Raw genomic sequence first — 56,469 nt, forward strand, 5'->3', positions numbered from 1 at the left:
AAGCGAACGAGCAAGACCTGGTCGGCCAGCCGTGCTACGCGGGCGTGGACCTCGCACGCGTGCACGACTTCGCAGCGCTGGTCCGGCTATTCGAGCACGACGACGGAACGCTTTCGTACCTATTCAAATTGTGGGTGCCAGAGGAGCTAGTCGCGGAGAAACAACACAGCGACCAAATCCCGTTGGTTGATTGGGTGCAGCGTGGCTTCGTCACTGCGACGCCTGGTGCCTCGATCGACTTTTCCCGGATACGGAAGGACATAGTCGAAGCCCACGAAGAAACACCGATGAAAGAACTAGGGTACGACCCCGCGATGGCTGAGCTTCTATGTAACCAAATGCTACGCGGAGAGGACGGGCTAAATACCGTGCAAGTTCCGCCGCGAATGTCGTTTATGTCGCCGCCGTCGACCGAATTCGAACGACTCATTGAAGCCGGAAAACTCCGACATGACCACAACCCCGCTATCTCATGGATGATCGGGAACGTGATCGTATACCAGGACACAAACGAGCAAATCCGGCCGATGAAAGGACGCTCAAACGGACGCATTGACGGGATAACGGCCGCGATCATAGCGACCAATCGACGAATGCAAGTAACCGTCGAAGAGTCGCCGACATTCTACGACACACGCAAACCAGAGATGTTTTAAGCGATGAAACCTCTAACGAGACTACGCGCCGCCGTGAGAATCACAAACGCGGCTTATTTCGACCTCCGCGAGTGGCTGCTCGCGTTTCAATCGCAGAACGCGGCAGAGTGGGGCGCAATGGTGCTGGCCGCAATCATGGTCGTTTCTATCGCGTTTCTATCGGCATCCCTCGCGGCCGGAATGCTGATCGGCGCCGCGATGCTGGCGTATCTGCTGATGTTCATCGACGTACTAGTGAGCCTACGAAAATGAACAAGCGCCAGCGACTAAGAAACGCCGCGGCAATGGTGAACCGTTTTATACGGTCCGCGATGATCGAAACCGTGAAAACCGCCGCGAGACACAAAGCTATACGCACCGCGGCCGTGATCTACTCGGCTAGCGCCTTGGCATTGTTGGCAAGTTGCCCGCTATCGACCGCAACCGCAGCCGCGGCGATTTACGCGGGCGCAATCGCCGCGGCATATATCGCGGAAGGAAACTAGAATGGGAAGAATCCTAAACGCGATCGCCGACATCATCGCGCCGGAACGCCGGAACGCGATGACGCCGACGATGGAAAACCCAAACGCTTCAATTGTCGATTCGCTGAACAGCTCGATCGCGGGATTTGGCAACGCGTTAACCGTCGAAAAGCTGGCAGGATATCCACCAGTGGCGCAAGCCGTGGGGATGATCGCGGGCGACTGCGCGAGTTTACCGTTGGCGACTTACAAGCGAAACGGAAAGAACCGCGACAAAGACAAGTCGCACGAATCCTATAGCCTGCTGAATTTGGACGGGGCGCCGAACGAATACACCACCGCCTTCGACATGTGGTTCGATTTTTACCATGACGCCCTGCTGCGCGGTTGCGGTCTGTTATGGATCGAACGCCGCGGAATAAAGCCTATCGCGATGCATCGACTCGACCCTGACGCGTGGCGACCCGTGAAGGTGAACCGCCGGGTGTATTGGGTGAATTACGGAACCCCGCCGATTGTGTTACCAGAGGCAGACGTTTTGCACCATAGCGGCGTAAGACTCGACGGATTGACACCGTCGTCCCCCATTCGCCGATACGCGGACACGTTCAAAACCGGAACATCGCTACAAAAATTCGCCGCTTCGTTCTTTGAGAACGGGGCGCACGTTGGCGGAGTGTTAAGAGCACCACAAGGCGCGAGCCCGGCAGCAATCGACAACGTCGAAGAGGGAGTCCGCACCAAAGCGAACCCGGCGAACTGGTTCAAAACCTTGATTCTGCGAGACGGCTTCGAGTTTATTCGCACATCGGCGAGCCCAAAGGACGCGCAGCTGGGCGAACTCGATGAAACAGAGACCCGACACGTCGCGCAAATCTACAACATACCGCCGTCGCGACTGGGCTTGAAAGATTCCGTCGCCTACAACTCCCTAGAGCAGGAAGAGAAGCGATACATTCGCTCCACTTGCGGTCCGCACTTGCGCCGGGTGATGGCACAAGCGAACCGAAAGCTACTCAGGCCGAGCGAGATGGGGACGCACTTTATCGAGTACGTGATTGACGCGCTACAGTGGACCGACGGAGCCGCTCGAGCGAACATTGCAACGCAAGGAATCCAAGCCGGATGGCTAGAAACAAACGAGGTGCGCCGATGGTACAACTTGCCGACCAAAGAGAAGCCCGAAAACGAAGCCGAACCCGACAATAAGGTAGCCGAATGACCAAGACCGAAAAGCGATCCGCACTTCTACCGCGATCGCGAGCCGCGATCGAAAGCCGAGCCGATGGCGACGCCCCGGTCCTCATTAGCGGATATGGCGCCGTTTATTTCGACGCGAACGACCCCGAAACGGAGTACCGGGTAGACTTCGACCTGGTCGAACGCTTTCGCCCCGGATGCTTCGACAAGTTCCTCGCGAGCGATCGCGATTGTTTTTGCGCACCGTTTCACGACGAACGCCGGGTGCTCGGAAGACGTTCGCGCCTACTTCAATTGTCGAGCGACCGCCGCGGCTTGCGATACGCTGTGCCCTACGATCCCGAAGACCCGGACCACGTATCAATCGGCGCGAAAATTCGCCGCGGTGACGTGAGCGGCGCGAGTATCTCATTTGCAGCGATCGCGGAAGAGTGGCGCCGCGATGAAGAAAACGACCGGGTGATACGCGAAGTGATCGAAGCGGAACTATTCCACGTTGGCCCGGTAGTCGGCGAAGCCTACGCAGGAACGACCGCCGAAATCAGAACCGACGCGGGCGGAAATTGGGACATGTTGCAACAGAGAAAAGCGGCTTTCCTCGCGGCCGAATCGCAAGGAGCCGACGAGCTACTTTTCGAACTTGACTACCTCCTTTTGCAATAAGTATGTAAATGATCGAAGACATAAAAAAAATCGCGGAATATCAAAGTTTGACCGCTCAAGAGATCGCGGAGGCTTTGAATGCGACACCAAAAACGCGACACGCTATTGACTTGGGCGACCTGCTGTTCCTGTTGAACAATCGCGGAATGTTGGTGCGACTAATCCGGCCGCAGGATACCGGCGAAAAATGGTCGGGAACCGTGGTGAACATGATTGTATACGTGAGTGAGAACGCCCCCGCGATGGCGGCTCCGGTGAATCAATGGTTCAGCCATATAACGAACGACCGCAACAATCTTTTCGACACCACGCTGCCGGAATATGGATCGCAGCTAAAGTCGCTCGCTTTGCAATTCGGCGGACAACCAGAAATGCCAAGCGCTGACGACTTTGAGGCTATCGCGGCACTCGGCGGTGGCTGGAGGTATGGCGATGTAACCGCGGCAGATGTCGCAGACGCGATCGAAGTTGAGGCCGCAACGCGGCGAAAATCGGCGAGAGTAGCAGCACTAAACGATGCAATCGACGCAGTAAGGACGAACAACGATCTCGCGGACGGATCGATCACGCTTGCCGATGTCCAAGCCCAAATCAACGATGCTCTATCAGAAAGCTGGAGCGTTTAATGCCGACAATCACACTTGCTGGCAATGCGAACTACTCGGCAATGACGGTAGCCGATGGCGACACCATCGAGCTAGCCGGGTACACGCTTACGTTAGACGTCAACCCGGCGGAAACGGATATCACGGTACAAACCCCAGGCACGGCAGGTAGAATACTGTTAGGGTCGCCGCTTGTGTTTGACTTGCCGGGCTGGTCGCTTATTGCCGGCACGGGCCACATGCTATCCACGCTGGCAGTAGATAAAACGGTAGGTGGTAATTGGTACGGGGGCACCAATGGATCGAATTCGTGCGGAGTCTACGTGTGTCAGGGTACCATCCGGGGCGGGGTGACCGGGGGCCCGAGTCCGGGTTCTAGTGGTTGCTACGTCACACAGGGGACCATCGAGGGCGATGTGCGTCCAAACGACACAGTAGGGGGGAGTTACGGTATATACGCCAGCGACGGGGTCGTATTGGGTGATGTATATGGCGGAAGCATCCCAAACGCCCAAGGGATATCGCAAAACAGATCCGTGGTGACCGGGAAGCTCGTAGGGGGCTCCGCCGCAAGCTCCTATGCGATAGGAAACAACTCGGGGTCAATTTTAGGCCCAGTGTTAGACGGCGTCGCCCGTGCAATAGGGTACAGCCCGGGCAGGGTACTGGTATTAAATGGGCGGGATTGTGAGGGGATCATCCCATCCACTGTCAAAACAATTTACAGCATCCTGGGACCCATCAACCCTCTAGCCTACGTCACCCCCGGAACTGAAATCATCGTCCTGAGCGGTAACACTGACGCGGCTTTGCGTCTCGGCAACCGACTGGCAAAACGAGGTGTTAACCTATGAAAATCGAGCCTTCCGTCGCTCCGCGTCTCTGGTTCCACGTGCTCGATGTTTCGAGCATACCAGTAGCCGACTTGGCACCAAGCGATATCGAAAGTGCAGCCTACGTGACAGTAACTGCTGGCATACGCTCCGCAGAAGCGACAATTGCAATCGGCGCGAAGGTGGCCGATACGGCAGCGAAAGTGACCGGGCAACTTGTGACAATCCGCGCGACTGATGGCTGGTACGCCATAGACGCGCCCCCGGGCGCCGCACTCTCAACCGCTGACACGGCCGAAATCGCTATTGTTCTGGTTGATGGCTCGCGGCTTGTTTACCCAACACAGCACCCGATTGACTCCGGTCTGGAGATAGACACCGCTACAATCGCGACCGATGTCGCCGCGGAGCTTTCCGGAACGACCGTGGTCGTCAACTCGCCGACATTCAATGGTGAGAACGGCGAAGACCTCGACGTGGAACAGGGGGACGACTACGCCGATACACCAGCGAGAATCGACATAGAATCAGCCGCGGACCTAACCGGCTTACACTTCGTGCTCGCCGCTCGACTCACTGGCAGCGGAGCCGGAGGCATGACGCTGAGAATGCCGATCCAGAGCGACGAAGTCGGCCAGTTTGCCGAGTTCGCGCCAACCAGCGAGCAGACCGAAACATGGACGCCGGGAACGTATGACCTGCGCCACCGAATCGAACTAGGAGCGAACAAGTACCGAACCCTAAAACGCGGCCGGCTAACCGTGCGACCCTTCGACACACCGCCGACCGTTTACGAAGTTGGCACGAGCTGAGCGAGAGAAAAAACCGCCATAGCATTACCCGTCGCGGAAGATTCGCGAGTTATCCAACAACTCGAACCGCGAACAGGGCAAACCGACGTGGCAAAATTACAAGAACTGCGCGAGAAGCGCGAGAAGATTCGCGCAGCAATCGAAGAGACTCGCACCACGATCAACGGCCGGAAAGAAAACGCCGATTACAAGGGCCCCGCGATCACGCCAGAGGAACGCTCCGCTTTCGACAAGAAGAAAGCCGAATATCTCGCGGTTCAAGCGGAAATCAAAGCCGAAGAAGGCGCGAGCGAAGTCGAGCAGTTTCTGACCGAAACCGCGCAGCACGAAGAGCGGACCCGCCGCGGTCCGAACGGCAGGCATGATCCGACGGCCGACGACCCGCTTTTCGCCGGAAGTAGCCGGACATTCGGCGACGCCTTCGAAAACCGGGATTCCATGCGGCAACATGCGATCCAGGAAAACCGCCGAGCCCTCGCGATGCAATCCTGGGGCGTGCTCGCGGGCGGTGGAAGCTTGACGACTGAGCAGCGACAAGCCGTGCACGACACAGGCTTCGACCTCGCGGGAGACATCACAATCCCTTGCTTGCCGACGGAGCAGCTACAAGAGCTGCGCCAAATCGCGAGCCGTTGGGACAAAGAGCAACGCGCCGAAATCGTAAACCGTCGAATCGGCGGACTAGTCCAAGAAGCCCGCGCCGTCGCTGCCGTCGCAGGAACCAGCGACTACGCAAACCTCGCCCCACAAGTCGCGACCGTCGCGTTGGAGCGAGCAATGATCACAATCGGCGGACTCGTTAACGCGGCCGATGTGATGGTAACGGCGACGGGCGCCCGGATGGCATGGCCGACGATGGACGACACGTCCAATGAAGGAAAGCAGATTGACGAGGTTACACCGCAATCGCTCGACGGAGCAAAGCCGACGACCGGACAGTTGGTCCTGGCATCCTATGAGTTTTGGAGCGACTTTATCCGCGCCGGCAACGTGACGATGAGAGATTCACCTACCGCATTCGTCGCGGCAATCGCCGCGATGATTGGCGAGCGAATCGGGCGTGCAGTGAACCGCAAAGCGACGACGGGGAACGGAGCCGGAACGCTAAAAGGCATCGAACACCAATTGCCCGTGGGCTTCGAGATGGCCACCGCCACGACCTACGCATGGTCGGACCTTTACAAAGTGAAGTATTCCGTTGACCAAATCCACCGCGCCGTGGCTTCGTGGATGATGAACGACGAGGTGCTCGTTGAACTGATGGTGCTGACTGACGACAACGGCCGGCCGATTCTCATTGAGCCAAACGATGGAGCCCTGCCCCGGTTGCTAAATCGTCCGGTTGTGACAAACAACCACATGGTCGCGCACGGGACCGCCGAGCCAACCCGGCCGCGTGCGATTTTTGGCGACCTAATGAAGTACAAACTTCGCTTTGTGGGTGACGTGCGAACGCAGAAGTATAGCGAGCGATTCGGCGAGTATGACCAGACCGGCTTCGACGGGAAACGCGGCGCCGACGGCGGTCTCCTGAATGCAGGAACGCCACCGGTGAAGGGCTACACGCCAGCACCGTAAGAAGGCAACGCCGCCGCTCCGCAATAGTCGCGACGTGTTTTGTGAGTGCCCGCGGCGATTCAATCGGACCTAGTTCGAGCGGATCGCCGCGGGACTCGCGAAGACTGAACCCAAACCCTCTGAGACTCAACGAAATGGCAAGCTACACGTTATCACAATCCATCCGCCACGATAGCGAAGACTATCGAACGGGTGACGCAATCGAGCTTGACGCGAAGCAAGCAAAGACTTTCAGGGATCGCGGATGGATCGACAAACCGGGCGCCGCGAAGAAGTCGCGACGCAAACCGACGCGACGCAACAAAAAAGCGGACGAACCCGCAACGACAACCGACAACAAACCCGAACCCGCAGAAATTGAAGCCGAGGAAGTGCTCTAAGATGGCCAAGAAAGCAGCCAAGCAGGAAGCGAACGAGAGAAAAGAGCCGGCGAGAGTGATCGGAGCCGACCCAAACGAGCCGAAGCTAACCGCCGCGCTGTTGCGTCGCCTGCTGTGGGTGAACACGACACGCAAAGCGCTGGAGTCGAAAGCGCGGCAAATCAAAGCCGAGGAGGAGCAACTTCGCGACGTGGTCTTTTCGTGGCTGGAAGAGCGAGAGCTGCAGACCGTGAAGCGACACGGCATCAGGGTGAGCCAAAAGCTAGGCAACGCTCACCCGCAATGGAAAGAACACTTCATCCGCGAAGTCGGAGCAGACGCAGCCGCGCGGATTGCAGACGCCGCACCGCGAAGCGTGCAGCTACAAATCGCCGAAGAGTGAAACAATGTGGACAAGCAAAGCCGTCGCGACGCCGTCGCCAATCGTGCCGCTGTCGATAATCAAACGGCACGCGAGAATCTTCGACGATGACAGCGACGGCTACCTGCTGGAGTTCCTGCTGCCGGCCGCGGTGGCAACCGTTGAACGGGATACGCGTTGGCAGATAGCACCATTGCAAATTGAATCGGAGCGGTTGCACGCAGGAACCCGCGAGATCGACCTGCCGATCGGGCCTTTCGTTTCAGCGACAATAAAGAGCATCGACGCCGCCGGCAACGAGAACGAGGAAGCCGGCGAAGTCAAACACGATGGGAGAATGCCCGGCCGGCTTCTCTTGCCAGCGATCGCGACCCCGCACACCGCGGTCGTAGTAACCGCGAGGATCGGCAGCGCGCAGCCGGAGCCGTCAATCGCGTTGATGATCTGCGCCCTCATTGCGCATTGGCACGAGCACCCGGAAGCAGTGACCGCCGACGGCGAAGCGAAAGAAGTGCCCCTGGGGTACTCACACCTCGCGCGGGCGTTGGACCCAATGCGGGACGCCTTCACAATCGCGGGCGCCGAGAAATGCTAAGAGCATTAGAGACGCTCGCGTGGTTCTACTTATTCACCGGGCTAACATTGCTTGCAGCCGCAAACATCGCGGCCGGTCCGATTGAACCCGGCCTGGGGATTCAAATCGTGATCTTGTGGCCAATCTGGCTGGTGATGGGGATTGTTTTTATTCTCGCGGCCGCGGGGGCTCCATAGTGTTCGACTTGCTACTTTTCTTGGTTCTATCAAACGGAGCCTATGCAATCGCTACGTTCGCAGACACCCTGCCGAGATACGGCGTAACACGTCGGCGACTATCCCAAGCGGGCGCCCTCGCGATCGCCGTTTGCGCCTTCCGCTGTCTATGGCGGCTAATAACGGAAATGCATTGATGGCCGGAGACCTGCGAATCGGAAAGTTACGCGACCGAATCGACGTAGCGCGGCCGAACCGGACCGAGGATGCATCGACCGGCGAAATCCTGATCGCTTGGGAAACGGTCGCGCGTGGCCTGCCGGCCGAAATCAAAACGAGCCAAGCCGAGCGGGAAGCCGGAAGCAAACAAACGCAAACAACCCGACACGCGATCACAGTCCGCTATCGTTCCGACCTCGCGGGAGAAACCGACCGACGGCTAATCGTTGACGGGATCGCTTGCGAAATAACCGCCTCGATCGACCCCGACCGCCGCCGAAGGTGGCTGCAAATAACAGCGATAGCGACACAATGATCTGCGAAGCCTGCAAACGAAAACAAACCGCCGCGGTGAACGGCAACGGATGGAAAGCCTACCACGGGAAAAGCGAACACGTCTTGAGCGACCTAGCAGACGGGAGCGTGGGCGCTGTGATAACCGACCCGCCATATGGGACCGGCGCAAACGGCGTAACGGCGCGAACCGCTTCGACCTCGACGAAATACCGAACGACCGGAGCCGCAGAGCTTCCCGAATTCGCCGGCGATTCACTGCTGCCCGAAGCTTGGTCCGCGATGATGTCGAAAGTATGGCGCGAGTGCTACCGAGTATGCGGCGAAGGCGCGGTCGTGCTGGCGTTCTGCGATTGGCGAGCGTTCCACCCAATGCTCACCCAAATAACAAGCGTAGGGTTCAAATCTCGTGGCGTAGTAGTTTGGAACAAAGGACGTGGAGCCCGGCCGACAAAGAACGGCTTCCGCGCACAATCCGAGTTCATCATTTACGCGAGCAAAGGGAAGCTTCGAGAACGCCCGAACCCGTTTTACGGCGACGGCGTGATCAATTGCACGACAAAGGTAAACAACAAGCGACACACCACCGAGAAGCCGCTGCAGCTAATGGCCGAACTGATCAAGTGCGCAGCCCCGGGCGCCTTGATTGTCGACCCGTTCCAGGGAAGCGGAACAACCGGAGAAGCAGCGATCGCGGCCGGCTATGAGTTTATCGGCATCGAAGAGACCGAAGCCTACCACAAGATAGCGACGGAGCGACTGAGGAACGCCGAAAGGTGATAACCCAGAAACTCGAAACGAATCAGGACGCCGCAACGCTGGTCGAACGAATCGAAGCAAACCTAAGAGCCGGCGCACTCACAAAAGCCGCAAAAGCGGCCGGACAGATCGTGGTGGACGACGCGAAACCGCGAGTAACGGCGCCGGGATACAAAGGCGACAAAGCAGGGCTTCCAGCACTCCGCGATAGCATCGTTGTTGTGGTCCGAGACTATCCGACGATAACGCTTGCAATCGTCGGCGCTGCATGGCCGGACGGAGCACACGGACACCTGGTGGAAAACGGACACCTTCAAAAATTGAAGGACGGAACGACGATGCACGTACCGCCCCATCCCTGGTTGCGGCCGGCCGTCGACGCGACCCAAGCCGCGCAACAGAACGCGGTGGAAGCCGAACTAATAGCAGCAGCGCCCGAGAAATGAACGCAGCACAAAGAGCCGTCCGCGCCGTGATTCTAAGAAATCCGCAGCTCGCGGCGAAGTTACAGACAGCGACCGGACACGCGGTCCGACCCGGCGACGCTTCCCAAGTCGACCGCCCGCCGTACGTGTTGCTGTGGCGTATCACAGACAGACCCGTCCACACGCTAAACGGCCGCGAATCTATCCGCATCGCGAGGGTGCAGGTTGATAGCTACGCGGCGACGAAGAGCGAAGCGGCCGCAATCGCCCAAGCGATCGGCGACGCCGTCGCGCTCTTCCAGCGCGGAAACGCCGACGGCGTATGGCTCGCGGAGATAACAGAAGACGACACGAGGGACCGCGACGAGCGAAACCGCGAAGGCGCCGACCTGCCCTTGCGAGTAGTGCAAGCCGACTATCTCCTGACGTACCGCGACAACACGCCCCCAACTCTTTGAGCGAGTGAACATGACACCGGACACCGGACTCACGGCAACCGCCGTTTTCGCAATCCATGAAGACGACGGAGGCGGGACATTCATCGCAAAGTTTACCCAAATCGGCGAACTACAACGGACCGTTGACGCGCTCGAAACCTCGCACCTTGCAACCGAGGACGAGAAATCTTTCGTTCCCGGCGACTTGGTCGAACCGGGCGAAGTAGAGCACGAGTATTTCTGGAACGGCGCAGAGATCGCGCCCGATGCACGAGTACGCGCGACGCTAACCGTAACAATGCCAATGAGCCCCGACCAATCGGCGCCGGCTTCGTGGGTTGCATCCGGGTTCTTCACGATGCGGCTTATTCCAGCCGCGCAGTTAAATACCCTGATGAAAGGAAAAACGAAGTTCAAACTTGACGGCGTACCGACGGCCGAAGGCGGAACGAAGTTTACCTTCACACCGGCGACCCTCGCGAGCTAATCGAAGACGAGACGCAAACCCTAGAAACTGACAGAACACGCAAGGAACCCGAGACGATGACCGCCACCGACGAAGCCGAGACAATCACCAGCGAGACGACCGTTTTTGCGACGGCCGATTCGCTTGAATCGGAAATGGAACCGCGACGACCGGAGGAACCGCCGGTTGTGCTGGACGTAGCGCCGCTCGATGTGCGCGTAGAGCAACGCTACGGATATCGGCTGCTGAGAGGAAAGCCGGCGAAAGTCGCAACACAGCACCTAAATATCTTGATCGACGGCCGCATGCACGCGTGGACGCTACGAAAACCGGGAACCGATATTTTCGCGATCGCGGAATTTGTCGAGGAAGAAATCCCGCAAGTACAAGCGGCCGTGCAATCCTACACGAAAGAGAACGAGCCGCGGCCGTTCCGACCGAATACCGCGCCGACCCAGGCAGAAATCGAAAAGCTTAAGCAAGCTTGAGCCTGACCAAACACCCCAGAGAGAGAGCCGCGGGCCCGATCGGCATACAACCGACCGGGCCCGCAGCATAGTTAAACACCCCCAAACCTCAAAAGCGAAAGCGCCAAACGATGACGACCGAAGCAGCACAAACGCAAGCCGAACCAAAAGCCGCGAGCCACGTTGTAACCCGCGAGGAACTCGACCAAGTAACCGCGAACCGCCACGGCTTCTATACGCTGCCCAATGGCTCGCGAATCCTATTTTCTTCCCTGCGCCGCTCGATCCTTTACGCGATCGACGCGGACCTGTTCAACGACGCCGGCGAAGTCGACAACCAGAAATTCCGCGAGCGACCCGCCCGGATCATGGCGACGGTTCTTTGCGACGGCCAAGGGAACCGACTATATAAGGACGAGGAGTGGGAGAAAGTCGACTCATTGAAGCCGTCTATTTTCGAGCCGCTTTGGAAAGCGATCCGCAAACACCTTGACCTGGACAAAGAAGCGGAAAACAGCGGGAACCCGGACCCAAACGGCTAATGGGTTCGGCGCGGATTCGCTTCGCGTTCCGCCTCGCTATCTCACTAGGGATACCGGACCCGATCGCGTGGATTGATACCGTCGACCCGTACGTGCTCGACTGCTGGCTGGCGTATGACTCGCGCGAGCCCATCCCCTATCCCTGGCTGCAATCCGCGACGATCGCCGCCGAAGCATACAGAACGACGTCCTTTATCTCCGCGGGGAACGGGGCCGTTCTCGACTCGCGCGCCGTGCGGGACTTCATGCCGCGGACATCCGCGGCGAAACAACAACAGTCGGGCGAAATGACACCCGAGCAGATGACCGCCTGGGCCGCGAGTATGGTAAACCTGAGAAAGTGAAATGTCGAAGACCGTCGAATCCTATAATTACAAAATCGGGCTTGATGTTTCACAGCTAAAAGCGGGCGGGATTCTGACGAGACAGGAACTCGGCTACCTGCGCCGCGACTTTGGTCGCTTGCAGGAGCCCGGCGAACGAGCAGCAAAGACGCTGGAGCGACTCCACAACGCCTACGAGAAAGGCGGACTTGATGCGAAAACGTACGCGGAAGCCGTCGCGAGGATCAACGCAAAGCTTCCCGCGAACATCGAAGCGCAGAAGAACCAAGCGGCCGCGGAGAAACAAGCCGCGGAAATAAAGCGAAAGCTTGTCACCGAAGAACAACGCTACGCGGCCGAACTCGCGCACGTCGCCGAATTAGTCAAAACCACAAACTTGACCCGCAAAGAAGCGGCCGCGCACCTGCGCGAATTCAAATCACAGATGCCGTCCGCGATCGCGGCGCAACGCGAGCAGAACGAAGCGGAACGCGAAGCGGCCGCGATCCGCAAGACATTGACGACCGACGCGGAGCGATACGCGAGCGAATCCCACAGGCTAAAACGCCTGGTTGATGCAGGGACGTTGTCGAGACAGCACGCAACCGAGGCGCTAAGACGCTACCGCGCACAATTGCCAAGCGTAACGGCCGCGGAGCGATCGCGATCGGAACTACAGCGCCGCGGTTCAGAAATCACCGAGAAATACCGGACCGACGCGGAGCGATTGACGCGAACCCTTGCCGACGAACGGCGAGAGCTTGAACGGTTGCACCGAGCCGGCCAGATCAACAACGAAACTTACCGCCGCGGCCGTGCAGACCTCGCGGAACGGGCGAGACCGTCGCGGCCGGACATGGGAACGACGCTGGCGAGGATACCCGCCCTGAGCGGCATAGCGGGAGCCGGCGAGAACCTGATGGCACTGGGACCGCAGCTGGCAATGCTAGCGGCCGGAATCGGCGGAATTGTAATCGCCTACAAAGCCGCAAGCGCGGCCGCTCGCGCCTTCACAGCCGGGACGATCGAACAAGCAAACGAGCTAATCGAACTCGACCGCGCGGCAAAGATTCTAAAGACGGACCTAGAATCCCTGATCGGCTTTCAGTACGCCGCAAGTTCCGAAGCGGGACTAAATGCCGACCAATCGCTAAAGATCGTCACCAAGCTTTCCGGGAAAATCAGCGAAGCGGCCGCGGGCGGTGGCGATGCACTCGCTACGCTCGAATTCTTGGGACTATCGGCCGAACGACTAGCCGAAATGGACCCGGCCGCGGCGCTTCGCGAAGTCGTGGAAGTCGCGAGCAAAATCGAGAACCCGATAGACCGGTCCCGAGTGGCAATGAAGCTATTCGAGGAAGAGGGGATCGCACTGGCAACCGTTTTAGAAGGCGGCGCCGCTGGACTGGACAAAGCCGCGGCCGAAGCCGAGCGGCTTGGCCTGATGGTATCCGGAGTAGACGCGGCCGGCCTCAAACTAGCCTCGGACGAAATCGGGAACCTGCGTGCGACGTGGGATGGATGGACACGACAAACCGCGGTGGAGTTTGCGCCGGTTGTAACCGCGATCGCTCAAACCGTTTCAGAAATGGTCCCCAACGCCGGCGAATTCGGCGACGCGATCGAAGTCGCCGCAGATGCGGCCGTGGTGCTTTCGTCCCGAGTGGCACAAACCGCGGAAGATATGCGGGTGGCTTGGGAGTATGCGAATTTGTTCACCGCGGAAGGCGCGGCGAAGTATGCAACCCAAGGCTTGCCGCAAGCCCGCGACATGGCCACGGAAATGTGGAATAAATACCAAGCCGCAAAGGAGGAAGCCGCGAGGCGAGCAGAAGAAAACAAACGCGACGCCGAAACCGCGAAGCCGCAAACCGGACCGGATGAAGAGCAGACCAAAAGCTACACGAACGAGCTAAAGGAACTGCGAAGCCGGAATATGTTACTGAGGCGCGGAGAAGAAGGCGCCGCGGAGTACAACCTAAAGCGAGCCGACATCGACCCCAGCATAAAGGAGGAAATCCGCGGGCTTCGCGAGCGAAACGAACTGCTCCAACGCGAAAACGAAATCACCGAACGCGAACGCAGCCTAGAAAAGCAAATCGAACTAGCCGAGCAGCTCAAAAAGGTACAAGCCGACCGACCGGAACTCGACGCCGAAACCGCGAAAGAGCGAGCCGAATTACAGCTACTCGACGCGACCGCGGAGCAACTGCGCCACCACCTAAAACTGCGCCGCGATATCGCCGCGATCGAAGCAAACAACAAGGCGACCGAAGAAGAGGCGAAGCGGATCAAGAAACTAGGCGACGAGGCGAAAGGATTGAAGGAATCCTATCGACTACCGGCCGAAAAACTCGCGGCCGACTTCCGAAAGCTGGACGAGATGCGGCGCCGCGACCTATTGACGGCCGAACAGCACGCCAGAGCCACAAAGGAAGCGACCGAAGCCGCGATGGTGGACGAGGAACCACAAGCGACGCGAGCGCTCGACGTGAACGACGGAGGCGGCTTCTATGCGGCGATGGTCGAAGAACAACAAGCAAGACGCAAAGCCGACGCACAACAAGACGAAGCCCAACGGCTTCGAGCGGCCGCGATCATGCTAAACCACCTCGCACACAATCGACTCGAAACGGAAACCGCAGTTACCGAGAACATGAGAGCGCAAGCCGAGATAGCCGGCCGAATTGCCGAGGTAGGAAACCGGACGACGGCCACCAATACGCAAACAACCAACAAGACCGAAAGCGGAACGAACGACCAACTTTTAACACGTATCGCAACCGCCGCGGAGGCAACCGCCGCGACGCTGGACGATTGGCAAATCATAGGAGTTTAAACGATGGCAATCATACGGCCGGCGAGATACGGCGACCAAACCACAACCGAGATGCGCGACGGGAAGGTAACTAAGAAATTCACGCAAGTTCTCGACGTTGAACTTGAGGCGACCGACCCGGACCCGATAAGCGGCTTAGAAGTCACGCAGTTAAACAACGCGCCGCGCCCCGGCTTTTCGGTATACGTTCCGCGGCCGGGACTGGTCGTCCCCTTCGCAACCTGCCGAACCGTAACGCCGGCGCCCGTTCAGGGAAACCGGCGACGCTGGACGCTCACCTGCACATTCGAGAAGAACGGAAACGACGATGAGCCGAAACCAGACAGCAGCGACCCAAACTCATTGCTTCCAATAGTCGAGCCGTTCAGCGAGACCGGCGAAGCCGTGATGTTGGAGGACTTCGACGGGACGAAGATTCTCGACCCATTCGGCGACCTATTCGACGAACCGATGCGAGTACCGATCCCGATCGACGGCGTAAAGGTGACGCGATACGTTCCGACCTACGACGAATCGACGCTAAGCAATTGGCTGGAGACCACGAACAAAACCGAATGGCGCAATCAGCCCGAGGACGCCTGGTGCGTTACTGCGATCACTGGGCAACCGATCCAATTCGGAAACTTCACAATCGGCCAGATCAACTTGACGATAAAAGCCCATCCGCTCGAGCTAAAAGTGTCGCTAAAAGGAGCCGCGCCGAAGCTTCACAGAATCGGGTGGCTGGGCGTACGTGCCGCGAGATCAACTACGTTCCTCGACGACGACGGAAAACGCCAAACAAACCGAGCCGACGGCGGAGCGAACCCGCCGCTTGCAACGTGGGTTGATAAAGACGGGAAGAAATCCGAAGAACCATACTTTCAAGCGTTCCGGGTTCGCCGGCAACGCGAATTTTCAGCGATAGCATAATGCCCGAACTCTACGCTTTCACCGAACGCCAAACGGCCGAACGAGCGAAGGAACTCGCGAACGCTCCGCGGATGCAGCCCGAAGACATCCCCGACGAAGCGATTGTCGGCTGGGTATTGCGAACCCCGACGGCCGGAATCGAAGCAAACGAGGATCCGGACAGCACCGAAGACGGAAAAGAGATACCCGCGGAATTCTGCAAAGCGTGGGCGCTGGTCGAATCGGAAGGAAAAATCTACCGCCGCAAAGTGAAAAACGCGGCCGGAGAACAGCTGGAAATACTCGCGGGAAACATGGACGGCGAAGCGATCGCCGGCGACAAATTCATAAGAGCCAACCAGGTAATCGGCGGCGCTTTTCTGGTCGATTATGCGCCGTGCGAGTGAACCAGACCGGCCGCTAAAATCAGATCGTCAGAGCAAGACCCCCCCCCACTAAAACCTGCGGGTTTTTTCTTTGAGTTACTACGTGCGGTCTCCGACCCCGGACCGCTGAGAAAAAAGGGGGGGGCAGTGTGCGCGACGTCGCCGCGGGTGCCCTCCTGTCGATCGCCAGGGCTCCTCCTGTGCGTTCCCTGAGCGATTGACGGCCGGCCGTGCCGATCGGAGCGGGGAGCGTGCGTGTGCGTTAAAACGCGAAACCGCCGGCCGGCCGGAGCGAGCCGGCGCCCTCGAGCGTGGCCGATTCGAAGGAATACCGCCGGAGACGCTGGCAAAAGTATTATCCGGAGAGCACAAGAACCACCCAGAGAACCGGAGAAACGAACGATGGAAGAAGAACCGAAGGAAGAATCGAGCAAGCAAAAGAGCGCCGCGAGAGCGAGACGCCGAGCCGTCGCTATTGAAAGCTTCCAAAACGCGCAAGAGACGATAGGACCGATAACCAAGGGGATGGGGCTATTCGCGATAACCCGTGGCCAATTTTCAATGATCGACGTGATTCAACATTGTGTAAAGTCAGTCGGACCGTGCGCCGTATCGGTCTGGACTTGGGCAATTTCCGACTATGACGTGGAGGCTTTCGAGTGGTTCCTATTGACGAACCAGCTAACCGGCGCCCAGTTGATGATTGACCGATCGGCCGAACAGCGAAACCCCGGATTGATTCAGCGATGGCGCGAGACGTACGGCGAAGGATCGGTGAAGGTATGCGCGAGCCATGCGAAAATCGCGACGATAGAGAACGCCGACTGGAAACTACTGTGCCGTGGCTCGATGAACCTAAACTACAATCCGCGATTCGAGCAAATGGACATCACCGAAGGCGGTGAAGACTTCGACCTGGTGAAGCGAGTAGAAGAAGAGCTCCCGACGCTTCCCCCGATGTGCTCTTCAAGCGACTCGCGAATTGCGTCGAAGCTAGATTTTGCTTTCGAGATGACCGAACTTAAACCCTTGGAGAGCATGAAGACATGGCAGAAGTAGAAATAACTACGAAGAATGACGCAATGGCGATCCTGAAGGCAGCAAATGAGGACGCACCGAGAGAACGGCTGATCTTCTATGCCGACTGCTTTTGCGAGTACGCGGAAGCGACAGAAAATATCGAACGAAATGGTGTCATTGTCGCGAATCCGCGAACAGGCGCTCCGATGCAGAACCCGTATCTGACTGTTCGAGAGCGCGCGATGGCGAAGCTAAAGCCCATGATGAGACGCATAAATGGCGACGCGCTATGGGCTAAAATTGACGTGCTGACAGACTAAGAACCATCCGGAGGCTGAGTAGATTGCTTGGATGTGAAATCGGCGTTCATCGCCGATCTCTGACTTGTACCGTCAACTGCATTTCACAGTTAATGGCGACGGGACGGGGGTGTGCGATCCGCAAATCCGGGGTAGACTGGAACAGGAGAAAACGCGAAAGATCGATTTTCGTGTGGGCAACCATTCACCATCTTGAACGTCGTTCATAGCAGATTTTCCCCAATATTTGGATTGAAAATTGCAAGTTAGACCTACGAGAGCGAATCTCAATGCCTGAATACAATAATGCCGCTGGATACTTACTGGACACGCTCGAGCGGCTCCTGACCAAAAATAGAAGAGACTTGAAACTTGCAGAGTTCGCTGAGCAGTTAGGCGTTTCGGCAGATTGGAGGTCGGTTCTAGTGGCTGTGCTGGATCTTGAATCCAATTTCAATGATATGCTAGCAGATGTGGAGCAACTGAAGGAGAACTCCGCGAAATACGATAATTTTAAGAGGAACTTTCCGGCAATTGAGAAAAGCGTGAAATCATTTAGCTTGGATATTCCTACAGGACATGCGAGTTGGAATGTAAGCGATTCCAGTGTTGTCGCACTGAGATTTATTGCCGCCGATCTACCTCAGGAGCAAGCCGCTGAAAAAGATGACCTAGAACAAATTCGTACTCTTGTTTCAGAGCTGCAGACGCAAATCGAGCAAACTACGACTTTCTCAAAAAAAACTCGTGAGTGGTTGCTTGATCTTGTACGAACAATACGCGATTCAATCGACCGCTATGCGTGCCGCGGTAGCCGAGGAATGCGTGAACAGTGTGCATTACTAATCGGCGAACTAATGCTGAATTACGGCCACGTCACGGAAACTGCGGAGAAGAACCCGAACCTATGGAGGAAGCTGACAAGTACGATTGATTTTATGGTAAAAGTTGCGTCGCTTGGTGAAAAGCTGAAGCCGGCGCTCGCGTTAGCCCAAAAAAGCCTTCCCTTGCTGGAGAGTATTGGGATGGCAAACCCGTTGGACCGTACGCCAAACATAGAATAGTGTATGTCGTAAGGCCTTCAGTGGCGGACCCAAAATCAAATTAGAAAGAGCCGACGGAAAATGTCAAGAATTCATTCACGGAAATCGTCGGCTGTCCGTGAAGCAAAATTGCCGAAGATCGTTTAGCTGAAATACGCGGTCGGACATGCGACGGAAAAAGTAAAGTCAATTTTAAGTGAACAAGCAATTCGAGCGAACGCCGTCGACATGCGTCCGCAATGCCATCTTTTCACGGTATCAACAAAACCTCTCGCTCTTCATCCCCATTGCGAATCAAAACCTGTCCTCCGTCTTTACTCTTGATAAGCAAGAGGTCGTAAACGGCAAGGGCACGCCGAATCACTTCAGTCACTGATTCAGCGTGCGTGTCGTCGCGGATCGCCTCAATCCGATCTCTTATATCTTTCGTCACCGCAAGATTAAGGCGGGTCATCTCGCGTTTGGTGGGTTGTCTTGACATTAGTATTGTTGACCACGATTGAATGGATGAACGCCAGGATCATCACAGCGAACGATTGCGTGAACGCCATCCATCCATGCAGCTCAGACCACGGTGAAATCGCGAATGCGGACACTAGTCCAAACATGATGGTCGTTACGTGGTACGGTGGAAGCCGACTCAAACCAAGTCCAATTCGGCCAGGGTCGTAGATTCCTTTTTCGAATCGCTCGAAATCTGGGCGTTCAACTTTCGGAGGTAGCGTCATCTGCGGGTGCCTTTCCAGGGCGCCAGCAGATAAAACGCAACGCTGGCGAGAGTCCACAAGTCATGGACAGCTCCTGTGTTGCGTTCTATCTCTTAACTTTGCTTCGTCTCTCAACGCCGCGCAAAAGTGGAAATAGAACAGATGGTACGGACTGGAAATCCACTCGACGCAAGAGACGTGGCAGCGAGATGAGTGGGTAAAGTAGCTCGCAAAGTTCTGGCTTTGCGAGGGTAATTTTGAGCAATGACCATGTGTATTGTAGGTGTATTGCTCCGCCTGTCAAGCGCCTCTACCCAGTTGACCTGGGTTGCTATGCCATCGTGTTTCAAAATCGAGAAAAGAGGACTGTCGATCCGGAGGTTGCGGGTTCGAGTCCCGTCCGCGTCGCTTTCTTTAACCCTGATGTAACCTTTGCGTTACTTCGGGGTTTTTTTATGCACCTGGGTGACTGGGAATGCTCAGCACTGCGTTGCTGGGTAACAATTGCCCCCAGTCGCTATCCCAAGTGGATTGTCCAGCGAATTGCGCATGCCAGAGACCCGCGACGGTGTCCTCCTACCGCGAAGCGGTTTCAGATCGTAGGTGGAGGTCGATGCGTTGCAGCGCAACTCCGGAACAAAGATCGTCCCGCCGAGCCAGGTTCGCAGGACCGTGCGAGGTTCGCCTCGGGTGTGGTCGGCGACGAAGTGGCTTAGCGAGTGGATGGAGGCATCGGCGAGCATACACGTTGCATTTTTCTAAGGTCTTCCCACCACGCAGTAAGAACCCAAAAATCCTTTTGCCTGATCGACCAACTGACATGCCCCGACGAAGTGTGAAGTCAAAAACGAATCGTGCGGTCCGCCAATTGAATCGCTCGCGGTGAAATCCACGAGAGCCACTGTTTTCGGTACTGGACGCCTTTCCGGAACTCGGTCAGCTTTTCGAAACTTTGGGATGGGTGGCACGTTGTGGGCGGCTAGACACTATGCTGGAGGCCGCAGAACGCTGCCGCTTTTAACTTTTTCCGAAGCGTTGAAAGATTGAATGACATGCTTAGAACTCTTGCATCCGTGCTGTTACTGCTGACAGGCGTCATCACGCTCACAGCCGCTGACAGCGACGACTTTGTCGAACTGTTCAACGGAGAGAATTTGCAGGGCTGGACGCAGCGCAACGGCACGGCGACCTACCGCGTAGAAGGCGATGAGATCGTTGGTAAAACCGCAGAGGGCAGCCCCAACTCATTCTTGTGTACCGACAAACAGTACGGTGATTTTGAAATGACGTTTGATGTGAAGCTCGACCCGGGCCTGAATTCAGGCGTGCAAATACGCTCTCAAACCGCTGGCGACGATCCCATGGGGCGTGTCAACGGGCCTCAGGTGGAAATCTCTTATGACAAGATGGCTGGATACGTTTATGGCGAAGCCGCTGGGGGATGGATGACCGCTGATGCCGATCGCGAGCCAACCGATCTGTTCAAGCAGGGGCAATGGAATTCGTACCGCGTGGTAGCGAATGGTGACAGGATTCAGACTTGGATCAACGGCACGCAAGTTTCCGACCTATCGCATCCGGAGCGTTTCGCCTCCCACCCCAAGGGCTTCATCGGCCTACAAGTCCACGGCATCAAGCAGGGAACGGGCCCCTTTGAAGTTCGGTGGCGTAACTTGAAGCTGCGTGAGCTTCCATAGCGTTTCGCAACCACCATCCTCTGACTTGGAATCACGTCCTTGAAAACCTGTCTCATTGCATTGCTCGCACTCGTTGCGCTACCTCTGGTCAATGCAGAATCACCAACTTTCGCGCCCGTCTCAGCCGAGCTCATTCGCCCGCGCGACGGGTTGGGCAACGTGTTGCAAAAACTAGGTGAGGGCAGGCATGTTCGCATCGCCTATCTCGGCGGATCCATCACGGCGGCGAATGGATGGCGAGTAAAATCGCGCGAGTGGTTCAGCCATGAGTTTCCAAACGCCGATGTCGCGGAGATTCATGCTGCGATTGGCGGCACAGGTAGCGATCTCGGGGTTTTCCGTGTCCAACGCGATGCATTGCAGTACAAACCTGATTTGCTATTCGTGGAGTTTGCCGTCAACGATGGCGGCGTCCAGCCTGCTCAGATCTGGAGAGCGATGGAGGGGATCGTGCGACAGACGTGGGCCGCCGATAGCCGTACCGATATCTGTTTCGTGTATACGTTCCGGGTTGGTTATCAAGATGACCTGCAAAAGGGAGTCAATCCACGTGCCGCTTCCGCTATGGAGATGCTGGCGGATCACTACGGTATACCGTCGATCAATTTCGCAAAGGAAATTGTGGCGATGGAAACTGATGGAGATCTGATCTTTCAATCGGCAGAACCGACGGATGCCAACGTCATTCGGTTTTCTTCGGACGGAGTCCACCCGCTCGATGAAGGTCATCAAATCTACGCGGAGCTGGTTGCTGAAGGTGTGCGGGAAATCGCCCAGTCGTCCAGCCCCATCGATCATCGCTCGAAGTTGGTGAACGCCTTCGTCGAAGATCATTGGGACGCCGCTACGATGATACCGATTACCTCCGGCATGCTGTCGCCGGAATGGCAAGCGCTGTCGTCGGAGAACACGCTAGCGAAGAAGTTCGGCAATCGCTTGGGCACGATCTGGGAAGCCACCGAGCCCGGTAGCAAGCTAACGTTTGAATTCCGAGGATCCACGGCAAAACTTTACGACCTGGTGGGGCCCGATGGTGGCCAGGTAATCATCACTGTTGACGGAAAGCGGAGAGAGTCACCTGTACCAAGGTTCGATCATTACTGCACCTATCATCGGATCGCGACTTTGACCGTCGCAAGCGGTCTCAGCCCCGACGACATTCACACCGTGACGGTCGAGGTGGATTCGGAACAGCCCGATCGCCAGATCATCGCCTCTCGGTTGCAGGATCCGGAAACGGAGCTGCGGGCGGCGAAGTATCAGGGCACCAAATTTCGAGTTGGCCAAATTATGGTGCTGACTCGAGATCAACCCGACAGCGACGATTGAAAGTGCTCGCGATGGTTGCGTGAGCGATCGCCGGAGCAACCTCCAGGTGCGCCGCGCCTGCGAACCCAAGTCATATCTAAGTGATTGGTACCTCCGCGGTTTGTCAGTGTTCGATGGAACGCCCGAGGGGGAATCACGGGGTAGACGCGGACGCATGATGCTCGAAACGACAGATACGTGATTGTCGTCGAGCTACCTGGTTTGGCGAGTGAACAGCAACGAGAGTCTAATCGTTACTCAATTCGCCTGGCACGGCAGTAGGTTGTGGAAGCTCGGGGAGGTCCAGCAGCGGTCGTATTTCGACGGTGCCCTTCTTCGCCGGCGGCAACCGTGCGGCGATCGCGATCGCTTCGTCGAGGTCGTCGACGTCGATGATGTAGTAGCCACCGAGTTGCTCGGTGGTCTCAGCGAAGGGGCCGTCGGTGATTTGACGTCGACCCTCACGAACCTGGACGCTGGTGGCGGTATCGATTGAATGCAGCGGTGATGCTGCGATCCATTTGCCTTGAGCTTCGAGTTCCTGACAGATTCCCATCGACTCGATCATGCAGGCTTCCCGTTCGCTCTCGGTCCAGGATTTTTCGGCCCCGTATATTAGTAGCATGTATTTCATGATCTAGGTCCCTTCGGGGCATGGTACGCCATTGCTCGAGTGCAATCCGAAAACGTTGCCTTCCGTGTCGACCCCAAGTGCGATGAAGCCATACTGCCCGATGGGCGTCTTTGGCATGTGAACTTTTCCACCGGCAGCTTCGATCCTCGACGCTTCAACGCCGCAGTCTTTCGTGTTGAAATACACGATCGTGCTTCCGCCGCCGCACTTGATGCCGTCCATTCGGCACAACGCACCAGAGGCTCCCGGTGATTCCATTGACATGGGAAACGCCATCATTTCCAGGCTTTCCACGGGCGAGTCTAGCTTCTCAAGCTTGGTGTCTAGCACGGTTTCATAGAATTTAGTGGCACGCTCCAAGTCGTCCACATAAATTTCGAACCAGCAAACGGGATTGGGTTGCATCGTGTACTCTCCAGTTAGGAAATGTTCTCGGTGTTTTCACTGTGTAGTCGGTTCATCGATGGCGGAATCGACTGTTGACAGAAAATAATATGCAAGATTTGCCTCGGTCGCGGTTTCGGAAGACTCAGATGCTCCCGCAGGGTCCCCACGCGAGCCCCTGGCTTGGTAAGCTTCAGGCCTGTCCCCAGAGCGGGAAGTCCCCAGAGCGGGAATTTGGCCTCGGGCTTGACCGTGCCGCTATGGAACAGGTACCAAGTTGCCTGAACTCTCAATTTCCCCAAACTTCCTTTTGCACAAAGGTCTGTGACTCATGTTTCGATCCGTATTGATGGCCCTGGTGGTCTCGTTGGTATCGCTTAGCTCCGCCGATTGCCAGACGGCATCTGCCTCAGAAGTTGTTTCCTACCGCTGTGAGAAATGGACGAGTCGGCACGAGCACGACAAAAAGCAGGCTGAGCAGATTGCCGAGACGCTCAAGAAGCTTAAATGTGAGGTCGAGCTGCATAGTCATGGCAACCACACCGACGTCAAATATCGCTGCCCCAAGTGGCTCAGCCACAAAACCAAGACCCACGAAGACGCCCACAAGTTGGAGGCATGGTTGAAAGCTCTCAAGTTCGAGACTAAACACGAGCACTAACCAGCGGCAAGGATGGAGTGAGTTTTTGTGCTCGCTTGATCCGTATCCGTATCGACGATGCGTTTTCAGTGCAAGCGAATCGACAGCGTTCACCGTTTGCTCGGCTGACACAAATCCGATTGACTCGCGGTTAACCGTGTCATGCGAGAGTCATTTCTGTGTTGCCTCTCGTCACTTGAATTTCTCCCATCCCCAATATATTTGCCATGTCCAAATCAGCCATCACAGTGAGTCTAGTCCAGGAGGCTCGCGGCGGGCCATTCGTTTTTTGGGATGGATTGTCGGATGCTTTCTCTCGGGCGGCCGCCCTGGGCTTCGATGCCATCGAAATTTTTGCGCCAGGCCCGGACGCGGTCGATCGGGGCGAACTGCAGCAGCTCGTCGACAGCACGGGCCTGGGTGTGGCGGCCGTGGGGACAGGCGCCGGGATGGTCAAACATGGCCTGAGCCTGACGGATCCTGATCCGGGCCGACGGATAGCAGCACGAGAGTTCATTGAGTCCATGATTGACTTTGGCGGTCAGTTCTCAGCTCCAGCGATTATCGGCTCGATGCAGGGTCGCTATGGTGGGGAAATCAGTCATGAGCAAGCACTTGATTATCTTGCCGAATCGGTCGAGATCCTCGCGAGCCGCGCCGCCTCGTACAATGTGCCGCTAATCTATGAGCCGCTCAATCGCTACGAGACGAATTTGATCAACACGGTCAGCGATGGTGTGGCGTTCCTGGGGAGGCTCGCGACAGACAACGTGAAACTGCTCGCGGATCTGTTTCATATGAATATCGAAGAGGCCAACATTGCCGAAGCGATCGTGGCGGGTGCCCAGCATATTGGGCACGTGCATCTAGTGGATTCCAATCGCCGCGCCGCTGGATTGGGCCACATGGATTATTCGCCAATCGCCTCGGCGCTGCGGGCGATCGACTACGATGGGTATCTGTGCGCCGAAGCGTTTCCGTTGCCCGATTCGCAAACATCGGCCGAGAAGACAATTGAAACAGTGCAACAATTCTTCTCATAGCGGCTGTTCTCAATTTGAAAATGGGGGACTGGCTGCCGGCCTGTCCTGATGAACTATCGATACCCCGTAGGACGTCGGTGATCGCCGTGCTGCTTTCGGCTCGGTGAGCCGAGCGACAATCCATGCCACCTGAAACCGCCTCCCCGTCCGCACTCGAGTACGTATGCCGCTACGGCAGCATGCGACTGTTAGGTGTAATGAGCGCCAAAGAAGCGTTTCGTTACGGTGAGGAAGTCGTCATTCATAGCGACCGAGGCACTGAGATTGGCACAGTGCTCTGCGAAGCCACGACGGCAGCGATTAGCGGGTTACACGAACCGACAAGCGGCCGCATTCTTCGCAGGCTCGATTCGACGGATCGCGGGGATTGGTCACAGATGTCAGAGATGACACGCCGCGACCTCGCAGCCTGCCAACCGCACGTGGACAGATTAAAACTGCCCATGCAGTTAATCGATGTCGAGCGGTTGCTCGGTGGCGAGCGGGTCGTCATCTACTTCATATCCGAATCGCGGGTCGATTTCCGTGCGCTGGTCAAGCTGCTCGGTAAGGAATTTCAGACACGCATCGAAATGCGTCAGATCGGGATCCGCGAAGAGGCCAAGCTACTGGCGGATTTCGGCGATTGTGGCCAGGAGGTCTGTTGCAGCCGCTTTCTTAGCAAGATGCCTCCGGTATCGATGAAAATGGCAAAGCTACAGCGTGCTTCACTCGACCCGACCAAAATTTCGGGGCGCTGCGGGCGTCTGAAGTGTTGTTTGCGATATGAGTTTGACACCTATGAATCGTTGGCAGAGGAACTACCGCCGATCGGGAGCAAGATCCTGACCCGTGACGGGTCGTGCCGAGTGGTCGCTCAGGACATTTTGGCGGGGCAGCTCATCGTTCACACCGAGGACCAGCGCCGGATCATGGTCCCCAAGGGCGACGTGATCCAGGTTCTCGTGGTGGGCACGGGGCCACCGGTACGCGGGAAAAAGAAACCACGTCCCGCATAGATTCAACAGCGTCTGGAGTGTTACCCCCCAGCGATCACGAGTACAATTCAAATCAATCGGAGCGATATTTCTTCCCGGCAATCCGATTCAATTTTAATCTGCTCTCATTTTTTCTCTTGCCGAATTCACGCCATGTCCTCGCCACTCAAAGCCATGCGGGATCTCCTCCGTGACGATCCCCGCTACAAGCTCGAAGCCTATCAATTCATCCGTGAGTCGCTGCAATACGCCCACGAGAATCTCGACCGGATCGGCCCGTTGGGGTATTGCCACGGTGACGAGCCCGACGTTGACGCCCCGCGACACCTGACCGGGCAACAACTCTGCGAGGCATGTCGACTCTATGCGATCGATCAATATGGGTATCTCGCCCACATGGTCCTCGGACGCTGGGGGCTCCACTCGACAAGCGATTTTGGCGAGCTGGTTTACAACTTGATTCGCATTGAGCAGATGCGCAAAAGCGAGACCGACCGCCGCGAAGATTTCAACGACGTTTATTCCTTCGACCAAGCATTTCAGCCTCAATTCGAATTGGTTACCGATGATGCTGAGTAAGCGTCCCGCGGCGCTGGGCCAGCGTGTCGCCTGCCTGTTCATTGTCTGCGGCACTTGCCTGTACAGCACGCTGATACTGCATGGCGATGAGCCGAAATTGTCGGGCGAAAGCTCAACAATGATTCAGGTCGAATCCGGGCGCCCCGATGAGCAGGCACGCCGGACGTACATGGGACGCATCGTCGCTCAGCCGATGTCGCATCTCGGTGCGAGTTGGTTGGTTCGCCCTGAGCGAAACGACGAGGAGAACGCACTGGAGGCGTTGAATGAACTCAACCTCGAACCCGGCATGACTGTCGTGGACCTTGGTTGCGGCAATGGGTATTGGACCCTTCCGATGGCGCGGAAGTGCGCCGCCCCTGCCGAGGCGGATGCGAACGGTACTGAGCCTGGACGTGGTGCGGTCGGTCAGGACGCACTGGCAGGTCAAGTGTTGGCGGTGGACATCCAAGCTGAGATGCTGCAAAAGCTCCGGCAGAACATGCTACGGGCCGGAGTTGCCAATATTCAACCTGTGCGCGGCAAGGTAGACGATCCCCAATTGCCCGTTGGCAAAGTTGACTTGGTGCTGTTGGTGGATGTGTACCATGAGTTCTCCCACCCCCAGTCGATGTTGTGGGCGATCCGGCGTAGTTTGAAACCGAACGGGGTGATCGCATTATTAGAATACCGAGCAGAAGATCCGGCGGTACCGATCAAACCGCTGCATAAAATGTCGAAGCAACAGATCATGAAGGAATATGCCGCGTCCAACTTAAAGCTCGTGCGGGAGTACAACGATCTCCCATGGCAGCACTTGATGTTTTTTGCCCGCGATGACAGCCCATTGCCTGAGATCGCGCCTGAGTAGTTGCGAGAAAGGCGAACAGTTTTTGATGGCCGTTGGTTTGGAATCGCGTAAGTGTGTCGCCCGGAACGGCAACGTCGAATGCCGAGAGTTCACGGGCAGGTTTCGATTAATACCGTGCCCCGGTTCGAGGGTCTAAATGTCACCCAATCGAGCCAAAATGGTCAGCAACCTGCGCGTCATCAAACTCGGCGGCAGTTTGCTAACCCTGCCTACCCTCAGCTCTCAATTTCAGCAGTGGTGCCGGGCGAATCCGCACCCCCGAAGCCTGATCATCGTGGGCGGCGGAGGTCTCGTCGATGCCGTCCGCATGATCGACCGCGCAAACCCGCTTAGAGAGGATTTTGCTCACTGGGTATGCATCGATCTGATGCAGCATTCGGCTCGTCTGGCGCACGAAATACTAGCAGGCGTTGGGTTGATTGAAACGGCCAACGAGTTACAGCGGTTCCTAGCGGAGCGTCACTCGCCGACGGCACTGCCGAACGTTTCGATTGTCCAGATCGGCCTGTGTTTCGAAAGATGTCATCCGAACATGGGCCTGCCCGAGAGTTGGGATGTGACCTCGGACGCATTAGCCGCCGCATTCGCAATAATGCATGGTGCTCAAGAATTGGTCATGATGAAATCTTGCGACGCATCAGGGGAGGGAGGGCAGTTGGAGTCACTCGTTAGGGCCGGAGTCGTCGATCCCCATTTTGCGGAACTTGCAAAATCCATCAATCACACCCACTTCGTCAATTTGAGAGCTTTGGGAAGTGTCCAAACTCCACGAAAAAACCTCGCATAACACGTAGGTTTTGCGAGGTTTTTCGTTGTAGCGGAGGACACGAGACTCGAACTCGCAGCCCCTTGCGGGGTACCTCAGTTCCAGTGAGGCCGCTCACCAATTCGCTTATCCTCCCTCTATCGATCCTGTGCCGGGCGGCGCGTCCCACGACAGCCTGTCGGCATCGCATGCAACGGCTCGCTCGTCACTGAATCGAGCTCGCTCAAAAATTGACTTTGAACGAACAGGTGATAGTTTGCAGTACCGGTCCGATTTTGGCAACACCTGCCCGAATTTTCGGACTTAAATGTGCACAGGAAGTAAGAAAAAATGACTTTCTGGCGATTTGATGTGGCCGTTTCGCTACAATCATTGGGTTCGCAAACTCGAAATTCATAGGATGGCATCCATGCGAGATGATATATCGCCAACGCCTCATCAATCCGGTTCGCGCCCAGCAAGTATGCGTGGCGAAGACGAACGCGCGCGAGAACTCATCGCGTTTCGAGTGACCGTTGACCAGCCTGAGGGTCATTCGCTTATCTCGGTTGACGATGCTGAGCCTCGCGCGGTGGAACATGATGGTAGTGATCGTGGCGAACGCGAACATGGTTCGATGCAAGCGACCGAGATCGAAGGGCGGGACGAGATCGAAGGGCAGGACGAGATCGAAGGCAGGGAACCGATCAACATCCAGGCCATCGATGGCCTGGTGCAAATTGACGAGTTTGCCGCTTGTCCGCCTCCCATGCCAATTGAACCACCTCCCATTTGCAAAGCAGGTGGCGCGGAGGAACAACCGCAGGCGATTGAAGAGTCTGCTCCGGCACGAACCGACAACAGTCCAATCGTGCAGAGTCTGACCTTGATCGCCTCGATGGTCGTGATGCTATTGATCGCACGATTCAGCGTACCGCGAATTGTGGAAGAGGTTCGTTACTCCTGGCATCGAGGCGAACTGCGGGCTGAATACGAAACTGGAGGCGAAGGCCTGAAGAACGTCTCGCTGGATTCGCTCAGTCGCGCCTACGAAATGGTGACGTCGGTGGTCGCGCCTTCGGTGGTGCATATCGACGTCAAACGCAAACCAACCGCCACTGACGAACAGATGCAAAAGTTGCTTGGTGGTGAATTTTTCGGCATGTCGGATCAGGGTAGCGGCGTCGTCGTCGACGAAGATGGCCACGTTCTGACGAATCGGCACGTCATCGCGGGGGGAGAATCCATCTCACTCACATTGAGTGATGGCCGGCGATTGCCCGCGCGCGTCGTGGGCACCGATGCATTGACGGACCTCGCTGTGCTCAAGGTTGAAGCGGATCGATTGATGCCGATCCGTTGGGGTGACAGTGACAAACTGCGCGTCGGATCGCCAGTGTGGGCTGTCGGCAGCCCGTTCGGCCTCGATCGAACGATCACGTTTGGCATCCTCAGCGGAAAGCATCGGTGGGTTCGGGCCGGTGAGCAGCACGGCGCGAGTGGTCGCTATCAAGATTTCATGCAAAGTGATGTCGCGGTCAATCCAGGTAATAGCGGTGGCCCACTCGTCGATGCCAAAGGCACGCTCGTGGGGATTAACACGGCGATCGTAGGAGACACGTATCAAGGCGTCAGCTTTTCCATTCCGAGTAATCTGTCAAAGCAGATTTATGAGTCAATCCGGGACACCGGGCGGGTCCAACGCGGGTACCTGGGCGTGAGCCTACAAGAGGTTCCGGACGAGTTGTTGACCACTGAAAACACCCGCGTACGCGGGGCCATCATCAATGGAATCGCTGGGCCTGGATCGCCCGGTGGCGTAGCCGGCCTCATGACCGGTGACATGGTGCGCCGCGTCGACGGTGTTGAGATTCAGGATGTCGGTCACTTAATGCGGATCGTCGGTGCGGCCGGCTCCGGCACACCCATTCAGTTGGACGTCCAGCGCGGCGACGAGGAATTGCAACTCACGGTCAATTTGGGTAACCGTCCCTTTGAGCTGGATCACTGATGGTCGGCAAGACCAACAATTGACCGGCCGAGAGGGAAATGGCTCATTCCGTTCATCAGCAAATCGAACAACTTTTCGAGCAATCGTCTCGGCAGGTGTTCGCTTCCTTGGCACGTCTGCTACGCGACCTGGACCTGGCCGAAGATGCGATGCAGGAAGCTTTTGCCTCCGCTGCGGACCAGTGGCCGCGAGATGGAATGCCCGAAAACCCCATCGCCTGGCTCGTATCGACAGGTCGGTTTAAGGCGATCGATGTCATCCGTCGGCGCGAAAAATTAAATGAAATCAGTCCGTCGTTGGCGGCAAGATTACAGGCGGTGACGGCGTCGAACCTGCAGCGTTCGGGTGCAGAAATCGAAGATGATCGCTTGCGATTAATCTTCACCTGCTGTCATCCCGCGATCGATGTGAAAGTCCAAGTTCCGCTGACCTTGCGAGAGGTCTGCGGGCTGACAACCGAAGAAATTTCGCGAGCATTTCTAACGACTCCCGCAACGATGGCCCAGCGCATTGTTCGTGGCAAGGCCAAGATCCGTGATGCTGCGATCCCGTTTGCGATCCCCGGGATCGCCGACTTGCCCGACCGACTTGGCGCTGTCCTGTCTGTGATCTACCTGATTTTTAATGAGGGATATTCCGCGTCGAGTGGCCACTCGATCACACGTGCGGATCTATCGAGTGAGGCCATTCGATTGTGTCGACTCGTGCTCGCGCTCATCGACGACACCGAAGTAATGGGGCTGCTGGCGCTGATGTTAATCCACGAGTCTCGGCGGGAAGCTCGTCAAACGGCGGGCGGTGACATCGTGCTACTTGAAGATCAGGATCGAACGCAATGGGATCGCGTCATGATCGCGGAGGGAGAAGAGCTGATCTCGCGTTCATTGACGCGTCGCCGGATTGGTGTCTATACCATTCAAGCTGCCATTTCTGCTGTGCATGCCCGAGCCGCCAGTGCCGACCAAACGGATTGGCAGCGAATCGTTTCTCTCTACGATCTACTCCTGCAGCTTGAGCCCTCCCCTGTCGTGGAGCTCAATCGCGCCGTCGCGATCGCGATGCGTGACGGTCCAGCAGCAGGTCTCGAGCTCGTTGACGCAATTTTGGAGCGTGGCGAATTGAGCCGTTACGCACTGGCCCACTCCGCACGTGGTGAGCTGCTGCGTCGGACCGGGAACGCAGATATCGCTAAACAAGCATTTGAAACTGCGTTGACACTGACGACGCAAGAATCCGAACGCCGGTTTTTGATCGCCAAGTTGGAAGGAATTCACTAGCGAGCAGGGCCAACTACCTGCCACAGAGTCGCATCCTGTATCACTCCAACCTTGAGTGACATTAAATCCGGGCGCTCACGACAGCACGTAGCGGGGGTCACTCAATCTCGCTTGAGCACGATACGCTTTTGCGGCCGCTTCGGGATAAATTGCGTTGATCATGGCACCGGTGGAAAGTTCGAATCCAGCCATCCGGGAGACCCGTGGGAAGATATCCATTGCCCAGTGCTGTGATTCCGGAGCGCCGTTGAAGGCGACCGGGCAGGTATGGATAAGCATGTTGTAAGCGGTGCCAGGCCGCAGTGCTTCGAGCCAGCGTACAATCCGCAGAGTCAAACGCGCCAGTTCGGCGAGCGGGCGAGCTCTTAGATCGCTGAAACAGGGCAGGTGCTCCTTCGAGGTGACCCGCACCTGCATAGGAAAGCGACTGGCAAAGGGACAGTAGGCTACAAACGAGTCTGTTTGGCTGACCACTCGGCTCTTCAATTCAATTTCGCCCCGCAACAGGTCGCATTGCAGGCAGGATCCGACACGGGCATGGTGTGCTTGCAGGCGACGGGTTACCTGTTGCACGAGGCCGGGCACTCGATTCGTGGCAATTAATTGTGAGTGACTGTGCTGCAGAGATGCGCCTGCGTCGCGGCCGACATTTTTAAAAATGCTCACGTGCTGCACGCCCGGCACGTTTCTCCAGAAGCGGACGCGTTCGGCGTAGGCCGCGAAGACGAGCGAAACCTCGGCGGTGTTGAGCTCGCCAAGTGACTCGGTGTGTCGTGGTGACTCGATGATGACCTCGTGCCCACCGCGAGCGGCGTCGCATGGGAAGAGCTTGCTAGCCGAGGAGGCCCGGCGGCGGGACCCCGTGGACGGATGCACGGTTTGTGCGTGTTGGTAGGACGTCAGTGCTGTATTGGAGCGGTGCATGCGAGCCGAGACAGGCATGGCTTCGTTCTCAGTGCACTGTTCGTCGCCCTCCGAGTCTGGCGTTCGAACCCCAGCATCCTCGAGACGTGTCACTGCGGGATAGAGATTGGGAACGACTCGCACTGACCAACTTTCAGCTTGATCACCAGTGACGGAAGTCGCGACGGCGTGCGATGCGCTCACATCGTCAAGTTTCGCCACCCACACTGGATCAGGCGTTCGATCTTCCTTTCCCGAACAGAACGGACAGTCAATATCAGCGTTGGGCTTGTGCGAGTGGTTGGCGTATTGATCGGGACGCTGGGAACGCGTCGTGGCGAACCAGGTCCATTCGCCGGTGATCAAGTCCAACCGAGATTGACCAGCCTGGGGATCGAGCATTTCTGCTTCAACCGGCGAGGAGCCGGGGGTGGACCGCATCTGAGCGTCGGGGGATTGTAAATCAATTGCCTCTGCGGAAGCTCGTGAATCAGCTCCTGCACGGGCAACGATTGTGGGGATTCTTCCAGAGTCGTTCAGTGATTTGTCCGTCGGGCACTGCGTGGGAGGCTCCGCCGTCGAACAAGGCCCCGAAAAAACTGCTTTTAGGTTGCACAGTCGGCTGTCGGTGCCACCCAGATTCGATGGTTGGGGATAGCGCACGCTCGCATCCTCAGCAGCCTGATCGGATCCACAGGGGGCATGATCTGGCTCCCGCGCGGGCACTGTTTCTGCAACTGATTGAGCCAATGTATCGCCTTCATGCCGACGCGATTCTCGATCGCTCAATCGGAGCTTTCGACTGTCACGTCGCACACGTAAGCGTCCGCCATTGAGATCGACTCGCGATATGGGCATGGTGGCTTCCGTTTGGTCAGGGGCAGATTAGCAGGTGCATGCTCTTTGGGTTCCGCAGGCGCGGGGGATCGTCAACCGCTTATTCTACGGAATTTTTTAATCCTGATAGGGGGTAAATTGCTAGCATTCCTCTTCACAGTCCTGGTGGGGGTCAGACCCGCATTTTTCCGTTCTGTTTAAGGGATATTGTTTTCTCGTAGAGCTCAATGTACTGGAGAGCACTTGCCCCCCATGACCAATCCCGTGTCATGCCGCGCTCCACAATTTTTTTCCAAATTTCTTTTTCATGGAACCGCAAGCGGAGCGCATCGCCGATGGCGCGGTCCAAAGAAGCCGCATCGTGGCCGCGGAGGTGAAACCCTGTCGCGGTTTCGTTTTCCACCGTTTCACGCGTCGTATTGATGATTGTATCGGCCAATCCGCCGGTCTCTGTCACTACGCAAATGGTCCCATATCGCAAACTGTACAGTTGGTTCAACCCGCATGGCTCGTACCGACTGGGCATCACAAAGAGATCACTGGACGCTTCGATGCGGTGGGCCAGCGGATCGCTGAAGCCGACATAGGCGGCGAGTTGGTCGGGGTGCTCCGAAGCCAGCCACGTCAGTTCGCTTTCGATGACCGGGTCACCACTGCCCAAGACGGCCCATTGCGTGGGCCGTCTTTCTCGCAAATGCTCTCGCATCACTGGCAAAATCAAGTCCCAGCCCTTCTGATCGGCGAGGCGGCCGACCAAGCCGATCATGGGGACGTCTGGATTGCTCGGCAATCCCAATTCGGCCTGCAGAGCGAGTTTGTTTTCGAGTTTGCCGTGCTCCCAATTGGTAACATCGTAGTTTCGAACCAGATTGACATCCTTCGCAGGATTCCAAATATCGGTGTCGATCCCGTTGATAATTCCGCTGACGCGGTCCCCCAAGCTGCGAAGAATCGGATCAAGGCCGCAGCCGTGCAGCGGCGTTTTGATTTCTTCAGCATAGGTGGGACTGACTGTGCAAACCTGATCAGCAGTGACAATTCCCGTTTTCAGAAAGTTCATGCCCCCGTAGTATTCGAACGAGTCACTGCGGAAGCGGTCCCACGGCAGTCCTGTCGCTTCGAAACTCTCTGCTGGAAACGAACCTTGGTACGCCAGGTTGTGGATCGAGAGCACGGTGGGCGTATCACGGGGGAAGCCGTGGCCATCGTTTTGGACGAGTGCGGGTACGAGCGCCGTTTGCCAATCGTTGCACTGAATCAGGTCGACGGGGCGATCCATCCGCTTCATCACCTCGATCGCAGCGCGGCAGAAGAAAATGAATCGTTCAGCGTTGTCGCGATAGTCGCCGTGTTTGTCGCCGTAAAGGAAAGGGCGAGAGAAGTACTGAGGTTGATCGACGAAATAGACCGGCACCATGCCGCCTGGCAGGTAGCTCCGCAGCACTCGGCCCCCGACGATGCGATCGCCAGGCATCTCGATTGCGAAGCTCATTTCGGTTTGCTCAATTGTCATCTGAGACCGACGAATCGAATCGAAGGCGGGCATGATCACTGCGCATTGATGACCGGCATCTGCGACGACACTCGGGAGCTTTCCACAAACGTCAGCCAAACCGCCCGTTTTTGCAAACGGCACCGCTTCGGTAGTAAGATAGACAATGTTCAATTCAATACCCAGAGTTGGCAAATCAAGATTAGATGTCGTTCGGATGCCACGTAGCGGCACTGCACACAATAAACTAAAGCAAACATACAATGGGAAGTTTGCCCGCGACGATTTCCCGGTCGCCCTTTTTTTCGTTCGAGATCTGATCACTTTTCATGCCGCTCCCCCTTGTTGATTTTTGGAAACGCTTGCTTCAAAGCGGTCTAGCGGATGCCTCTACCCCAAGACTGTGGGCGGCAGATTTCGCCGCCGCGCACAACTCAGCGCCCCCTTCAGACCCGTTAGCACTCGCCAAATGGTTAGTCCAAACGGGGCGATTGAAGCCGTTTCAGGCCGCCTGTTTGACTCGACCGAATCCCCAGGGGGATGTAGAGAGTGAACAGAAAAGAGAGTTTCGTTTTCCGGTATTGCGGATTGCGCCGCTTACACAGGTGGCCGAGCAATCGTTGCCCACGTTGACGCAGTGGTTACCCGTTGAGCACGACAGGCACCCCGGCGATTCGGGAATCGTTCTGCAACTCTCGCCGAGCCGACTGACTCCAGAGGACGGTGATCGGTTGCGATGGCTGGCTGCAGCGCAGCACCCAGGACTGCCAAATCATGAGTTAATCGTGTTGGCCGGCGCACCGCTGGGAAGTTACTTTACGACTTTGCCACTGGACACGTCACTCGACGCGATTGGCGTGTTTGCAACGGTTCCTCCGGGGGAGTCGTTGGCCGAGCACTGTACCCGGGGGCCCGATTCCCGCTGGACCGCACCTCGAATTGTGCCTCTGATTAAGACCCTTTGCGGGGCCATGGGACAATTAGAGAGCGGCCGTCTGGCATTCCCGCCAATGCCCTCTCCTGATCGAATTTGGATTCCGCACGATGCGAAGTCACCGGGGATCCTGTGGATCGATCCGGCTGATTTTCTGTCCGGGGACGCGTTGGACTGTTCCCAGACGATTACCAGCCACGACTCTCGACTGCTCTACACTGCACCGGAGGCAATCGCAGCGGAAGGGAGCCCTTCGAGTTCGTGGGCCAGCCAATCGATCTATGCGTTGGGCTGCCTGGCATACCGACTTCGGTTCGGCCAACACGCCTTTGCCGCTGCCAAAGACGAACAGATTCGCTCGCGACAACTGCGTTTTGAACCACCCGAGTTGAGCGAGGCGGTCTCTCAAGGGGCTGCAGGGGACCCGTTACTACGCGTATTGGCCTACGCGCTCGCAAAGGATCCTCAGTCAAGGTTCGCGAGTTTTGACGCGTTCACCCAAGCGCTCGCAGCCACTCAGACGCTCGCAGCGTCCGTGCCCGCAGGAGAGTCGTCCGTCCCCGCGGGAGAGTCGTCCGTCCCCGCAGAAGAACAGCGGTCGCCACCAGACCGTATCCACAACGAATCGTCCTCGGCGGCCAAGCAGGCTGCCGAGCCATCGCAGCAACCCGCCGATCAGCTGTCGGCGGAGGCAGGCGGCCGCGACGACCAGGGCATTGCGTCCAAATCGCCCGCCCCTGTGATCGCGGCAACTACCGCAACGCCAGCCGTTCAAAAAGATCAGGCAACGAACCCAATCTCGCACTCCTCCGGCAAAACGACGGCGGTGCCCAGTCGCCTCAGCGCGGCGGCATCCCCAACGGTCTCCCCCTCAGCGACGGCCGCCCGTCCCACGGCCGAGCCCACCTCATCGGCAGAGTCGGCCTCGGACGCAGGTGTTGCTGACCAATCATCGGGAAAGGCTCCATCGGGAAAGACACCGCGCCCCCTGGTTCCGGAGCGTCATCCGCGCCGTCCAAGTCGTCGGCGAACGGCATGGTTGATCCTCGGCAGCATGTGGATCCCGATTATCTTGTTGGTGGTAGCTCTGGCACTTCAAGATCCCGACGCCCCCCGACCAGTCGCCAAGCGAGTGCGCCCACCGATTCCGGCGGTCATCCCGTCTGTCACCGGACGCCGCCCCGCGCCGCAGCAGCCGAGACCTGCGATACCTCCGGCCCGATCTCAAACCAAAGCCAGCGACAACGAGTCCATCGAGATTGTCTCCGATGATCGGATGTTGTGGGCACCCCCATCGGCTCTTTTGGCAACCGATCCGGCCAGCAGTATCGACGCAGCGGACGAGGACCGCCTGCGGGCCACCATGTTGCTACCACCGGGACCGGCTGCCCTCACCACATTTCATCTACCTAATCTGAACGCCACTGGTCTCCGCGACGCGTTCGCCCCGGAGCTGTCCACGTTGTGGACTCAACTACAAAATCGGCTCGCCGTGCCCCTTGACGATGTGCGTCTGCTTGCGTTGGCGTGGTTCCCAGGGCGAGACGGAGTCCCTGAGATCGCCATGGCGGTCCATTTGAAATCCCCGCGCACACTCGATGAACTCACTCAAGGCTGGGAGGCATCGCTAGCGGTGGTTCCAGGCGGAGCCAAAATCTATGCGGGCGACGATCCTGACGGTGATGCGTACTATCCCCATTTCGTGGCTAGCGGTCAGTCATCCGACGGATCTGCCGATGGTGACTCGGCTGCACGACGCGTCGACGCATTCGCAATTGGCTCAATTGCAAGAATGACGCAGGTGGCTGAGGTAGAGGGTGCGCCGGTGCTGCTGCCGCGACAACTCGAGGAACTTTGGCAGGCGTCCCGCCCCACCGACGCGATCGCAATGTTGAGTTCGCCCTATTTCTTGATCGCAGATTCACGAGCATGGGTCAATCAAACGGCCCCGACGCTATTGGATTGGATTCGTGCGACATTGACGCCTGAGTGCGGTGGTCTGCTAGTGCGCGTGGCGGCTGCACCGCAGGAGTATTCATCCAGCGAGTCAACGACGACCCCACGAGGTAGCTATATCGAACTTCGGCTAGCGGCTGCACCGGGTAAAAACCCAGCGACACTGAAATCCAAAGTCTTAGCTCGCATCGACGAGGCTGCCGTGGCAGCGGAGGACTTCCTCGTTAGCGGTGAAGTCGACCCATCCTGGCGACTGCTGGCGGCACGGTTGCCGAGCATGTGGATGTTCACGGGTGAACAGGTGCGTTCAGCGGCCATCAAGCGTGAAGTCATTTTCAATGCCTATTTGCCGCCGATGGCGCTCCCGCAACTCGCCCTAGGAACCCTGCTCGCTGCCAACACCACGACAACAATTGCTACCGCCAGTGATGTCAGCCCGATGCAAAAACTTACTATCGAGGAGATGCTCGAACGCCCAATGTCGGTCAGTTTCGGCCAGGAATCACTGCAGTTCGCGATCGACACCATTATCAATGAGTTCGCGGCTGATCTGCCCGAGGGCAATCAGGCACCGGCGGTGGAGATCATCGGCGGTGACCTGCAAAAGATGGGGATCACCCAGAATCAACAGGTTCGGAATTTTAACAAGTCGGATCTGCCGCTCCGCACTGTGCTTACCGACTTGATGCTCGGTGCGAACCCCGATCGCACCGCAACCGGCCCCGCCGACCCGAAACAAGCGCTGATTTGGGTTGTGGTCGGGGAAGGCGACGACGCAGAGATTAAAGTGACAACTCGCGAGGCAGCCCAGGGAACCTACGAGTTGCCCAAGGAGTTTCAGTTGGCGCCGTAACCAGGTCCGGATGGGCGATTCGATCGACAGAACGCGGTTACCGGGGTACAATGTAAATGATCTTTCGGATAGCTCACATGCAGGCATCAACACTGCCATTATGGCGGAGAAACTGGTTTGGCAAGCGATTTGCTATACTCTCTCGATCTGCTAGGTTTGTTGGTGTTTGGTATTGATTTAAGCTGCGGTTAACCCCCACACTTTCAATCTTCGACAGTAACCCCGTCCCCCATTTTCGCTTTCCTCCTCGATAGGAGTTCATCTCACGATGGCCATTAAACTCACAGAACGCGCCGCCGAAGAAGTTCTTCGCTTCCGCAAAGAGCACAATTTCGACGACACGATGCTACTGCGGATCGGCGTTGCCGGTGGCGGTTGCAGCGGCTTCAACTACACGTTGAACTTCGATGACAACTTCGATGAAAAAGCCGACAGCAAGTACGATCACCACGGCGTCAGCGTCGTTGTGGACAAGAAAAGCGCCTTGTACCTCGACGGAACTGAAGTCGATTGGTTCGATAGTTTGGAAAAGCAGGGCTTCACGTTCAACAACCCCAACGCTGTTAAGAGCTGTGGTTGCGGAAGCTCCTTCCAAGCCTAGTCGGACGGATTGGATGGGGTGATCGCCCCTTCATTCGCGAATAAGGGAGGCGGCTGCATTGAAACATCGGCGAGCCTGACATTGCCTGTCTCGTCGTGCTTCTGCAGAGTTTGCGCTTGTTTCCTCCCGCAATCGCAGAGTGACTCGTACAAACTTGTTCCCCGGTTTCGGCCTGGGAACGAGTTGAGTAATGGTTTCAGCTGAGAATCGATGCCCCATGGCGAATAGGTTGCTGGCAGCGAATTGTGCATCGCCTTCATGTCGGGGACGTAGATGTCGGCCGGCACTGCTGCCAATTTGGTGGCGCCGCTGTGGCCGTCACCACGCCTAGTATCGATCGTGATCTGGTCGAGGTTGTGGTCCGGTCGAGGGCGTGATTTGCAGGTGATAATGGGGCTTTGCACTACCTCCCACGCGCTGCATCTTTCATCTCATCGAGGCCGCTCATCCAAATCTCAGTGCGGCTGCCATCTCGGCGGTCGGATGCGGACCGCGACACACCTCGAATTCGATGTGTCCACCCAAATTCCTCTGCCATGGCGATCGCGAGCTGCAATTGGTATCTCGCTTGAGGCAAGATCGGCACGCCTCGAGAGGCAAGTGATAGTTTGCCGAGGTCTAGTTTTCGCCATGAGTCGCCATCGTCATCCTCGGACACTGCCGATTGCATGGCCGCGGGCAGTGAGTTGACCACGCCCTCATAAACCTCCACATCGACGCGGCTGTTATGAGGAGAATACAAGGCCCACGATAACCAGTGGTCCAAATGCCATGCGTCGCGATCAAATCGGCCTCGTCGCTCGGTCAATGGCAACGTTACCGCGAGGAGTACCAAAATCCCGCCGACGACTAGACCCGGCGAGCGATACGCTGCAGCCTCCATCTCGATGGTGTCTGTATTCGAGTGCGGTCGACGGACGAACAACCAATAGGCCTGCCCCGCCAACACGGCGTTCCACACCAATACGCCAAGACTGTGATGCATACCCCACGGCGATAGCAACACCATCAGTCCCGCATGCATTGCAATTGCCATGCATCCGCCCAACCTGCGTGTCGGCGGGAGCATCAACAAAATTGCAATCAGCAGCTCAGTAGCCGGAAACCCGGCGACCACGATCAGCCGACGGCGATCACTCCATTGGTCAATGGTGAGATGCGTGAATTTCGCTCCGGTCGCTAAAAACTCTTGCCCCACGGTATGCAGAAACTGATAGTCAAACTTGCCGAGCGAACTGAATAAATAGATGCTGATCGTGAGGATGCGGAAGGCGCCAATCCGCATGTTCGTAGGCAGCAGCACGAACATCCATCCATACAGGAACGTCTGGTACGCCCAAGGTTGAAGATGATGCTGATCCGTCAGGAAGCCGGCCGCTAAAGCGAGTGAAATGCACGACCATGCAACGCGTGCGCTGAACGCGCCGCGTCGCACGATCACGATCGTTGACATCACCACTAGGATCGGTGCGAGTAAAACCGACACCCAATCGGACAACCAAGCTGGCAAGGCAACAAAAGGAATTGCTGGGTAGTAGGATGCCTGCGTCCATGACGGGGGCAGCCACAGGCGGTAGCTGACAATCATCAGCAGCATGAAGGCGCACGCCCAGTAGCGTGAGAATCGATCGCAATCGCGGACGGGTTGGCCAGGGTTAGGCAAGTCGAATGTCAAAGCTATTTGGTCCGACCTTCGTTGCGACCGCCAGCAGACTGTCCGAGGCCGCGACGAAACGCTTCGAAGGCGTCTCGGACATCGGCAGGTGCTGGGCGACGATTGCCTGAGTCACGCAGATTTCCGAGAGTATCTGCGGTGTCTCCCTGCGTCGTTTTTGTGATCTCACGCGGCCGCATACCCAGACTGCGAAGTGCTTCCTCGATCTCATCGGGGGCGACAGCCTCCGAGCGTGGTCCGCCATCGATCGGTTTGACGTTCTGCCAGCGGTCTCGGAAACGTCGTAGATCCGCTTCACTCCACTTGAGCCGCTGCAGCAAATTTGGATCTGGGTCGGTCCGTGTTTCATCGATATAGTCGAGCACCATGTCGGTAGCGGCTTTTGTGTATTCCAAATCCACGGGATCTGGAAGTTCATTCTCGAGCGAGTCTCCCGTGCCTTCACCGCCCCCTGACTGGCCACCACCGGCACCCTTCGATGAGTCCCTGCCATCAGCATCCGGCAACGTCGACGACGTACCCGTGGGATCTGCTGGCTTCGAGTTTCCAGATGAGCTGGATGGTTCGAATGCATCGTCCGTAGTCGATGGTTCAGTAGATTTAGCGTCACTGGTTGAACCGTCTGAGGAGCCATTCGGTTCTTGACCACCGCTGGGGCTGCTCGGTTGGTCTTCGCTCGCATTGCCGGGCTTGCCTGATTCATTGCCGGGCTTGCCTGATTCATTGCCGGGCTTGCCCGATTCGCTGTCGCCTCGCTGGTTCTGGTCATCCTGTGGAGTGTTCTCCGCATTGTTGCTCCCATCGGCGGCGTCGGTACCCTGAGCGTCATCAGCACTATCAGCACTGCTGGCGTCGTCCCTCCCGGCGCCATCATCAGTTCCACTGGATCCTGCACCCGCAGGTTCACCTCCGTCACTGCCGCCCTCACCAGATGGACCTCCGTCATCGCCTCGCTGAGCCTGATTATTCACTTCGGAGGAAGTCTCGCCCCTGCTCTCCTCGCCACTTTCAGTTGGTCTGGGTTGCTGCGTCGTGTCTTCAACAGCTGTTCTGTCATTGGGTTGATTGACGTCCGGCATCGTGTCGCCGCGCGCGTCATCATCGCGCTGCCCATCACCACGCTGTCCGTCACCACGCTGCCCGTCACCACGCTGCTCTTCGGCAGACGGTCCACCAGTGCTGGGGTCACTACTACCCTGCCCGTCGTCGCCGGGGTCAGCCTGGTTGGGATCGGTCCCCGGCGTCTCATCGTCGCCTCGCTCCGTTTCGCGCTGGTCGGACGGGCCACCTGAAGGTTGCTCCGACGCATTGTCACGCGAAGTGTTGTTGCCAGCTTGATCACCGCCGGTCTGGGCAGGGTTCGGCTGTCTTCCACCTTCGCCGCGATCGGACTTCTCAGTACCAGATTGATTCTGACCGGAGTTCATCGCGTCGCCAGTCTCTCCAGCACCCTGAGCGTCGTCCGCCGGCGGTTGCTGTTGCTCGTTGAGATAGTCTTGGATCCGCTCGAACGCCTCAGCATCGTCCTGGGGCGGCTGACTCGATTGTCCAGCCGCCGAACTTCCGCGTTTTCCGGTGCTTCCATCTTGCGTCTGCCCATCCTCGGCAGCTGCTTCATTATCCGAATTCGCTGCGGCGGTGGAGTCATCGCTCCCTGCGCGGTTCCCCTGCGCAGAACGCTCTTGTTGTCCCTCTCCTTGTTGTCCCTCTCCTTGCTGCCCCTCTCCTTGCTGCCCCACTCCTTGCTGCCCCTCGCCTTGCTGCCCCTCGCCTTGCTGTCCCTCGCCTTGCTGTCCCTCTCCTTGTTGTCCCTCTCCTTGTTGTCCCTCTCCCTGCTGCCCCTCTCCTTGTTGTCCCTCTCCTTGCTGTCCCTCTCCTTGCTGTCCTTCGCCTTGCTGTCCTTCGCCTTGCTGTCCCTCGCCCTGTTGTCCCTCGCCCTGTTGTCCCTCTCCTTGTTGGCCTGCTCCCTGTTGGCCTTGCTCCTGTGGTTGGCCGTCTGCCGGTTCCTGCTCATTCTCATTGGTCTGCTCCGCTGCGGCAGTAATTCGCAGCCGGATCGGGTGCGTCTTCGTGACACCTGCAGCGATGGATTCGTCGTTGGGATCAAATCGATTGTCCGTTGCAATGGCAACGACTTCGACTTCGTCGCCGACGTTCAGTCCGCCACCACGTCGGGATCGGCCGCCTGCCGCAATGATGATTCGCGACGGCTGAAAACGATACTCAACGACCTGATTCCCCAGTTTGCCTGCTGGCTGTTTCCACAGACTCGATCGAGCAATCAAGTCGATTCCACGACGGACTTCCAATTCAATTTCGGCTAGTCCATAGTCAACATCGGCGGCGTGAATTTCAAAGTTTTGGAACCCATTCAGGGCCACGTCGACAGGAGATTGTTGTGGAACAACAATGCTAATCTCGGGCGGCAGGTCTTCGACGATCTCGATGGGGTAGACGATCGGGTCCGAATTAGTTTGACCTGCGTCGTCCCACACACGCAGCCGATAGTCTTGTAGAGGGATTGCTGAACCGCCGCGCAGCCTCAGTGGGAAACTAAATTCGACGCCGGTTCCATCGGTAGCGAGCTGCATTTCGCGGACCCCCGCAGTCGCTTGGATTTCTCGACCAACCTTGCGTGGATTGAACTCGATGACCGCCCGACGGATCGGGCGATTCACGTTGGCGGCTAACCTGACGCGTGTACCGTCGACGCCGCGAATCGCTCCGACGTGGCTGGTGCGACGCGATTTTCCGGTATAAGCAGGTGGTTCGTAAACGATTTCCCGAATCTGCACGACGGGAGTATCACGGATGGAAATCTGAAACGGGCCAGCCTCAGCGTCCCCTGCGACAATCCGATATCGCCGGGTGCCGCGTGCATGATGCGAGATCGGAACGCTCGCTAGGAATCGATCGGAGACATCGACCGTGTCACTCGGCAGTAAACGAACTTGCGTCCGACTAGATTCTTCGCTTGCTACCGGGCTTGCGTCCGACAGATCGGCCGGAGATGCATTGGATTCCCACACAAAGTACACAGGCTCGTCGTCGTGAAGATTGACGACTGTGGCGGCAATTTCGATGTTTCGCCCGGCCAGACTCTCGGCATTTCCGGGCACCACATCGCTGATCACCACTCGCTTGGGAGCCTCCAGGGATGCCAGCGGAAGAGCCAAACGGGCTACCGATTGGACCGAATTTTTAGGGGATGCCGAAGCGTAGATCGCGACGGCAGCGAATAGGGCAATGGTCACTGCCCACCAGGTGGCCAGCCCGGTCGCCTCGCGTGGTGGCGCGTCGATGTGGCGCAGTTTCGCGGCAGCGCTACTGCCGACTGACTGCACGACCCGCTGTGCCAATTGCCCTCCTGGATGCGTGGATCGTTGGCGTCGCAGACTGACATAGCTCGATAAGGCATGGCCGAGTTCAGGATGATCGCGTTCCAAAGCACGGGCAGCGTAGTCCTCGCTGATGCGCAGGTGCATGACCGGCCACAGTTGCCAATAAATGTATGCGACCAACGCGATACTCAACGCCATCGCCACCAGTGTGCGACCGACCGGGCCAGGCGAAAAAATCCACTGGTCCATGGCAACCCACAGCAGTCCGATGGCCATCATCGCGATGACGACCGTCAGCACACGGCGCGTCAATTCTGCTCGCCAGAGTGCGGTTTGGGCTGTCTCGATACGCGAGCGCACAAACATCTCCGTCGCGTCTTGCGACGTTGCGGGTGAGCGACCGGGTGAAACGAGGGCCGCCGCTTCGGAGCCGCGGTCAGGGCCCGGGCGTTTGATCGCGGTGGTGGCGGTAGATGTCGATTCGGACAAATCGCTTCTCAGACGTGGGGATTTGGTTAGTGCAGCAGCGACAACCGCAGGTCAATGCGGCGATCCGGCTGCGGGCGAGGTTTGCAAATTGACTTACCTTCATTCTACCGCCATCGCCGACTGCTGCGCTTTCTCCAGGGTCACGATTTCCCAGATTTTAACGCGGCGCCGTGGTTTTTGACGTTTGGCTGCGCATTCGCGGCAAAGCGAATCAAACGAAAATGGTTGCGAATCGTTGTCATCCACCCGCCTCCGCCTCGATCAATCGAGTAGAATCTCCGTAGCCGACCACGGATAGACCAGCTCGCATTCGCTTGGTAGGGTGAGGCTACTTGCCCTTACGAAATCACCGGTGCAAGATAGGAGCCTGCGGAAATCTTACGAATGGGTGATCATTGCCCATTAAAGATTGTCAATCGGTGCGGTCGATGGGGTTTTCTCTCCGCGGGACCCAAATTCTTTTCACTTCTCCTTCTGCTGTAAAAGAGCACCTATGAGATACGCTTTTCGGCTTGCCGAACTTCTCGGCCACACCCCTGACCGCCGCAAGCGGCCAGGAACGATCAAAGCGATTGTCGAGCATACCGGGCTCGACCGACATCAAGTTGCGTCGCTGCTTAAGAACGAAGCAAAATACATCCCTCTGGACGCGCTCTCGCGTTTATGTGACTACCTCATCGATCAGGGACACGCCACTGCTGACGAGCTGCCAGGTGCCCTGTTTGCAATCAACGCGGAGAACTTCTGGGAATTGTTGGCGCGGCGCAGCGATATCGAGATTGTCGTCGGTGTTCGGCAAGGCGAGGGCGAAGCATCACCGGAGAACGCGATGGTCGTCGCCAGCGATTCGGTGCTGGTCGGTGAGTTGCTCAATGGGATCTCGACACTCGGCGGCGTCGCGAAACACCTCGGCGACAAATCCTCGCCGGATGCATCGACCCGGGCGGCCGACGTCCCGAGCCCCGATCGAATCCAGCAGTCATTGGTGTGGAGCCCTGGACAGGTTTCCTTGGAAGATGCTCGCGAGCGAGCCAGCGAAGTCTATGACGGATTCCAAAATGGCGCGGGCGATCGCGGTATTATCTGCATCGGCAGTGTGAAGAGCAATCCAACCGTGGAACTGTTGTTCTCTGAAGCGTTCGGCTGCACGCCATTTGTCACTGAAGACGACGTCGATGACGTGTCCGCACGCTCCTGTCCGTTCTTTTTGCGATACCGCGACAACGACCCGAAGCCGGATGGGGCCTCCGCTGGGATGCGATTGAGCAAGAACGAAGACGCTCCCAACCCCGGCTTCTACTACGAGAAAGACGACGGCACGTGGGAATATGCTGGCGGAAACGGTAAGGATGTCGCGTTGGTATTCTATCTATTCCGCGAGGCCCTCGGTCGACTTGACATGGTCCTCAGCGGTTTTTCTGGCCGTGCGACCCGATTGTTGGCAAAAACTTTGGCCATCCGCGGCGAAGAGTTTTGGCCACCGGTATACGAAGAGAGCGGGATCCAGGTCGGTGCGTACTTGGTACAGTATGAAGACGCCGAGGGCAAACCTGACCGAGCTGATCTGCTGCACAATACGGGCGGAGCGGCAAAGATCATGCCGCTGCCCCGCGAGGCCATCGCTCGCCGATTCGCCCGACGTTAAGAAGGGGTTCAGCGCGCAGAGGAGGCCGCGTCCAACGTGAAGCTCGTGCCCCCGCTCTGTCTGAACCCAAGTCCTGTCTGATAAGTACCCTGAATCCAACTTTCTCCTAAACTTCTGCTGTAATGTTTGATTGCGTTGCCCTCGTCGGCGCCACCGGCGCCGTCGGTCGAATTGTCCTTGATCAGCTGCACGCACGGAACTTTCCGATGCGGCGGTTGCGGTTGCTGGCCTCAGCGCGCAGTGCGGGTACGAAGGTGCGGTTCGGGGACGAGGAAATCACAGTGGAGTTGCTCGAACCGTCTGCATTTGAAGGCGTGGATCTGGTCATCGCCAGCACGCCGGACGAAGTATCGGCGGAGTTCGCGCCGTGGGCTGTCAAAGCGGGAGCGATCGTTGTCGACGAGAGTGGTTATTGGCGGATGGACCCCCAGGTTCCGCTCGTGATCCCTGAAGTCAACCCGCAGGCCGTCGATAACCATCACGGCATCATTGCGAGTCCGAACTGCAGTACCACGCAGATGGTTGTTGCCCTGGCGCCGCTGCATGCGGCTGTCGGAATCCGCCGCGTCGTGGTGAGCACGTACCAAGCGACCAGTGGCGCGGGACTGGCGGGGAACGTGGAATTGAACGCGAGCGTTGAAGCATCACTCAGAGGCGAAACGCACACACCATCGACGTTCCAGCACCCCATTGGATTCAATTTGATCCCTCAGATCGGTTCCCAAAAATATCTTGGGTACACCAGCGAGGAGATGAAAATGGTATACGAAACTCGCAAGATCCTCGGTGACGAATCAATTGCCGTTTGTCCCACCGCAGTGCGTGTGCCTGTCGCGACGGGTCATAGTGAATCAATCTTGGTTGAGACACGACAACCACTCACCGTCGAGCAAGCTCGAGAGCTATGGGAAGCCGCTGAAGGCGTCACAGTGGTTGACGATCTCGACAATCAAATCTATCCGATGCCGCGTGACTGTGACGGGCGAGATGATGTTTTCGTGGGACGCATTCGCCAAGACATCAGCTCTGAGTCAGGCATCGCGTTCTGGTGTGTGAGTGATAATTTGCGGAAGGGTGCCGCCACCAACGCGGTTCAAATCGGTGAGCTCCTCGCCCGGAAAGTGGTAGCAACCTCCTAACGAAGGCGTGTAGAATGCAGAGCCTGGGCCGGGGGCGGTGAGACGCCGGGCTACATCTTCACCCGGTCTAGCGAGTCTCGGCTCAAGTAGTCGATCGCCCGACTCGACTTTCCTAATGGTCAAACTCCGTCAGAAATGCGATGAAGCAAGTTGTTACCGTCGTCGCACCGCACCTTGCTGAGAAGGTTCTCAACGCGCTGCAACGCGCCCCCTTGGAGGGCCTCTCCGTTCACGAAGTGAAAGGATATGGACGGCAAAAGAGTTATCTCGACCAGTATCAGGATACGGAGTACTCCCAGGTTTTTTTACCCAAGGTTGAAATCACTCTCTGGGTCGACGATGCTCGCCTAGACGGTGTTATCGAGAAGATTTTGGAAGTCACTCGAACCGGCCGAATCGGCGACGGAAAAATCATGGTGCTGCCCGTCGACAGTTTGCTTTAAGAATCCAATTTCATGGCGGCTGATTCATCGCAACTGACCGGCGAACAGGAGATTGCCTGCCAATCGTGCGGAGCCGTGTTGCATGTCAGCGCGAACGTGCGATCGACGACGTGCCCGTACTGCGCCTCACCGTCGATTATCCACCGGCCGCCGGGCGTCAATCGTCCTGAACCCACTTTTTTAGTCGCGTTTACCGTCAATCACGATCACGCATCGGCGGCCGTTCGAAAATGGATTTCGCGAAGCAGCATCTTTGCACGCTCCGATTTCAAACGCGCCGTGCCCAAGCTGACTCATGGCGTCTATTTGCCGGCCTATTTGTATGGCGCGGTGACACAGACGGAGTATTCCGCTCGGATCGGTGAGAACTATACCGAAACAGAAACTTACACAACGACCGATTCAAACGGACGTACCGTCACGCGGACGCGAACGGTAACCAAGACAGAATACCGGTCCCTTCAAGGGCGCCACCAGTGCTACGTTGTCGACGTCCTCGTCACCGCCTCCAGCGGAGTCAGTAACGCTGCGCTCGAAGCGATCGAACCGTATGATCTGCGTTCTCTGCGCGCCTACGCAGACTCGTTTATCTCGGGTTGGCTGGCAGAGGAGCCCTCACGCAGCAAACAGGAATGTCTGCAGTTCGCACACAACGAGACTCTCGCCCTGGTCAACCGAAAACTATCTGAGTTCATGCCGGGCGATAGCTCGTCCATTACCCAGTCGAATACAAACGTATCCAATGAGGTGATCGACCTCGTGTTGCTGCCGGTATGGTCATATGCACTGCGTTACGCCGATGATCGTCCGCCGATTCAGATCCTCGTTAATGGGCAAACGGGCCGGGTGGGCGGTACCGTTCCGGTTTCAACCACGAAGATTGCCCTGACTGTGCTGGCGGTCGTGATTGTTTGTCTGCTTCTATTTGCCTTGATCTCGATGACGCAATGACGCACGCACAGCCACCATCGGAGCCCGTCCACGAGCGATGCTGCTCACGCTGCGACTCACCACTGGAGTCCGGCGACCTCCGCTGCGCGATCTGCGGTGCAGCTGCTCCTCGTGCCGACGACACCGTGCGAGCTGAGGTTGCGACGACGATGCTGCGTTGCCGAGGCTGCGGCGCGGCGATCACATACGATCCGGACCTCCAAGCTCCTGCGTGCTCGTTCTGCGGGGATGTGCTCGAAGTGCAAACGATCACCGATCCAGTCGAGCAGACCGAGCTCTATCTGCCGATGACCGTCACCATGGACCAAGCTCGAGCGACCCTGCGAAGCTGGCTGGGTACGCGTGGGTGGTTCACTCCATCGGATCTGATGGCGGCGTCCCATTTAACGGAAATCAAACCGCTATGGTGGGTTGCGTGGATCTTTGACGCGGAGGCCTTCGTCAGTTGGACCGCTGATTCCAATGCGGGAGCGGGGCGTTCCGCATGGGCTCCTCACGCGGGCCAGAACAATATTCGCTTTGAGAGCATTCTTGTTTCCGGTTCACGCGGTTTGTCCGATGCGGAGGCTGCCGCCATCACGCCTGGAATGCAGATCGCAACCGGCGCAGACACTCCCCACGGTGGCGGCGACCATCCGCTGTTGGAACGCTTCGACATTCCCCGCAGCCAAGCCCGGCAACAGGTCGCTGGGGTGATCCACTCCTCAGCGGCTCAGCAAATTAAGCAGCACTACATCCCGGGCACGCGTTTTCGCAACGTTCACGTCAGCATCGTACTCAGACGCTTGATCACGCGGCGGTACTCGCTGCCAGCCTATGTGCTCGCCTATCGATATCGCAACCAACTGTACCGCGTTGTCATTTGCGGCCAAGACACCCAGTATGTTATTGGGACTTCACCTTTTTCCTACGCAAAACTGTTTCTTGTGATCGTTGGGGTTGCGTTAGCAGTTCTAATTTTGATGGGACTGATGTCCCTAGGTTCTTGATTTTGGGAATGTCACATGAAGTTGTTTCTCGCTCTGCTGTTTGCGGCGATGGCTGCCCCGTTGTGCCACGGCGCACCTCCTGACCGCGTTGTGATTCATTTGCTCGATCCACGCGGCGAATTCGCTGGTGAGGAGACGATGCCGACTCAGTGGCAGAACAGAGAGGCTGACGTGATCGGCAGACGCGTCCTCAACATTGCAGAAGCGAAACGCTTGCGGGCGCTGCTGCGTCAGGAGCTGGCGGACGATGACAACGTGCCGTTTTGTGGACACAGCCCCGCATATGCAGTGAGCATTACCCCGCCGGGTAAGAAGACGACCACGGTCACACTGTGCGGTACCTGTGGGACGTGGGCGAAAGCTGGAGAGCTACGATCACTGCATGGCCGAGCGGCCCTTGAGTATCTCGATCAGTTGCTCCCTCTGCCTGACGTCTTCCGTCCAGCCGACGGCCACTTGCCTGAAATTTTGGCGCCGTTTGGCGAACGCGATTCACGCTCATTTGCGGATCTCGATTGAACGCTTGCCGATAGTGTGAAGCGGAACAGGTGAGCGGCTCCTCGCCGCCCGCTGCTCCGCAGGCTCACGCCTACACCATCGATTGGATTAGCGTAGGCTCTTGCCCAAGGCGGACTGAAGTTTACCGAGGTAACTGTCAGCATCGCCGACTTCGGCGAGTACTTTCTGGCTCATTTCTTCGATGGAACGATCCGCCGATGCGAGTAGCGACTGAGCTTCGGTTTGTTGCTTCGACATCCACTCGCGAAGTTGCAGCATCTGTTCTCGATGAGCGTCTTCCACCTTGGCCGCGAGTTTCGCTTTGCTATCGTCGAGTTGCAGCGCGATCGCATCTTGGATCGCGTCACCAAACACGTTGCCGAGGTTAGTATGCAGGTCGAGGTCGAGCTTCTTCCAGTCACCGTGGAAGGCAGCATCGACGTCGATACTGTCCACCGCTGCCAAGGACTGATTCATCGATACCACCGCAGCCGAGTTGGCGGCAGCACCGTCAACGTCAAGATGCATGTTCACGCCAATCTGTTTACTCACCAGGCGTCCTTGAACCTTCTCCCCCTGACTGTCCAATTGGACCCATACCTCTCGTTGACCACCGTTAATCGCCACCGCAACATTCTTGCCATCTCCCAATCGCATGGGATCGGCCCGCATCTGTGGCCAGTGCAGCGTCAAGCGATCGTTGAGCGTGCCCTGACGCCGGTCTCGAATGTAGTCTACCTGCACGGTCTCTGGACCTTCAAGCAACAGTCGAGCACGTGTGGGCTCAGCCAGATACTCAGGCTGAGGGGTCATATTCTCGATCAACCCAGTCAGCGAGTAAGTCTTGCCACTGGCACGCATCAGGCCGTCGACTTGGCATTGCTCGATCAACATTTCCGGGCGGCGACGCTTGCCTAGGAAGTCAAAATTCTCGCCGCGAACTCGCTCTGAATCGGGGGCGACGACGGTGTAATTGGCGAGCGTCCGACCGTTGTCGAGGTAGCCACGCAGTTGCGTTAGGTAGCTATGGATTTGCGCCGAAATCAGATCCACGCCAAAGTTTTTGGACTCACTGAGGTCACCGGGCACGTAGGCATCAACCTTCGCCAGGTCCGCTTGCCGGGCTCGATCGAGCTTGACCAGATCGCCGCGAAGCTGTTCAGGCATTTCATTCATGGCCTCGCGGACTTCAAGCAATTCTTCCCGAGCCGTACGCGCCTCGGCAAGGGTGCGCTCAAGTTCCGGCCAGTCGCGTAGCGGATTATCGATGCCTTTGGCAGCCGAGCGAATCGTCTTCACGCGGTTCTCGAGGTTGCGAGCCTGTGTGACGAGCGTCTCGTATTGAGTTTTCCAGCGGCGACGAATGTCTTCGCCAGTCTTCACTGTTTCCAGATTTTCACCGATCTGCTCAGCCTGATCGGTGAGGCCCCGTGTCGCCGTGGAAAGCAGCTGCCCGATCATCGATGGACCTGCGGATTCATCGATGGCCTCAGGCTCAACGTCGAAGTGTCCGGTGGTTTCTCGCTGGGAACCAATTTGCAAGCCGCTGATCTTGCCTTCGCGAATCACCCAGCGGCGGCGCAATAACGCGTCGCCATCAATCGCTAACTCGATGGAGTCAGCCATGAACGCATCGCGGAATTCTTTCCCGTCTCGGGGATCGGCCACGTGCACATTCGCGAACCGCACCGAAGGCGGGTACAAACTCACCTCAGTCGAGCCGATCTCGGCACGCGCACCTGTCGATGCTTGCAAGCCCGCGACGGTGATGTAGCTCGCGACGGGCCCGAGGCCTACCGAGAGAATCATTAAGATCGCAGCGGCAATAATCAACCGCGTCAGTAGAAAGCGCCAACGAATCATGCTGCATCCTTGTCTTTGGAATCACGCAACTGTCGAAGCAAGTAACTCAGTGCTTCATCAATCTTGTGCTGTTCGTCGACAGGCGATTCAGTGGAATCGTCTGCCCTCGTGGATTGTGCGGCTCGGGCCGCAGCGACCGTTTCAGTTGTATTTACCCGGCGCGACACGGAGGTGCCAATCGCGACGCGAGTGGGGCGCAACGCGTTCGACGCGGCTACGGGCTGCGGGATGGCGCGAGGCGGCGTCGAATCTTGAGCGGACTGTGATGTCGCTGGCACCCGCTCGGATGATCCTGTCTGCGGCCTCCGAGCGTCTGTGCCAGACGGACCTACTGCAATGTCGCTCTCTGCCGTGATGGAATCAGCTTGGGCAGGGTTGACAGGTGAGGTGCTACTCTCCGACGCGTCGCGTGTGTCGACGTGGCTGCTATCGTGTGCCGCATGGCTGGTATCGAGCCGTTTTACTGTCGGTGTCGCCACGTTTGGCGCAGTAGGCTCGCTCTCAGCGTCGCCGGCAGCCGTCGGCTCCGGTTTGGTCTCGTCCTGGGGGGCGGTTTGCGAATCCGCATCGGCCTCGGGGTCAACCAATACAGGTGCCAGGGCGCGAAACAGTGGGTAGGTAACCATCAATAGCGGCCCCACCGAGGCCAGCCCGATGATAAAACTGCCCATCACGATGGTATTGTTCAGATCCGTCCACGGTACGAGCGGGTACTGCCACGCCACCGCAAGTCGATCAGCGACCCCGGGTTGTTCGAAGCACCAGCGGCCGAGCGAGTCGAATGCAGGATCCAGCCGTGGCGCTAAAAAAGTGACAGCAACGCCCACCAGGGCGACCATGGCGTGATTCACCTGTAGCATCAGCACGAACAGCACCAACACGACGGCCAGCAGGTTCCCGTGTGGGATCATGCCTATGAGGGCCCCCAGCGCGACGCCCCAGGCGAGTTGGCCGGGATGCCTTCTTCCCGCAATCGCCTTGCGAACGCTGCTGATGAGCTTGATCGTCCAGAGAATCATGGCTTCCGCCTCTTGCGGTGAATCGCGGTACAAATCGATGTCTCGAGAGGTCTGCCGAATGTCCTACTCGAAATCGTCTGCGTTCAATGCGGTGGGGTTCAGCGCAACCGGTTCATTAACGCGCTGTCTGGTTTAATCGGCACAATCGGCCCTGAGCTTGAATACAATCCGCAAATTCGTCGCTGCCAGCCCAATACGATCCTTTTAGTCAGACGGAGCTAAGGCCGGCGCACATCGCCAGTGTCGCAATGCCATAAAACGTGTATTCCACGTCGGGTGTATGGTCGAGCGTGAAACCGACAAAGCCGCTCTGGGCGGGGGACTGCATCGAGTGGGCGTAATGCGCAACCCGGGGAATAGAGAGGCGTTCGGCGGCGTTTAAATCAACGAGGGTGGTCAGTCCCGTGAAGCTGCTCAGGAGATCGGCGAAAGGAATTCGTGTGTTGGCGGTCAGTCCGCCTTCATCACCCTGCATCTCGAGTAGGAACTCAATGGTGTCGCCCTCGCTAGCGATGTCGAGCCTTCCGAGGGCTTTGAGCGTCCCGATAGCGGCGGCAGTGGGATTCACGCCTGGACGCTTGGCTGCACGAATCTCCAGGTAACCGCCATCGGCGTGCCGCTGTGAGTCGATAAACCCAATTAACGAGTCGACGTTAGGGACAGGCACTTCCATCAGTTCATGGCAGAGCACACAGAGAAACGATTGGTAGGTGCTGCCGGCCCGGCCCTCGGGCGTCTTGGCAAATCCGCCATCACTGCATCTCAATTCGCTGAGCAAACGCGCTACGTTGGTTCGCCAAGTCGTATCCTCGTCAGAAATAACCACCTCACCGGCGGCCATTTCCAAGATTGCGGCCCCAAAAATCAGTGAGATCAAGTCAATCACGCTGTCCCGACGAGTCAGCCGCTGACGCAAAAAATCTCCGGCGCGTTCCGCAACTGCTTTATCCAATCGGTCGAGAACCCATAACGATCGCAGCGCGAACGCTGTGTAATACGGATCACTGTCACCTTCGCGGCCTGCAAAACCTCCGTCATGGCGCTGTTGGCGGTGAAGCCAGCGAGCGTGTGAATCGCGCAACTCCAGTGGCAGCTCGGTAGCACCGATCGCCAAGCGTAGAGTGAGTTCGTGCAGATATCCACTCATTGATTAATGACTTCTTTCCATCGATTGGGGACGCCATTTCAGCCAGCTTCAGGCGTGGCCGCGGGCGGCACCATGACGTCAGGGGTGGGGGAAGCTGGCATATCACCCAGCGTTTTACCAACAGCGGCGGGTTCAAAATAGGCCGTCGACAACAGATCTCTACGATAGGCGAACCATACCAGCGGACGCTCCGCCGTCACATCGACTACGCATTGTCGCAATTGTGCTCGTGCTCAAATTTCGCCACCCCTTCGCCTGCATGCCACTAGGGTGTCGGGAAGCGAGCAGGATCACTTCGGTTTTGTTTTTATGCGACGATGTCGCTCTCTTTGCGCGGTCGTCTCGGGAGACATCGGCTGCCGGGCGGGTTATCGGGAATCGAATTCTGGACGGCAATATTCGGCGAGCCCACTGAAGTCGTGCGGACCTCGATTTCCATGTTTTACGGCGTGCAGCAGCGATCACGACAACTCAATATTTAAAAAAATCGTTCTGAATTCCTGCTCCTGCTCGGTTCCCACTGTGACGTGGCATCACGCGCTCGTGACAGTAATTGAACGACCTGACAATCAATTGAGTCCGGTCTGTCATGATTGACGGTTTGAGGGGCCGTTCCTTTTTCTGACATCTTGCGTAGAGTGAAAGGGAGGAGCTGCCTCACAGGTGACCCGCGAGAAACCAGTGCTCGGCTAGCTCCTGTCGCCTATCCTTCCACGCCAGCTTATGTTTCCACGCCGATGCCCCACCCCCAGGACAATCCCGACGATCAGGACATTTACCAAGAGAACGTGCTCGATCACTATGAGGACCCCTACAACCGGGGGGCTTTAGCGAGTGCCACTCACGCCCACGATGGAAAAAATCCTCTCTGCGGCGATAAAATCCACATCGATTTACGATTGGATGACCAAGGCCGGGTCGCGCAAGCGTGGTTTGATGGCGACGGGTGCGTGATCAGCCAAGCGTCTGCCTCGATGTTATTGGAAGAGATTGAAGGAAAGTCGATTGAGGAGGTGGAGAAATTCTCGGCCGACAACATGCTCCACCTGTTCGGCCCGCAGCTGACACCCAATCGTCAAAAATGCTGCTTGCTCAGTTGGAAGGTCTTGCAGGGAGCTCTGAAACGCCCGGTCGGGACCGACGCAGACGTGAGTGTGACCGAGAACGATGACGAAATCGATTCCGGTCAGTCGACATCGTTCGGCGGCCCATCTTTGGAGGAGGAACAATGAGTTTGCTCGATACCGACCAAATCCGGCAGGATTTTCCTATACTCGATCGGACTGTGACTAGCGGCGAGCAACTGGTATATCTCGATAACGCGGCATCGACTCAGCGCCCCCGCGCAGTAATTGAGGCGATGGATGACTGCTATTTGCGATACTACAGCAACGTTCATCGGGGCATTCACACGCTCAGTGAGGAATCGACCCGTGCTTACGAGGCGGCCCGGCGGACGACTGCGGGATTCCTAAACGCGTCTTCGACACAGGAGATCATATTTACTGCAGGGACCACGGCCGCGATCAATACGGTTGCTCGTTCATGGGGTGACGCCAATGTCTCATCCACAGACGTGATCCTGACTCTGATCAGCGAACATCACGCCAACATCGTTCCCTGGCACCAACTCGCCGCTCGCACCGGCTGCCGCGTGGAATTCATCCCGATGGATGAAAACTTTGAGATCTCCGATACAGTCGTGGCTGAGTATCTCGATCGATTCAAGCCGAAAATGTTTGCATTCGCTGCTGCCAGCAACACGCTGGGCAGTGAGTATCCGGTGCAGCGATGGACCTCGCTGGCCCATGATCACGGGGCGACCGTTCTCATCGACGCCGCCCAAGCTGCGCCGCACCAACAAATCGATGTGCAACAATGGGCTGCTGACTTCCTAGTGTTCAGCGGTCATAAAGTCTGTGGCCCAACCGGTATCGGTGTGCTCTATGGCAAGCGAGAATTACTGGATGCCATGCCTGCGTTTCTTGGGGGCGGCGGAATGATACTGAACGTCACGACCGAAGGTTTCACGACGCACGAACTGCCTGAGAAATTTGAAGCCGGCACACCACCCATCGTCGAAGCGATTGGCTTAGCCGCTGCACTGGATTATCTCTCGTCGATAGGGAT

General features: G+C 57.4%; 57 protein-coding genes, 1 tRNA gene and 1 pseudogene (2 of these 59 cut by a window edge). 46 read left to right on the forward strand and 13 right to left on the reverse strand.

Translation table 11 applies throughout. The annotated features are described in order from the left end of the window. From Poly21_RS07990 to Poly21_RS08115, 26 genes are all read left to right on the forward strand, one after another. A protein-coding gene (locus tag Poly21_RS07990; RefSeq protein WP_146406330.1) for a terminase large subunit crosses the window boundary here: on the forward strand, window positions 1-656 show its end. The gene continues 1,006 nt to the left of window position 1, outside the view; 656 of the gene's 1,662 nt are visible here — the last part of the coding sequence; its start codon lies beyond the left edge, outside the window; it ends in the stop codon at window positions 654-656. 33 nt (window positions 657-689) lie between these two features. After that, a complete protein-coding gene (locus Poly21_RS07995) occupies window positions 690-908 on the forward strand; it encodes a hypothetical protein (RefSeq protein WP_146406331.1) in 219 nt (72 codons plus the stop codon). Continuing rightward, window positions 905-1,141, forward strand: coding sequence for a hypothetical protein (locus Poly21_RS08000; protein ID WP_146406332.1), 237 nt, complete (start codon window positions 905-907; stop codon window positions 1,139-1,141). Before Poly21_RS07995 ends, Poly21_RS08000 begins: the two co-directional genes overlap by 4 nt. Window position 1,142: 1 nt before the next feature. Then, a complete protein-coding gene (locus Poly21_RS08005; protein ID WP_146406333.1) occupies window positions 1,143-2,342 on the forward strand; it encodes a phage portal protein in 1,200 nt (399 codons plus the stop codon). Next, complete coding sequence (locus Poly21_RS08010; protein WP_146406334.1) at window positions 2,339-2,983, forward strand: HK97 family phage prohead protease; 645 nt, start codon at window positions 2,339-2,341, stop codon at window positions 2,981-2,983. Before Poly21_RS08005 ends, Poly21_RS08010 begins: the two co-directional genes overlap by 4 nt. Window positions 2,984-2,991: 8 nt before the next feature. Then, entirely contained in the window at window positions 2,992-3,609 is a 618-nt protein-coding gene (locus tag Poly21_RS08015; RefSeq protein ID WP_146406335.1) for a hypothetical protein, read from the forward strand. Window positions 3,610-4,438: 829 nt separating this feature from the next. Continuing rightward, complete coding sequence (locus tag Poly21_RS08020) at window positions 4,439-5,233, forward strand: hypothetical protein (RefSeq protein WP_146406336.1); 795 nt, start codon at window positions 4,439-4,441, stop codon at window positions 5,231-5,233. A gap of 87 nt (window positions 5,234-5,320) precedes the next feature. Beyond that, window positions 5,321-6,811, forward strand: coding sequence for a phage major capsid protein (locus Poly21_RS08025; RefSeq protein WP_146406337.1), 1,491 nt, complete (start codon window positions 5,321-5,323; stop codon window positions 6,809-6,811). Between the two features lie 134 nt (window positions 6,812-6,945). Further along, window positions 6,946-7,191, forward strand: a complete 246-nt coding sequence (locus Poly21_RS08030) for a hypothetical protein (RefSeq protein WP_146406338.1) — start codon at window positions 6,946-6,948, stop codon at window positions 7,189-7,191. A gap of 1 nt (window position 7,192) precedes the next feature. Continuing rightward, entirely contained in the window at window positions 7,193-7,573 is a 381-nt protein-coding gene (locus tag Poly21_RS08035; protein WP_146406339.1) for a hypothetical protein, read from the forward strand. A 4-nt stretch (window positions 7,574-7,577) separates the two neighbouring features. After that, window positions 7,578-8,147 carry a phage gp6-like head-tail connector protein gene (locus tag Poly21_RS08040; RefSeq protein WP_146406340.1) on the forward strand — a complete coding sequence of 190 codons (570 nt, stop codon included), beginning with the start codon at window positions 7,578-7,580 and terminating at the stop codon, window positions 8,145-8,147. Further along, entirely contained in the window at window positions 8,141-8,323 is a 183-nt protein-coding gene (locus Poly21_RS08045; protein WP_146406341.1) for a hypothetical protein, read from the forward strand. The genes Poly21_RS08040 and Poly21_RS08045 overlap by 7 nt, the downstream gene beginning before the upstream one ends. 148 nt (window positions 8,324-8,471) lie before the next feature. Next, on the forward strand, window positions 8,472-8,837 hold the full coding sequence (locus Poly21_RS08050) for a phage head closure protein (protein ID WP_146406342.1): 366 nt from the start codon (window positions 8,472-8,474) through the stop codon (window positions 8,835-8,837). Beyond that, window positions 8,804-9,595, forward strand: coding sequence for a DNA-methyltransferase (locus Poly21_RS08055; RefSeq protein WP_302118069.1), 792 nt, complete (start codon window positions 8,804-8,806; stop codon window positions 9,593-9,595). The genes Poly21_RS08050 and Poly21_RS08055 overlap by 34 nt, the downstream gene beginning before the upstream one ends. Next, entirely contained in the window at window positions 9,592-10,020 is a 429-nt protein-coding gene (locus Poly21_RS08060) for an HK97 gp10 family phage protein (RefSeq protein WP_146406344.1), read from the forward strand. The genes Poly21_RS08055 and Poly21_RS08060 overlap by 4 nt, the downstream gene beginning before the upstream one ends. Beyond that, window positions 10,017-10,457: a tail completion protein gp17 gene (gp17, locus tag Poly21_RS08065; protein WP_302118071.1), complete on the forward strand. Its 441-nt coding sequence runs from the start codon at window positions 10,017-10,019 to the stop codon at window positions 10,455-10,457. Before Poly21_RS08060 ends, gp17 begins: the two co-directional genes overlap by 4 nt. A 10-nt stretch (window positions 10,458-10,467) precedes the next feature. Next, window positions 10,468-10,923: a hypothetical protein gene (locus Poly21_RS08070; RefSeq protein ID WP_146406346.1), complete on the forward strand. Its 456-nt coding sequence runs from the start codon at window positions 10,468-10,470 to the stop codon at window positions 10,921-10,923. A gap of 56 nt (window positions 10,924-10,979) precedes the next feature. Continuing rightward, window positions 10,980-11,390, forward strand: a complete 411-nt coding sequence (locus Poly21_RS08075; RefSeq protein ID WP_146406347.1) for a hypothetical protein — start codon at window positions 10,980-10,982, stop codon at window positions 11,388-11,390. Window positions 11,391-11,500: 110 nt separating this feature from the next. After that, window positions 11,501-11,911 (forward strand): hypothetical protein, encoded by a 411-nt coding sequence (locus Poly21_RS08080; RefSeq protein WP_146406348.1) that lies wholly within the window; start codon window positions 11,501-11,503, stop codon window positions 11,909-11,911. Then, window positions 11,911-12,255 (forward strand): hypothetical protein, encoded by a 345-nt coding sequence (locus Poly21_RS08085; protein ID WP_146406349.1) that lies wholly within the window; start codon window positions 11,911-11,913, stop codon window positions 12,253-12,255. Before Poly21_RS08080 ends, Poly21_RS08085 begins: the two co-directional genes overlap by 1 nt. 1 nt (window position 12,256) lies before the next feature. Then, on the forward strand, window positions 12,257-15,073 hold the full coding sequence (locus Poly21_RS08090) for a coiled-coil domain-containing protein (RefSeq protein ID WP_146406350.1): 2,817 nt from the start codon (window positions 12,257-12,259) through the stop codon (window positions 15,071-15,073). 3 nt (window positions 15,074-15,076) lie between these two features. Then, window positions 15,077-15,985: a hypothetical protein gene (locus Poly21_RS08095; protein WP_146406351.1), complete on the forward strand. Its 909-nt coding sequence runs from the start codon at window positions 15,077-15,079 to the stop codon at window positions 15,983-15,985. Continuing rightward, window positions 15,985-16,371 (forward strand): hypothetical protein, encoded by a 387-nt coding sequence (locus tag Poly21_RS08100; RefSeq protein WP_302118072.1) that lies wholly within the window; start codon window positions 15,985-15,987, stop codon window positions 16,369-16,371. Before Poly21_RS08095 ends, Poly21_RS08100 begins: the two co-directional genes overlap by 1 nt. Window positions 16,372-17,049: 678 nt before the next feature. Further along, entirely contained in the window at window positions 17,050-17,409 is a 360-nt protein-coding gene (locus tag Poly21_RS08105) for a hypothetical protein (protein WP_302118073.1), read from the forward strand. Window positions 17,410-17,432: 23 nt separating this feature from the next. Beyond that, window positions 17,433-17,690 carry a P27 family phage terminase small subunit gene (locus Poly21_RS08110; protein WP_302118075.1) on the forward strand — a complete coding sequence of 86 codons (258 nt, stop codon included), beginning with the start codon at window positions 17,433-17,435 and terminating at the stop codon, window positions 17,688-17,690. Window positions 17,691-17,959: 269 nt separating this feature from the next. Then, complete coding sequence (locus Poly21_RS08115) at window positions 17,960-18,733, forward strand: hypothetical protein (protein WP_146406355.1); 774 nt, start codon at window positions 17,960-17,962, stop codon at window positions 18,731-18,733. A 229-nt stretch (window positions 18,734-18,962) separates the two neighbouring features. Here the strand turns inward: Poly21_RS08115 and Poly21_RS08120 are convergent, their stop codons facing one another. Continuing rightward, the gene (locus tag Poly21_RS08120; RefSeq protein ID WP_302118076.1) at window positions 18,963-19,193 is read right to left on the reverse strand and encodes a hypothetical protein; all 231 of its coding nucleotides are present in this window, start codon (window positions 19,191-19,193) and stop codon (window positions 18,963-18,965) included. A gap of 1,278 nt (window positions 19,194-20,471) precedes the next feature. Between Poly21_RS08120 and Poly21_RS08125 the strand changes: the two genes are divergently transcribed. Beyond that, window positions 20,472-21,116: a 3-keto-disaccharide hydrolase gene (locus Poly21_RS08125; RefSeq protein WP_146406357.1), complete on the forward strand. Its 645-nt coding sequence runs from the start codon at window positions 20,472-20,474 to the stop codon at window positions 21,114-21,116. Between the two features lie 39 nt (window positions 21,117-21,155). After that, window positions 21,156-22,445: an SGNH/GDSL hydrolase family protein gene (locus Poly21_RS08130; RefSeq protein ID WP_302118077.1), complete on the forward strand. Its 1,290-nt coding sequence runs from the start codon at window positions 21,156-21,158 to the stop codon at window positions 22,443-22,445. 226 nt (window positions 22,446-22,671) lie between these two features. On the opposite strand, the gene Poly21_RS08135 is transcribed toward Poly21_RS08130, so the two are convergent. After that, the gene (locus Poly21_RS08135) at window positions 22,672-23,058 is read right to left on the reverse strand and encodes a YciI family protein (RefSeq protein ID WP_146406359.1); all 387 of its coding nucleotides are present in this window, start codon (window positions 23,056-23,058) and stop codon (window positions 22,672-22,674) included. Between the two features lie 3 nt (window positions 23,059-23,061). Continuing rightward, window positions 23,062-23,463: a VOC family protein gene (locus tag Poly21_RS08140; RefSeq protein WP_146406360.1), complete on the reverse strand. Its 402-nt coding sequence runs from the start codon at window positions 23,461-23,463 to the stop codon at window positions 23,062-23,064. A gap of 310 nt (window positions 23,464-23,773) precedes the next feature. Between Poly21_RS08140 and Poly21_RS08145 the strand changes: the two genes are divergently transcribed. From Poly21_RS08145 to Poly21_RS08170, 6 genes are all read left to right on the forward strand, one after another. Beyond that, the gene (locus Poly21_RS08145) at window positions 23,774-24,103 is read left to right on the forward strand and encodes a hypothetical protein (RefSeq protein ID WP_146406361.1); all 330 of its coding nucleotides are present in this window, start codon (window positions 23,774-23,776) and stop codon (window positions 24,101-24,103) included. Between the two features lie 206 nt (window positions 24,104-24,309). Beyond that, complete coding sequence (locus tag Poly21_RS08150) at window positions 24,310-25,125, forward strand: sugar phosphate isomerase/epimerase family protein (protein ID WP_146406362.1); 816 nt, start codon at window positions 24,310-24,312, stop codon at window positions 25,123-25,125. A 122-nt stretch (window positions 25,126-25,247) separates the two neighbouring features. Then, a complete protein-coding gene (locus Poly21_RS08155) occupies window positions 25,248-26,123 on the forward strand; it encodes a PSP1 domain-containing protein (RefSeq protein ID WP_436967479.1) in 876 nt (291 codons plus the stop codon). Window positions 26,124-26,255: 132 nt separating this feature from the next. Then, window positions 26,256-26,681, forward strand: coding sequence for a Minf_1886 family protein (locus tag Poly21_RS08160; RefSeq protein ID WP_146406363.1), 426 nt, complete (start codon window positions 26,256-26,258; stop codon window positions 26,679-26,681). Beyond that, window positions 26,668-27,531 carry a class I SAM-dependent methyltransferase gene (locus Poly21_RS08165; RefSeq protein WP_302118078.1) on the forward strand — a complete coding sequence of 288 codons (864 nt, stop codon included), beginning with the start codon at window positions 26,668-26,670 and terminating at the stop codon, window positions 27,529-27,531. The genes Poly21_RS08160 and Poly21_RS08165 overlap by 14 nt, the downstream gene beginning before the upstream one ends. A 136-nt stretch (window positions 27,532-27,667) precedes the next feature. Next, window positions 27,668-28,318 carry an amino acid kinase family protein gene (locus tag Poly21_RS08170; protein WP_146406364.1) on the forward strand — a complete coding sequence of 217 codons (651 nt, stop codon included), beginning with the start codon at window positions 27,668-27,670 and terminating at the stop codon, window positions 28,316-28,318. A gap of 31 nt (window positions 28,319-28,349) precedes the next feature. Here Poly21_RS08170 and Poly21_RS08175 read toward each other — a convergent pair. After that, window positions 28,350-28,432 (reverse strand) — tRNA-Ser (locus Poly21_RS08175). A gap of 265 nt (window positions 28,433-28,697) precedes the next feature. Here Poly21_RS08175 and Poly21_RS08180 point away from each other — a divergent pair. Both Poly21_RS08180 and Poly21_RS08185 read left to right on the forward strand, forming a co-directional pair. After that, the gene (locus Poly21_RS08180) at window positions 28,698-30,287 is read left to right on the forward strand and encodes a S1C family serine protease (protein ID WP_302118079.1); all 1,590 of its coding nucleotides are present in this window, start codon (window positions 28,698-28,700) and stop codon (window positions 30,285-30,287) included. Between the two features lie 38 nt (window positions 30,288-30,325). After that, a complete protein-coding gene (locus Poly21_RS08185; RefSeq protein WP_146406365.1) occupies window positions 30,326-31,564 on the forward strand; it encodes an RNA polymerase sigma factor in 1,239 nt (412 codons plus the stop codon). 75 nt (window positions 31,565-31,639) lie between these two features. Here Poly21_RS08185 and Poly21_RS08190 read toward each other — a convergent pair whose 3' ends face one another. Together Poly21_RS08190 and glgA are read right to left on the reverse strand one after the other, a co-directional pair. Beyond that, window positions 31,640-33,325, reverse strand: a complete 1,686-nt coding sequence (locus Poly21_RS08190) for a galactose-1-phosphate uridylyltransferase (protein WP_146406366.1) — start codon at window positions 33,323-33,325, stop codon at window positions 31,640-31,642. A 120-nt stretch (window positions 33,326-33,445) separates the two neighbouring features. After that, window positions 33,446-34,970: pseudogene (gene glgA, locus Poly21_RS08195) on the reverse strand (glycogen synthase GlgA). A 155-nt stretch (window positions 34,971-35,125) separates the two neighbouring features. On the opposite strand from glgA, the gene Poly21_RS08200 reads away from it, so the two are divergent. Both Poly21_RS08200 and Poly21_RS08205 read left to right on the forward strand, forming a co-directional pair. Next, window positions 35,126-38,539 (forward strand): serine/threonine-protein kinase, encoded by a 3,414-nt coding sequence (locus Poly21_RS08200; protein WP_146406368.1) that lies wholly within the window; start codon window positions 35,126-35,128, stop codon window positions 38,537-38,539. Between the two features lie 268 nt (window positions 38,540-38,807). Then, window positions 38,808-39,140, forward strand: a complete 333-nt coding sequence (locus tag Poly21_RS08205) for a HesB/IscA family protein (RefSeq protein ID WP_146406369.1) — start codon at window positions 38,808-38,810, stop codon at window positions 39,138-39,140. Here Poly21_RS08205 and Poly21_RS08210 read toward each other — a convergent pair. From Poly21_RS08210 to Poly21_RS08220, 3 genes are read right to left on the reverse strand one after another with little or no spacing between them, the layout of a single operon-like run. Next, entirely contained in the window at window positions 39,137-39,544 is a 408-nt protein-coding gene (locus tag Poly21_RS08210; protein ID WP_146406370.1) for a hypothetical protein, read from the reverse strand. The two genes, Poly21_RS08205 and Poly21_RS08210, sit on opposite strands and share 4 nt — an antisense overlap. After that, window positions 39,544-40,815 carry a hypothetical protein gene (locus Poly21_RS08215; RefSeq protein ID WP_302118082.1) on the reverse strand — a complete coding sequence of 424 codons (1,272 nt, stop codon included), beginning with the start codon at window positions 40,813-40,815 and terminating at the stop codon, window positions 39,544-39,546. Before Poly21_RS08215 ends, Poly21_RS08210 begins: the two co-directional genes overlap by 1 nt. A 2-nt stretch (window positions 40,816-40,817) precedes the next feature. Further along, the gene (locus Poly21_RS08220; protein ID WP_302118085.1) at window positions 40,818-44,645 is read right to left on the reverse strand and encodes a circumsporozoite protein-membrane associated protein; all 3,828 of its coding nucleotides are present in this window, start codon (window positions 44,643-44,645) and stop codon (window positions 40,818-40,820) included. Between the two features lie 493 nt (window positions 44,646-45,138). On the opposite strand from Poly21_RS08220, the gene Poly21_RS08225 reads away from it, so the two are divergent. From Poly21_RS08225 to Poly21_RS08250, 6 genes are all read left to right on the forward strand, one after another. Next, complete coding sequence (locus Poly21_RS08225; RefSeq protein WP_146406372.1) at window positions 45,139-46,290, forward strand: helix-turn-helix domain-containing protein; 1,152 nt, start codon at window positions 45,139-45,141, stop codon at window positions 46,288-46,290. 122 nt (window positions 46,291-46,412) lie between these two features. Continuing rightward, entirely contained in the window at window positions 46,413-47,429 is a 1,017-nt protein-coding gene (locus tag Poly21_RS08230) for an aspartate-semialdehyde dehydrogenase (protein WP_146406373.1), read from the forward strand. A 140-nt stretch (window positions 47,430-47,569) separates the two neighbouring features. Continuing rightward, on the forward strand, window positions 47,570-47,872 hold the full coding sequence (locus Poly21_RS08235; protein ID WP_146406374.1) for a P-II family nitrogen regulator: 303 nt from the start codon (window positions 47,570-47,572) through the stop codon (window positions 47,870-47,872). Window positions 47,873-47,884: 12 nt separating this feature from the next. Next, the gene (locus Poly21_RS08240) at window positions 47,885-48,823 is read left to right on the forward strand and encodes a TFIIB-type zinc ribbon-containing protein (RefSeq protein WP_146406375.1); all 939 of its coding nucleotides are present in this window, start codon (window positions 47,885-47,887) and stop codon (window positions 48,821-48,823) included. Beyond that, on the forward strand, window positions 48,820-49,812 hold the full coding sequence (locus Poly21_RS08245; RefSeq protein ID WP_146406376.1) for a hypothetical protein: 993 nt from the start codon (window positions 48,820-48,822) through the stop codon (window positions 49,810-49,812). The genes Poly21_RS08240 and Poly21_RS08245 overlap by 4 nt, the downstream gene beginning before the upstream one ends. A 15-nt stretch (window positions 49,813-49,827) precedes the next feature. Then, on the forward strand, window positions 49,828-50,331 hold the full coding sequence (locus Poly21_RS08250) for a hypothetical protein (protein ID WP_146406377.1): 504 nt from the start codon (window positions 49,828-49,830) through the stop codon (window positions 50,329-50,331). An 87-nt stretch (window positions 50,332-50,418) separates the two neighbouring features. Here Poly21_RS08250 and Poly21_RS08255 read toward each other — a convergent pair whose 3' ends face one another. From Poly21_RS08255 to Poly21_RS08270, 4 genes are all read right to left on the reverse strand, one after another. Continuing rightward, window positions 50,419-52,173, reverse strand: a complete 1,755-nt coding sequence (locus tag Poly21_RS08255) for a TIGR03545 family protein (protein WP_146406378.1) — start codon at window positions 52,171-52,173, stop codon at window positions 50,419-50,421. Then, window positions 52,170-53,192, reverse strand: coding sequence for a TIGR03546 family protein (locus tag Poly21_RS08260; protein WP_146406962.1), 1,023 nt, complete (start codon window positions 53,190-53,192; stop codon window positions 52,170-52,172). Before Poly21_RS08260 ends, Poly21_RS08255 begins: the two co-directional genes overlap by 4 nt. Window positions 53,193-53,400: 208 nt before the next feature. Next, entirely contained in the window at window positions 53,401-54,339 is a 939-nt protein-coding gene (locus tag Poly21_RS08265) for a prenyltransferase/squalene oxidase repeat-containing protein (RefSeq protein ID WP_146406379.1), read from the reverse strand. 38 nt (window positions 54,340-54,377) lie between these two features. Then, on the reverse strand, window positions 54,378-54,560 hold the full coding sequence (locus tag Poly21_RS08270; RefSeq protein ID WP_146406380.1) for a hypothetical protein: 183 nt from the start codon (window positions 54,558-54,560) through the stop codon (window positions 54,378-54,380). 516 nt (window positions 54,561-55,076) lie between these two features. On the opposite strand from Poly21_RS08270, the gene sufU reads away from it, so the two are divergent. Together sufU and Poly21_RS08280 are read left to right on the forward strand one after the other, a co-directional pair. Continuing rightward, window positions 55,077-55,571, forward strand: a complete 495-nt coding sequence (gene sufU, locus Poly21_RS08275) for a Fe-S cluster assembly sulfur transfer protein SufU (protein WP_146406381.1) — start codon at window positions 55,077-55,079, stop codon at window positions 55,569-55,571. Beyond that, on the forward strand, window positions 55,568-56,469 hold the 5' portion of the coding sequence (locus Poly21_RS08280; RefSeq protein WP_146406382.1) for an aminotransferase class V-fold PLP-dependent enzyme. It continues 379 nt past the right edge of the window; 902 of the gene's 1,281 nt are visible here — the first part of the coding sequence; it begins with the start codon at window positions 55,568-55,570; its stop codon lies off the right edge, out of view. Before sufU ends, Poly21_RS08280 begins: the two co-directional genes overlap by 4 nt.

It is taken from the genome of Allorhodopirellula heiligendammensis (assembly GCF_007860105.1).
Classification (GTDB): Bacteria; Planctomycetota; Planctomycetia; order Pirellulales; family Pirellulaceae; genus Rhodopirellula; species Rhodopirellula heiligendammensis.

What these genes read in the sequence shown, in the direction of transcription:
- Poly21_RS08000 (WP_146406332.1), top strand. Translation starts at nt 905, where the DNA reads ATGAACAAGCGCCAGCGACTAAGAAACGCCGCGGCAATGGTGAACCGT.
- Poly21_RS08005 (WP_146406333.1), top strand. Translation starts at nt 1,143, where the DNA reads ATGGGAAGAATCCTAAACGCGATCGCCGACATCATCGCGCCGGAACGC.
- Poly21_RS08010 (WP_146406334.1), top strand. Translation starts at nt 2,339, where the DNA reads ATGACCAAGACCGAAAAGCGATCCGCACTTCTACCGCGATCGCGAGCC.
- Poly21_RS08015 (WP_146406335.1), top strand. Translation starts at nt 2,992, where the DNA reads ATGATCGAAGACATAAAAAAAATCGCGGAATATCAAAGTTTGACCGCT.
- Poly21_RS08020 (WP_146406336.1), top strand. Translation starts at nt 4,439, where the DNA reads ATGAAAATCGAGCCTTCCGTCGCTCCGCGTCTCTGGTTCCACGTGCTC.
- Poly21_RS08030 (WP_146406338.1), top strand. Translation starts at nt 6,946, where the DNA reads ATGGCAAGCTACACGTTATCACAATCCATCCGCCACGATAGCGAAGAC.
- Poly21_RS08035 (WP_146406339.1), top strand. Translation starts at nt 7,193, where the DNA reads ATGGCCAAGAAAGCAGCCAAGCAGGAAGCGAACGAGAGAAAAGAGCCG.
- Poly21_RS08040 (WP_146406340.1), top strand. Translation starts at nt 7,578, where the DNA reads ATGTGGACAAGCAAAGCCGTCGCGACGCCGTCGCCAATCGTGCCGCTG.
- Poly21_RS08045 (WP_146406341.1), top strand. Translation starts at nt 8,141, where the DNA reads ATGCTAAGAGCATTAGAGACGCTCGCGTGGTTCTACTTATTCACCGGG.
- Poly21_RS08050 (WP_146406342.1), top strand. Translation starts at nt 8,472, where the DNA reads ATGGCGGCTAATAACGGAAATGCATTGATGGCCGGAGACCTGCGAATC.
- gp17 (WP_302118071.1), top strand. Translation starts at nt 10,017, where the DNA reads ATGAACGCAGCACAAAGAGCCGTCCGCGCCGTGATTCTAAGAAATCCG.
- Poly21_RS08070 (WP_146406346.1), top strand. Translation starts at nt 10,468, where the DNA reads ATGACACCGGACACCGGACTCACGGCAACCGCCGTTTTCGCAATCCAT.
- Poly21_RS08075 (WP_146406347.1), top strand. Translation starts at nt 10,980, where the DNA reads ATGACCGCCACCGACGAAGCCGAGACAATCACCAGCGAGACGACCGTT.
- Poly21_RS08080 (WP_146406348.1), top strand. Translation starts at nt 11,501, where the DNA reads ATGACGACCGAAGCAGCACAAACGCAAGCCGAACCAAAAGCCGCGAGC.
- Poly21_RS08085 (WP_146406349.1), top strand. Translation starts at nt 11,911, where the DNA reads ATGGGTTCGGCGCGGATTCGCTTCGCGTTCCGCCTCGCTATCTCACTA.
- Poly21_RS08090 (WP_146406350.1), top strand. Translation starts at nt 12,257, where the DNA reads ATGTCGAAGACCGTCGAATCCTATAATTACAAAATCGGGCTTGATGTT.
- Poly21_RS08095 (WP_146406351.1), top strand. Translation starts at nt 15,077, where the DNA reads ATGGCAATCATACGGCCGGCGAGATACGGCGACCAAACCACAACCGAG.
- Poly21_RS08100 (WP_302118072.1), top strand. Translation starts at nt 15,985, where the DNA reads ATGCCCGAACTCTACGCTTTCACCGAACGCCAAACGGCCGAACGAGCG.
- Poly21_RS08105 (WP_302118073.1), top strand. Translation starts at nt 17,050, where the DNA reads ATGATTGACCGATCGGCCGAACAGCGAAACCCCGGATTGATTCAGCGA.
- Poly21_RS08110 (WP_302118075.1), top strand. Translation starts at nt 17,433, where the DNA reads ATGGCGATCCTGAAGGCAGCAAATGAGGACGCACCGAGAGAACGGCTG.
- Poly21_RS08115 (WP_146406355.1), top strand. Translation starts at nt 17,960, where the DNA reads ATGCCTGAATACAATAATGCCGCTGGATACTTACTGGACACGCTCGAG.
- Poly21_RS08120 (WP_302118076.1), bottom strand. Translation starts at nt 19,193, where the DNA reads ATGTCAAGACAACCCACCAAACGCGAGATGACCCGCCTTAATCTTGCG.
- Poly21_RS08125 (WP_146406357.1), top strand. Translation starts at nt 20,472, where the DNA reads ATGCTTAGAACTCTTGCATCCGTGCTGTTACTGCTGACAGGCGTCATC.
- Poly21_RS08135 (WP_146406359.1), bottom strand. Translation starts at nt 23,058, where the DNA reads ATGAAATACATGCTACTAATATACGGGGCCGAAAAATCCTGGACCGAG.
- Poly21_RS08140 (WP_146406360.1), bottom strand. Translation starts at nt 23,463, where the DNA reads ATGCAACCCAATCCCGTTTGCTGGTTCGAAATTTATGTGGACGACTTG.
- Poly21_RS08145 (WP_146406361.1), top strand. Translation starts at nt 23,774, where the DNA reads ATGTTTCGATCCGTATTGATGGCCCTGGTGGTCTCGTTGGTATCGCTT.
- Poly21_RS08150 (WP_146406362.1), top strand. Translation starts at nt 24,310, where the DNA reads ATGTCCAAATCAGCCATCACAGTGAGTCTAGTCCAGGAGGCTCGCGGC.
- Poly21_RS08155 (WP_436967479.1), top strand. Translation starts at nt 25,248, where the DNA reads ATGCCACCTGAAACCGCCTCCCCGTCCGCACTCGAGTACGTATGCCGC.
- Poly21_RS08160 (WP_146406363.1), top strand. Translation starts at nt 26,256, where the DNA reads ATGTCCTCGCCACTCAAAGCCATGCGGGATCTCCTCCGTGACGATCCC.
- Poly21_RS08165 (WP_302118078.1), top strand. Translation starts at nt 26,668, where the DNA reads ATGATGCTGAGTAAGCGTCCCGCGGCGCTGGGCCAGCGTGTCGCCTGC.
- Poly21_RS08170 (WP_146406364.1), top strand. Translation starts at nt 27,668, where the DNA reads ATGTCACCCAATCGAGCCAAAATGGTCAGCAACCTGCGCGTCATCAAA.
- Poly21_RS08180 (WP_302118079.1), top strand. Translation starts at nt 28,698, where the DNA reads ATGGCATCCATGCGAGATGATATATCGCCAACGCCTCATCAATCCGGT.
- Poly21_RS08185 (WP_146406365.1), top strand. Translation starts at nt 30,326, where the DNA reads ATGGCTCATTCCGTTCATCAGCAAATCGAACAACTTTTCGAGCAATCG.
- Poly21_RS08190 (WP_146406366.1), bottom strand. Translation starts at nt 33,325, where the DNA reads ATGCCCATATCGCGAGTCGATCTCAATGGCGGACGCTTACGTGTGCGA.
- Poly21_RS08200 (WP_146406368.1), top strand. Translation starts at nt 35,126, where the DNA reads ATGCCGCTCCCCCTTGTTGATTTTTGGAAACGCTTGCTTCAAAGCGGT.
- Poly21_RS08205 (WP_146406369.1), top strand. Translation starts at nt 38,808, where the DNA reads ATGGCCATTAAACTCACAGAACGCGCCGCCGAAGAAGTTCTTCGCTTC.
- Poly21_RS08225 (WP_146406372.1), top strand. Translation starts at nt 45,139, where the DNA reads ATGAGATACGCTTTTCGGCTTGCCGAACTTCTCGGCCACACCCCTGAC.
- Poly21_RS08230 (WP_146406373.1), top strand. Translation starts at nt 46,413, where the DNA reads ATGTTTGATTGCGTTGCCCTCGTCGGCGCCACCGGCGCCGTCGGTCGA.
- Poly21_RS08235 (WP_146406374.1), top strand. Translation starts at nt 47,570, where the DNA reads ATGAAGCAAGTTGTTACCGTCGTCGCACCGCACCTTGCTGAGAAGGTT.
- Poly21_RS08240 (WP_146406375.1), top strand. Translation starts at nt 47,885, where the DNA reads ATGGCGGCTGATTCATCGCAACTGACCGGCGAACAGGAGATTGCCTGC.
- Poly21_RS08245 (WP_146406376.1), top strand. Translation starts at nt 48,820, where the DNA reads ATGACGCACGCACAGCCACCATCGGAGCCCGTCCACGAGCGATGCTGC.
- Poly21_RS08250 (WP_146406377.1), top strand. Translation starts at nt 49,828, where the DNA reads ATGAAGTTGTTTCTCGCTCTGCTGTTTGCGGCGATGGCTGCCCCGTTG.
- Poly21_RS08255 (WP_146406378.1), bottom strand. Translation starts at nt 52,173, where the DNA reads ATGATTCGTTGGCGCTTTCTACTGACGCGGTTGATTATTGCCGCTGCG.
- Poly21_RS08260 (WP_146406962.1), bottom strand. Translation starts at nt 53,192, where the DNA reads ATGATTCTCTGGACGATCAAGCTCATCAGCAGCGTTCGCAAGGCGATT.
- Poly21_RS08265 (WP_146406379.1), bottom strand. Translation starts at nt 54,339, where the DNA reads ATGAGTGGATATCTGCACGAACTCACTCTACGCTTGGCGATCGGTGCT.
- sufU (WP_146406381.1), top strand. Translation starts at nt 55,077, where the DNA reads ATGCCCCACCCCCAGGACAATCCCGACGATCAGGACATTTACCAAGAG.